This is a genomic window from Streptomyces sp. Q2, from assembly GCF_056820935.1.
Genome location: NZ_JBXEJE010000028.1, coordinates 1 through 56,715, shown reverse-complemented (window position 1 = coordinate 56,715; position 56,715 = coordinate 1). Strand labels below are relative to the sequence as shown.

Here is a 56,715-nt window from a genome sequence, read left to right as displayed (position 1 = left end):
GGGGCGACGGTGGTGCTGGCCGGCTGGGGTCCACCGGAGCGGTGTGCCACGTCGTCCGTGCTGCGGGTGGCCACCAAGCTGGCGGATCCGCTGCGCGGTACGGGCAGTTGGCGCCTCGCCCTGAGGGACGACCTGGAGGAGGTCGCCCAGCGGGCCGGCCTCAAGCCGGACGGCTCCGGCCGGGTCGCCTGCCCCTTCGGGTACGCCGACGTCGACAGTGCCGTACGAGGACTGCTGTCGACGGGGCTCTTCGACGCGGCGATCTCCGCGACGGACCGGGTCCAGGTCGACAAGGAGCTGACGGAGGCCCTGCATCCGCATCAGCGCCGGGACGGCACGGTGTGGATGCCGAACGTGTTCCGGTACCTGGTGGCGCGGGTCCCCTAGGCGTCGACGTCCTTGCGTAGACGCGTGATCCCCGCGATCCGGTACACGGCCGTCTCCTCCAGCGTCTCGTTCGCCAGCAGCGCCTCGGCCAGCGCGTTCAACTGGCCGCGGTGGTCGCGGAGTTTGCGGCAGGCCTCCTCGTAGCACTCGTCGACGATCCGCCGCATCTCGTGCTCGATCGTGTCGAGGGTGCCCGGGGCGGCCGCGAGGCCGTAGGCCTGCTGGGCGTCGTTCGGGAGGGCGGACAGACGGCCGACGCGCTCGCTCATGCCCCAGCGGGCGACCATGCCGCGGGCGATGTTGGTGACCTGTTCGAGGTCGTTCTCGGCGCCGGTGGTGACGACGCCGTAGACGACGTGCTCGGCGGCCATGCCGCCGAGCGCGCCGATGATGCGGCCGCGCAGGTACTCCTCGGTGTACGCGTACCGGTCCGCGTCCGGCGTGGACAGCGTCACGCCGAGGGCCCTGCCGCGCGGCACGATGGTGATCTTGCGGACCGGGTCGGCGCCGGGCTGCAGCATGCCGAGCAGGGCGTGTCCGCTCTCGTGGTACGCCGTTCTGCGCCGCTCCTCCTCGGGCATCACCAGCGGGCGTTCGGCGCCCAGCTGCACCTTCTCCAGGGCCTGCGAGAGGTCGGTCTGCGTGACGTGTTCCTGCTTGCGCTTGACCGCCAACAGGGCCGCCTCGTTGGCCAGGTTGGCCAGTTCCGCACCGGTCATGCCCGGGGTCGTGCGGGCCATCTGGGCCAGGTCGACGTCCTCGGCCAGCGGGATCTCTCGGGTGTGGATCGCCAGGATGGCCTCGCGGCCGCCGCGGTCCGGGGGCGAGACCATGACGACCCGGTCGAAGCGGCCGGGGCGGGTCAGGGCCGGGTCGAGGACGTCGGCGCGGTTGGTCGCGGCGATCACGATGACGCCCTCCGCGCCCGAGAAGCCGTCCATCTCGGTCAGGATCTGGTTCAGCGTCTGTTCGCGCTCGTCGTGGCCGCCCATGCCGGAGCCGCCGCCGCGGACCCGGCCGATGGTGTCGATCTCGTCGATGAAGATGATCGACGGCGCCACCTTGCGGGCCTCCGCGAACAGTTCGCGGACGCGGGAGGCGCCGACGCCCACGATCATCTCGATGAACTCGGAGGCGGACGCGGAGAAGAACGGCACGCCGGCCTCGCCGGCCACCGCACGCGCGAGGAGCGTCTTCCCGGTGCCGGGCGGGCCGGCCAGCAGCACGCCTCTGGGCATCTTGGCGCCCATCTTCCGGTAGGCGTCCGGGTTCTTCAGGAAGTCGACGACGTCGTTGAGCTCGCCCTCGACCTCGTCGATGCCCGCCACGTCCTCGAACGTCGTGCGCCTGTGCCCCGACTCCAGCCCCACCGGCCGGGGCGGCGCCTTGCGGCCGAGCATCCCGCCCGCGCCGCCCATGCCCGCGCTCATCCGCCGCGCGATGAAGATCCACAGGACGACCAGGAGCAGCATCGGGGCCAGCGAGATCAGCAGGTTGGACAGAAGGCTGCGCTGCTGGACGACCGGCTGCGCGGTGACGGTGACCTTGTTCTTGGTCAGGTCCTCCCAGAGCTGGTCGTCCGCGAAGGTCGGCCGCTCTGTCTTGAACTTGGTGTAGGTGCCGTCGCCGTCGGGGTTGTCCTGCTTCTTCTTGAGCTGCCCCTGGATCGCGTCGCCCTTGGCGTAGATCTTGGTGACGTTGCCGGCGTCGACCTGCCTGCTGAACTCCGTGTACGAGACCGTCGGCTCGTCGCCGTCGTTGAAGAAGGACAGCACGAGGTTGGCGAGGAGGAACACGAGCAGCGCGGCGACGGCCAGACTCCACCAGCCGCCGCGCGGCCGCCACCTGCCCGACGGCGTCTTCGGCGGCTCCTCCGGGGTGCCCTCGGTGCGCCAGGGCTGGTCAGGGGCCTTGCGCGGCGGCACAGGGTTGGTCATACCGGGACGTTACGACACGGATCACGCACCGGCACTCGCAGAACGCACCGAGGGCGCCCCTCTCCTGAAGGACGCCCTCGACCTCGTACAGAAGGCCGTCAGCCCATGAACTTCTTGAACTCGTCCGGCAGCTCGAAGTCCTGAGGAGCCTGCTGGCCGGGCAGCCCGAACGCGTTGCCGCCCTCGGCCGCGGCGGCGCGGCGCGCGGCCTCCTCCTGCTCCTGCTGCTTGCGCTTCATCGGGTTGCCGGAGCGCTGTTTGCCCTTGGCCTTCTTCGGCTGCTTCTTGGACCGGCCGGGACCGCCGCCCATGCCCGGGACCCCCGGCATGCCGGGCATGCCGCCGCCCTGGGCCATGCGCGACATCATCTTGCGGGCCTCGAAGAAGCGCTCGACCAGGCCCTTGACCGCGCTGACGTCGACACCGGAGCCCTTGGCGATACGGGCGCGGCGCGAGCCGTTGATGATCGTCGGTTCCTGGCGCTCGGCCGGGGTCATCGACTTGATGATGGCGGCCGTGCGGTCGACGTCACGCTCGTCGAGGTTGTTGATCTGGTCCTTGATCTGGCCCATGCCCGGAAGCATGCCGAGCAGCTTGGAGATGCTGCCCATCTTCCTGACCTGCTCCATCTGGGCCAGGAAGTCGTCCAGGGTGAAGTCCTGGCCCTTCTTGGACGCCAGCTTGGAGGCCATCTGCTGGGCCTCTTCCTGGCTGAACGTCTTCTCCGCCTGCTCGATCAGGGTGAGCAGGTCACCCATGTCGAGGATGCGGGAGGCCATCCGGTCAGGGTGGAAGGCGTCGAAGTCCTCGAGCTTCTCGCCGTTCGACGCGAACATGATCGGCTTGCCGGTCACCGAGGCGATCGACAGGGCCGCACCACCGCGGGCGTCACCGTCGAGCTTGGAGAGCACCACGCCGTCGAAGCCGACGCCGTCGCGGAAGGACTCGGCGGTGTTGACCGCGTCCTGACCGATCATGGCGTCGACGACGAAGAGGATCTCGTCGGGCGAGACCACGTCCCGGATGTCCGCGGCCTGCTGCATCATCTCGGCGTCGATGCCGAGGCGGCCGGCGGTGTCCACGATCACGATGTCGTGGACCTTGGTCCTGGCGTACTCGATGGAGTCCTTGGCGACCTTGACCGGGTCACCCACGCCGTTGCCCGGCTCGGGTGCGTAGACGGCCACGCCGGCCCGCTCGGCGACGACGCTGAGCTGGTTGACGGCGTTCGGGCGCTGGAGGTCGGCGGCGACCAGGATCGGCGAGTGGCCCTGCTCCTTCAGCCACCGGCCGAGCTTGCCCGCGAGGGTGGTCTTACCGGCACCCTGCAGACCCGCCAGCATGATCACGGTCGGCGGCTGCTTGGCGAAGCGCAGGCGGCGGGTCTCGCCGCCGAGGATCGTGACGAGCTCGTCGTTCACGATCTTCAGGACCTGCTGGGCCGGGTTGAGCGCCCTGGAGACCTCGGCGCCGAGGGCACGCTCCTTGACGTTCTTGATGAACGTCCGCACGACCGGCAGGGCCACATCCGCTTCGAGGAGTGCGATGCGGATCTCGCGCGCGGTGGCGTCGATGTCCGCCTCGGAGAGCCGTCCCTTGCCGCGCAGGTTCTTGAAAGTCGCTGAGAGGCGATCGGAGAGAGTATCGAACACGGCGCTCGCGGTCCTCGGGGTTGTCGGTGGCTGGCTTCGGAATCGCCCTCCAGGGTATCCCGGCTCCACAAGACCGGGTCACTGCCGGTCAGGCCCGCAAGGTCTCCTCCAGTTTCCGCACCACGGAGGCGGCCTCGTCGTTCGGCAGGGGCGAGCCGTCGGAGCCGGTCACGTAGAAGGCGTCCACGGCGTTGGCGCCCAGGGTGCTGACGTGCGCGCTGCGCATCCGCACGCCCGCCTCCTCCAGCGCGTGCCCGATGCGGTGCAGCAGGCCGGGTACGTCCTGGGCGCGGACCTCGATGACGGTGGCCAGCCGGGACGCGGCCGGGTGGACGGTGACCCGGGGCGGCGGCGCCACGACTCCCCGGCGGCGCGGGTAGGCGGCGTCGCGCTCGGCGAGGCGGCCGGTGATGTCCAGGGAGCCGTCGAGGGCGCGTACGAGGTCGGCGCGCAGCCGGGCGGCCTGGGGCAGGGAGCCGTACTCGGCGGCGACCCGCCAGTTCAGCAGCAGGACGGAGCCCTCGACGCCGTCTGGCAGGTCCAGGGCCCGCAGCTCGGCCGTGCGGACCGTCAGGCGGTGCATGGCGAGGACGCCGGCCACCGCGGGCAGCACGCCGGGCTGGTCCGGTACGGCGATGAGCAGTTCCACGCCGAGGGGCTCGGGATCACCGGCCGGCTGTTCCTCGGCCGGCGGCTGCTCGGTCTGCGCGCGCAGGGCGAGCACCGGGCCGCCGGTGGCGACCGACTCGATGGCGAGCCGCTCCTGCTCGGCGGTGGGCGCGGCGGACTCGGGGTCGTCCGGCAGGTCACCGGACAGGACCGCGTGGACCCGCTTGACGAGGTCGGCGACGAGCGAGCCGCGCCAGGACGACCAGGCCGCCGGTCCGGTGGCCAGCGCGTCCGCCTCGGTGAGCGCGTGCAGCAGTTCCAGCGTGCTCTGCGAGCCGACCGCGTCGGCGACCGAGCGCACGGTGGCCGGGTCCTCCAGGTCACGCCGGGTGGCGGTGTCGATGAGGAGCAGGTGATGGCGTACGAGTGTGGCGAGCACCGCCACGTCCGCGCGGTCGAAGCCGATCCGGGCGGCCACGTCCTTGGCGATGATCTCGCCGGCCACCGAGTGGTCGCCGGGCCAGCCCTTGCCGATGTCGTGCAGCAGCGCGGCGACCAGGAGGAGGTCGGGGCGGCTGACGCGGCGGGTGAACTCGGAGGCGCGGACGGCGGTCTCGATGAGGTGCCGGTCGACGGTCCAGACGTGCACGGCGTTGCGCTGCGGGCGGCAGCGCACCCGCTCCCAGTCCGGCAGCAGGCGGGTGATCAGGCCCTCCGCCTCCAGCGCCTCCCACACGTCGATGGTGGGCTGCCCGGAGCCGAGCAGGGTCACGAGCTGTTCGCGCGCCTCGGCGGGCCAGGGCGCGGGCAGCGGGCGTGCGCCGGCCGCCATGCGCCGTACCGCGTGCAGGGAGAGCGGAAGGCCGGCCTGTGCCGCGGCGGCCGCGGCACGCAGTGGGAGCACGGGGTCACGATCGGGGCGCGCGGCGCGGGCGAGCACCACCTCGCCGTCCTGCTCCACGACCCCCTCGGCCAGCGGCGAGCGGTCGGCGACCGGCTTGCCACCCCCGAGCATGGCGCGCAGACGCGGTCGCACGGCGCGCGACCTGAGCACGCGCCCCACTTCGCGCCAGGTGACGTCACTGGCGTACGAGATGACCCGCGCCGCCTCGTACACCTGCCGCAGCAGCGTGTCAGCGTCGAGCAGGCCGAGCTCGGCCGCGACCTGGTCCTGCTCCTGGAGCGCGAGCCGGTCGGTCGCGCGCCCCGTCGTCAGGTGCAGGGCGTCACGGACGTCGAGCAGCCTGCGCCGGGCGTCGTCGAGGCCCTCGCGCGGAGCGTCGGCCAGCCAGGAGGCGGCGACGGCGCGCAGGGCGGTGGCGTCGCGGAGGCCGCCGCGGGCCTCCTTGAGGTCGGGTTCCAGGAGGTACTGCAGTTCACCCTGCCGCTCGGCGCGCTCGGCGCACAGCTCCTGGAGTTCGGGGAGACGTTTCGGCGCCTGGTTGCGCCAGTCGGCCAGGACGGCCGTACGCAGGCCGGCCGTGAGGCCGAGGTCGCCCGCGAGGTGCCGGGCGTCCAGCAGGCCCAGCTGCACCTTCAGGTCCTCACCGGCGGTCTTGCGGGCCTCGGCCGGCGTCCGCACGGAGTGGTCGAGGGCGAGGCCCAGGTCCCAGACCGGGTACCAGATGCGGTCGGCCAGGGCGGCCACCGCGCCGGAGTCGCTGCCGTCGTGCAGCAGCACCAGGTCCAGGTCGCTGCGGGGGGACAGTTCGCCGCGGCCGTAGCCGCCGACGGCGATCAGGGAGACACCGCGCACCTCCCCCGCCGCGTTGAACAGGCCCGAAAGCCAGTCGTCGGTCAGTTCGGCGAGGGCGGAACGGCGCGGCGGCCCGGACCGCGCCCCCTCTGTGAGGAGGCGCAGCCGGGCCGCCGCGTAACCGCTGGGTCCCGAGTCCTCTGCATCCTTGCGCACGTCCGTACTCGTCACCCAGTGGCTCCTGTTCTGTTCTTCTGTCAGAGCGCGTCCGGGCCGCGCTCGCCGGTGCGGACCCGTACGGCGGTCTCGACCGGGAGGGACCAGACCTTGCCGTCACCGATCTTGCCGGTGCGGGCCGCCTTGACGATGACGTCGATGAGACCCTCGGCGTCGTCGTCCTCGGCCAGCACCTCGATGCGGATCTTCGGGACCAGGTCGACCGTGTACTCGGCACCGCGGTAGACCTCGGTGTGGCCCCGCTGACGACCGTAGCCGCTCGCCTCGGTGACCGTCAGGCCGTGGACCCCGAAGGCCTGGAGGGCTTCCTTGATCTCGTCGAGCCGGTGAGGCTTCACGACGGCGGTGATGAGCTTCATGCGTCCACCTTCTTCGCGGTGTCGGCCACCGGGGCCGGAACTGCGGTCGTGCGGGCGGAACCACCGCCGGCACCGCTGAAGTCGTATGCGGTCTCGGCGTGCTCGGCCGAGTCGATGCCGGCCACCTCGACGTCCTCGGAGACCCGCATCCCGATCGTCTTGTCGATCAGGAAGGCGAGGATCGCGGAGGCGACGAGCGAGTAGGCGAGGACCGCGAAGACACCGGCGCACTGCTTCCAGAACTGGGTCATGCCGCCGCCGTAGAAGAGACCCTCGACGGTGGACTGACCGTGGCCGCTGGCGAAGAGGCCGATGAGCAGGGAGCCGACGACACCGCCGACCAGGTGGACGCCGACGACGTCGAGCGAGTCGTCGTAGCCGAACCTGTACTTCAGGCCGACGGCCATGGCGCACAGGACACCGGCGATGACGCCGACGGCGATCGCGCCGAGCGGGGAGACCGCACCACCGGACGGGGTGATGGCGACCAGACCGGCAACGGCACCGGAGGCCGCGCCCAGCGTGGTGAACGCGCCGTGGCGGATCTTCTCGTAGATGAGCCAGGCCAGCATGGCGGCGGCGGTGGCGACCTGCGTGTTGACGAACATCAGCGCGCCGACGCCGTCATCGTTGCCGAGCCACGAGCCGGCGTTGAAGCCGAACCAGCCGAACCACAGCAGACCGGCGCCGAGCATGACCAGCGGCAGGCTGTGCGGACGCATCGGGTCCTTCTTGAACCCGACGCGCTTGCCGATGACCAGGATCACGCCGAGCGCCGCGGCACCCGCGTTGATGTGGACCGCCGTACCACCGGCGAAGTCGATCACACCCAGCTCGAAGGCCCAGCCGCCGGTGCCCCAGACCCAGTGCGCGACCGGGAAGTAGACGACCGTGGCCCACAGGGCGACGAACAGCGCCCACGCCGTGAACTTGACGCGGTCCGCGAGGGCACCGCTGATCAGGGCGGGCGTGATGATGGCGAACATCATCTGGAAGACCATGAAGACGAAGATCGGGATGGTGTAACCGTCCCACAGCTGCGTCAGGCCGATGTTGCTGAGGCCGACCCAGTCGGAGTTCCAGCCGATGATGCTGCCGGAGTCGGTACCAAAGGCCATCGAGAAGCCGTACAGCACCCACAGGATGGTGACGATCCCGATACTGATGAAGCTCATCATCAGCATGTTCAGGGTGCTCTTGACCCGGACCATGCCTCCGTAGAAGAAGGCCAGACCCGGAGTCATGATCAGCACCAGGGCGGAACAGATGAGCATGAAGCCCGTGTTGGCGGCAGACAGCTTGGGTGCTTCTGCGGCGAGCGTGATGGCTGCTGGTGCCATCGGCGTCTCCTCGTCGTTGGTACGGCCCCGTGCGGGCGAAGCCTGAGCGGATTGAGGGGTGGGCCGGTTATGCGCCATGAGATTGACGCAGCGCGGTTTCGGTCGACGCCCCTCGTTGTTTCGCCGCCGTGACGAAGGCGCCTTGCGTGTTACGCCTGGATGAACTGGCAGATATTGGATGGGCCGATCGTTATCGTGGCGCAACCTTCGGCGAGGGCAGGAAACCGGCCGCGGTCGGCCTTCCGATGACCTGGCATGGGGGAGCCGAGTCGGGCAGTTCGGGAGGGCCGGCCGCGGCCGGGGTTCAGGGGATTCCCTGGGGCGTCAGACCGCCTCCGCGGTCTCGGGCAGCTCGATGGCGAGCTGGTCGGTGAGGTCCACGACCTCGGCGAGATCGCCGAAATCGCGTACGGCCGTGTCGACCGTCTTTCGGATACGAGTGTTGACGCGCTCGGAGCGCACCTTCTTGGCTTCCAGCATCGCCCTCTTGGCCAGCACCGCACTGCGCTCGGGCTCTCGCTGGAGCAGGTGGACCGTGGCCAGACCGATCAGGTTGAGTGCGTACGAACGCTGATGATCGGAATCCTCGGCGAAGAGCTCCACGGCCCGCTGCATCAGGGGCTCGGCAAGGGAGGCGTAGGTGGGGCTGCGGCCGGCGACGTAGGCGAGGTCGCGGTAGGAGTGGGAGTTCTCGCCGTGCAGCTCGGCCTCGGAGAAGAAGCCGATCCAGTCGGGGTCCGGCTCGTCCCACTCGTCGGCGTCGGCGAAGGTGTCCTCGGCCATCCGGACCGCCCTCTTGCACTTGCCGGGCTGCCCCATGTTGGCGTAGGCGCGGGCCTCCATCGCATACAGCATGGACTGGGTGCGCGGGCTCGCGCAGTCCCGGCTGCCGTACTGCGCGAGATGGATCAGCTCCAGGGCGTCCTCGGGCCGCCCGAGGTGAATCATCTGGCGGCTCATGCTCGACAGGATGTAGGAACCGAGGGGCTTGTCGCCCGCTTCCTTGGCCGCGTGCAGGGCGAGCACGAAGTACTTCTGGGCGGTGGGCTGCAGCCCCACGTCGTACGACATCCAGCCGGCCAGTTCGGCGAGCTCGGCGGCGACCTTGAACAGCTTCCGGGTGGTGGCCTCGGGCTGTGGCTCCTGGAGGAGGTCGGTCACCTCGTGCAGCTGGCCGACGACCGCCTTGCGGCGCAGACCGCCGCCGCACTGGGCGTCCCACTGGCGGAACATCACCGTCGTCGTCTCGAGGAGGTCAAGCTCGGGCCGGGACAGCCGGCCGCGGCGGGCCGCGGATGAGGACGGCTCGGGCTCGCGGTGCGGGGACGGAGACCCGGGCACCAGCCAGCGCTGCATGGGCTCGATGAGGGACGGGCCCGCGGACAGGGCCAGCGAGCTCCCGAGGAAGCCGCGCCGCGCCAGCATCAGGTCGCTGCGCGAGAACTCGCTGAGCAGGGCCACCGTCTGCGGGCCCGTCCAGGGCAGGTCCACTCCGGTCGCCGAGGGCGCCTGGCGGGCCGTGCGCAGGCCGAGGTCCTCGACGGAGACGACACAGCCGAACCGCTCGGAGAACAGCTCGGACAGGATCCGGGGGATCGGCTCGCGGGGGTTCTCGCCGTCCAGCCAGCGGCGTACCCGCGAGGTGTCGGTGGAGATGTGGTTGGCGCCCAACTGGCGGGCCCTGCGGTTGACCTGGCGGGCGAGCTCGCCCTTGGACCAGCCGCTGCGCACGAACCACGAGGCGAGCAGCTCGTTCGGGCGCTTGTCAGCGTTCGTTGCGTTTGTCGCGCTCGTCCCGCTACCGCCGTTGCCGCTCACTGGAACGCCCCCATCCCTGAGACCCACTTGTCACTGAGTGCGCCAAGCCTTATCAGAATGCCGGTAAATACGGCCGCCCGTCCGGCGGTTGCCACGCTTCGAACGGGAACCCGGGTTGCCTCCGGCATACCCACAAGTGCATGTGCCCCAGGACTCGTGCACTCAAAGTAATCCTACGATCACGCGTCCAGCCATGGCGATCCCGGAAACGCCACCATTCGCCACCCCTTCGAATGAACTCACGGTCGCCTCCACACGATTCACTTGACAGAGAACGACGGGAACGGGCGGGTCGACGCACTCAGGGGCGCACGAGACCGGGCACACCACCCTGAGTATTTCCGGGCGCCGACATGACCCGGAAGTGGCGGTGGAACTGGCAACGGAGAGTCACAGTTCGCGTTCGTCACGTAACCACGGCACGCCGGACACGTTGGAGGGGGCATGGGCTTCACGATCGGCGGCATTCGGGAGATCCGCTCCGGCTCGCGTCGGCGCGGCCGCTCGTCGGAGTGCACGACCGTCGCCGAGTTCACCGGACTCTGGGGCTGGGACGTCGTCCCCGGGGCGCGCGCCGCGGCGGGTGTCTGCTCGTGCGGGCGCGCCGACTGCGCCGCCCCGGGCGCCCACCCCCTCGACTTCGCGCCGTACGTCCCCGCCGGGGCGACCCTCGACGAAGTCACCAAGACCTGGGGCGAGTTCCCCGGCGCCTCGGTGATGCTGCCGGTCGGCCGGGCGTTCGACGTGATCGAGGTGGCCGAGCCCGCCGGGCGCCGCGCCCTGGTCCGCCTGGAGCGTATGGGCCTGCCTCTCGGCCCGGTGACCGCCACCCCCGAGGGCCGCGCCCACTTCTTCGTCGCCCCCGGCGCCGCCGCCGAACTCCCCGAGCTCCTCTACCGCATGGGCTGGGACGACCCCACCTCCCTCGACCTGCACGGCCTCGGCACCGGCACCCACCTCACGGCTCCGCCGTCCGACCGAGGCGGACTGGGCCCGGCGCGCTGGCTGCGCCCGCCCTCACTGGACACCGCCACGAAGCCGCCGGCGGCGCGGTTGCTGCTGGGGACGCTGGCGTACGTGGCACACCGGTCGCGCGCCTAGCCGTACACAGCGAAGCGCCCGCTCCCGACTGCACCTCGGGGCGGGCGCTTCTTCGAGCACGTACGTGTTTTCGTAGGTGGTGTCACTCTCCGATAAGGGCGTCAACGAACGCCTCCGGCTCGAACGGCGCCAGGTCGTCCGCGCCCTCGCCGAGGCCGACGAGCTTGACCGGTACGCCCAGCTCGCGCTGGACCGCGATCACGATGCCGCCCTTGGCCGTGCCGTCCAGCTTGGTCAGGACGATGCCGGTGATGTTGACGACCTCGGCGAAGACGCGGGCCTGCACGAGACCGTTCTGGCCCGTCGTCGCGTCGAGGACGAGCAGAATCTCGTCGAGGGGTGCGTGCTTCTCGACGACCCGCTTGACCTTGCCGAGCTCGTCCATGAGGCCGGTCTTGGTGTGCAGGCGCCCCGCGGTGTCGATGAGCACGACGTCCGCGCCCATCTCCTTGCCCTCCTTGACCGCGTCGAAGGCGACGGAGGCGGGGTCGCCGGCCTCGGGGCCGCGCACGGTGTGGGCGCCGACCCGGTCGCCCCAGGTCTGCAGCTGGTCGGCGGCGGCGGCGCGGAAGGTGTCGGCGGCGCCGAGCACCACACTGCGGCCGTCGGCCACCAGGACGCGGGCGAGCTTGCCGGTGGTGGTGGTCTTGCCGGTGCCGTTGACGCCGACGACCATCACGATGCCGGGCTTGCTGGTCTCGGGCTCGGTTTTGACCGCGCGGTCGAAGTCGGTGCCGACCAGCTTGAGCAGCTCCTCGCGCAGCAGCGTGCGCAGCTCCTGGGGGGTGCGGGTGCCGAGCACCTTCACGCGCTCGCGCAGCCCCTCGACCAGCTCCTGCGTGGGCAGCACGCCCACGTCGGCGGTGAGCAGGGTTTCCTCGATCTCCTCCCAGGTGTCCTCGTCGAGGTGCTCGCGCGAGAGGAGCGTGAGCAGCCCCTTGCCGAGCGCGTTCTGCGACCGGGAGAGCCGGGCACGGAGGCGGATGAGCCGCCCGGCGGTCGGCTCGGGGACCTCGATCCGGGGGACTTCTACGGCAGGAGGCTCCTCGACGACGACGGGAGCCGTGCCGTCCGGGAGGTCCACCTCCTCTATCGTCCGGCGCGGTTCGTCGCGCGGCGTCTCGGCCTCGTCGCCGACGTGCGGCTCGGCCGGAGGGGCGGTGATGTCGGGCGCGGTGGGCGGTGGCGGGGGCAGCGGCTTCTTGCGCCGGCTGCCGACGATGAGCCCGCCGAGCGCACCGAGCACGACCACGGCGATGACTACAGCAAGGATGACAATTTCCATAACAACGCCAGTATGCGCGACCTACCCGCTCTGCCGTTCGTTGTCCACGCGGGTCCACAGGCCCCGCCGGGCCGGTCTGGCCCGCCCGCTCGACTTCGCGTCGGCGGGGAAGCCCCTCGGGGGCAGAGTCACGACCCGTCCGGTATGCGACGGCGACGGGTCGGGTCCGCAGAGCGCACCCAGGGCGTGCCATGGTCCATGTCGTGGGCCCGCGACACGCCCTCGCCAAGCTGTCGGACGACCCCTGGCTACCTGACCCTCCGTCAGCTAACGTCCCCCTCCACACCCGAAGGGGGCCCGCAATGCCCGTCACGGTCGTACGTTTCAACCTCGTCGAGCCCGGCGCCACCCCCGCCTCGCTCGGCGCCCGCTACCGGTCCGCCCTGGAGATGGCCGCGTACGCCGACTCCCACGGGGTCACCACCGTGCAGACCGAGGAGCATCACGGCGTCGAGAACAACTGGCTGCCGTCACCGTTCGCGTTCGCGGGAGCGGTCTTCGGCGCGACCCGGCGGATCGCGGTCACGGTCTCGGCGGTGATCGGCCCGCTGCACGACCCGCTACGGCTGGCCGAGGACATCGCCGTGCTGGATCTGCTGAGCGGCGGGCGGCTGGTGACGGTCGCCGGGATCGGATACCGGCCCGAGGAGTACGCCCTGTTCGACGTGGAGTGGAAGCGCCGGGGCCGGCTCCAGGACGAGCTGCTGGAGACGTTGTTGCAGGCCTGGACGGGTGAGCCCTTCGCCTACCGGGGCCGTACGGTACGGGTCACCCCGCGCCCCTGCTCCGACCCGCACCCCCTCCTGCTGGTCGGCGGCTCCTCCAAGGCGGCCGCCCGGCGGGCCGCCCGGCTCGGTCTGCCCTTCTTTCCCAGCGCGCATCTGCCGGAGCTGGAGGCGTACTACAAGGACCGGCTCGTCGAGTACGGCACCGAGGGCTGGACCATGATGCCCGCCGCCGAGACCCCCCTGCTGCACCTCGCCGAGGACCCGGACCAGGCGTGGGCCGCGTACGGCGGGCACTTCCTGCACGAGGCGCGGACGTACGCCTCCTGGCAGTCCGGCGAGATCCGCTCGGCGGTGCGGTCGGCGGCCACCACGGTGGACGAGCTGCGCGCCGAGGGCGTGTACCGGATCCTCACGCCCGACGAGTGCGTGGCGCAGGGCCTGGACAACCTCGTCCTGCATCCGCTGGCGGGCGGGATGCCGGTGGACGAGGGGTGGCGCGGTCTGCGGTTGTTCTGCGAGGACGTACTGCCCCGGCTGCTCGGACCGTGAAGGCCGGGTGAGCCGGGGCAGTACGTCTTACGGGTGTCGAGGAGAAGGGCGGCGGGGACTTCGCCCGTCTCCTCGAGCGCGAGGGCCTCGGCACGAGGCTCAGCCCATCTCCTCCAACGCCTTGCCCTTCGTCTCCTTGACGTACTTGAGAACGAAGGGGATGGAGAGCGCGGCGAAGATCGTGTAGATCACGTAGGTCGCGGACAGGTTCCAGTCGGCCAGCGACGGGAAGCTCGCGGTGATGGCCCAGTTGGCGATCCACTGCGCGGCGGCGGCCACGCCCAGGGCGGCGGCGCGGAGCTTGTTCGGGAACATCTCGCCGAGGAAGACCCAGACGACCACACCCCAGGACAGGGCGAAGAAGAGCACGAACACGTGGGCCGCGATCAGGGCGATCCAGCCCTGGGTGGCCGGCAGCTTGCCGTCGACCAGGTCGTAGGAGAACGCCCAGGCCTCCAGCGCGAGACCGATCACCATGCCGACGGAGCCGATGAGGGCGAGCGGCTTACGTCCGACGCGGTCCACGAAGATCATGGCGATCACGGTGCCGACGATGTTGATGATCGACGTGGTGAAGGAGTAGAGGAACGAGTCCGTCGGGTCGACGCCGACCGACTGCCACAGGGTCGAGGAATAGTAGAACGCGACGTTGATGCCGACGAACTGCTGGAAGACCGACAGGCCGATGCCGACCCAGACGATCGGCTTGAAGAAGAAGGAGCCGCCGAGCAGGTCCTTGAAGGTGGACTTGTGCTCGCTGGCCATCGCGTGCTCGATCTCGGCGACTCGCGCGTCCAGATCGATCTTCTTGCCCTCGACCTCTTCGAGGATCTCGCGGGCGCGCTCACGCTTGCCGACGGAGATCAGGAAGCGGGGGGACTCGGGGATCGCGAAGGAGAGCAGTCCGTAGAGGACGGCCGGGATCACCATGACGCCCAGCATGACCTGCCAGGCCTCCAGGCCCATGATCTCGCCGCGCTGGTCGCCGCCGGCGGCGTTCAGCAGACCCCAGTTGACCAGCTGGGAGATCGCGATGCCGACGACGATCGCGGCCTGCTGGAAGGAGCCGAGCCGGCCGCGGTAGGCGGGCGGGGCGACCTCGGCGATGTAGGCGGGGCCGATCACGGAGGCCATACCGATGGCGAAGCCGCCGACGACGCGCCAGAAGGCGAGGTCGTACAGCGCGAAGGGAAGCGCCGAGCCGACGGCGCTGACCGTGAAGAGGGCGGCGGCGATCTGCATGCACCGGATGCGGCCGATGCGGTCGGCGATGCGGCCGGCGGTCGCCGCGCCGATGGCGCAGCCGATCAGGGCGATGGCGATGACCTGCGCCAGGGCCGCCGATCCGACGTCGTAGCGGTCACGGATGGCCTCGACGGCGCCGTTGATCACGGAGCTGTCGTAGCCGAAGAGGAAACCGCCCATCGCGGCCGCCGCCGCGATGAATATGACGTGCCCGAGATGATCGGGATGAGCCGATGCGGCTCCTGACTTGGGTGCCTGCGCTGTGCTGGTCACGTGTACTCCTCGGGCCACCGGCAACGCTGCCGACGGGGGTTCGGCCCTTCGAGGTAGGTGGTACCTGAAGGTAAAAGCAACATTGCCGAGACTATTCCTTCAAGTTTCGAAGTCAAGGCCCGTCAGATGTGAGCTGTACCCCCGGACGTAACAGTGTTGCGTTCAAGTCTTGAAGAAATGAAGGAGACTCAGCGGAGCCGCTGGGAGATGACCTTCGACACGCCGTCGCCCTGCATGGAGACGCCGTACAACGCGTCGGCGACCTCCATCGTCCGCTTCTGGTGCGTGATCACGATCAGCTGGGAAGCTTCCTGCAGCTCCTGCATGATGCGGATCAGCCGCTGGAGGTTGGTGTCGTCGAGCGCCGCCTCGACCTCGTCCATGACGTAGAACGGGCTGGGCCGCGCCTTGAAGATCGACACCAGGAGCGCCACGGCGGTCAGCGAGCGCTCACCGCCCGACAGCAGGGACAGCCGCTTGACCTTCTTGCCCGGCGGCCGGGCCTCGACGTCCACACCCGTGGTGAGCATGTTGTCGGGGTCGGTCAGGATCAGCCGACCGTCGCCACCCGGGAACAGCCTGCTGAACACGCCCTCGAACTCGCGGGCGGTGTCCCGGTAGGCCTCGGTGAAGACCTGCTCGACGCGCTCGTCGACCTCCTTGACGACCTGCAGCAGGTCGGCGCGGGTCTTCTTCAGGTCCTCCAGCTGCTCGCTGAGGAACTGATGGCGTTCCTCCAGCGCCGAGAACTCCTCCAGAGCGAGCGGGTTCACCTTGCCGAGCTGCTGGTACGCCCGCTCGGCGGCCTTCAGCCGTCTCTCCTGCTCGGCCCGGTGGAACTGCTTCGGCTGGTTGCGCGGGTGCTCCGGATCCTCCGGCAGCTCCTCGCCCTCGGCGGGGGGCGAGGGCGGCACCAGCTGGTGCGGGCCGTACTCGGCCACGAGCCCCGCCGGTTCCACACCGAGTTCCTCCAGCGCCTTGGTCTCCAGCTGCTCGATCCGCAGCCGCTTCTCGGCGCCGAGTACCTCACCCCGGTGGACTGAATCCGTCAACTTGTCGAGCTCCGCCTTGAGGTCACGCCCCGCGCCGCGGGCGGCGGCCAGCTCCTGCTCGCGGCGGGCCTTGGCGGTCTCGGCCGCGGTGCGCTCCTCGTCGGCGCGGGCGAGGGAGACCTCGACGTGCGCGAGCAGTTGCCGGGCACCGGAGGCGACGGCCTCCGCGACGGCCGCCTCGTGTCTGAGGCGGGCCCGCCGCTGCTCGGCACGCGCGCGTGCCTCGCGTTCCGCGCGGGCGGCACGGTCGAGGGAGTCGGCCCGTCCGGACAGGCCCTTGACTCTTTCCTCGTGTGTACGGACCTGGAGGCGGGCCTCCATCTCGGTCTGCCGGGCGTTGGCCCCGTCGGCCGCGAGCCGGTCCCGTACCGAGGTGTCGGGCTCCTCCTCGACCGGCATCTCCTCGGCCACGGCGAGCCGCTCGGCGAGTTCCTCGACGTCCTGGAGCGCCTTGTCCAGCGCCTCCTGCGCCCGCGCGGCGGCGGCCACCGACCGCTCCGCCTCACCGGCGGCCCCACGCGCCTGTCCGGACAGCCGCCCCAGCTGCTGGGCCACGGCCGACTTCTCCCTGTCGGCGGCCCGGCGCCGCTCCCCCAGCTCCTCGACCCGAGCCGCGAACTCCTTACGCCGCTCGCCCGCCACGTGCTGCGCCTCGGTGAGCTTTTCGCACCGCACGGCCAGCTCCTCGAGCTGGGCGGCGGCCTCGTCCACGGACGCCTGCACCTCGAGCAGACTGGGCGCCCCGGCCGACCCACCCTGCGCGAAGTGCGCGCCCAGCAGGTCGCCCTCGGCAGTGACGGCCGTGAGATCGGGCCGCGCGTAGACGAGATCCTCGGCGTCCTCCAGGGTGCCGACGACGACGATCCCGCGCAGGAGGCGGCGTACGGCGGGCATCAGGTCGGACGGACCGCGGACCAGGTCGGCGGCGAAGGGAGGGCCGTCGGGGCGCGACCGCCCGGACGAGACGGCCGGGTGCGGGCCGCCGGCCGCGTTGTCGGGGTCCGTGCCTGCGGGGGCGCCGGAGGAGGAGGAGGCCGTTGTGGGGGATGCCGCGACGGTGACGTTCGTGGGGGTCGCCACCGAGGGCACGCGTACGTCACTCCCGGCTGCGGGCCCGCCGACCGTGGATGCCGAGGACGCCTGTGCGCCACTTCCGTTCGCGGGCCCGCCGGCGTCCGTGGGTGCGCCAGGCGCCTGTGCGCCACTCCCGGCCGTCGCCGTAGACGTCGCGGGCCACGCCTCCGCACCCACCCGCTCGGCCCCTCCGTCCGTGGCTGCCGGCACCGAATGTGCCCGCGCCCCGCCTTCGGCTGTCGTGGCAGTCGCGCCCGGGTCCTCCGGCGCTCCCGCCAGCAGCAGGGCCGCCCGGCCCGCGTCCTGCTTGCGCAGCAGCCGGATCGCGTCGGCGGCCGAGGAGGGGGTGGTGACCGCGATGGCGTCCGCGGCGGCTCCGAAGGCGGCGGCCAGGGCGACCTCGTGGCCCGGCGTCACGGTCAGCAGTTCGGCGGCCGGGCCGAGCAGGCCGGTGAGGCGGTCCTTCGCGCCGAGCAGCGCACCCGTGCCGTCCTTGCGGCGCAGTCCGAGGGCCAGCGTCTCGTGGCGGGCCTGGGTCGCGGCCCGTCTCCGCTCGGCAGCCGTGGCCGCCTCGCGAGCGGCGGTGAGCGCGGCCTCCGCCTCGGCGAGCCGCTCCTTCGCCGTCCCGTGCTGCTCGGCGAGTTCCGCGTCGTCGGCGTCGAGGCCGTCGACCTCGGCCTTGAGGACCTCGTACTCCTCCTGGGCCCGGACCGCACGCTCCTGCGCCTCGTCCCGCGCGGCGGCCAGGCGGTCGATCTCGGCCTGGGCGGAGGCGGCACGCGAACGGGCCGCGTTGACCTGACCGTTCAGGCGGGCCAGGCCCTCACGACGGTCGGCGATCGCGCGGGCCACGTCCTTCAGACGCCGTTCCTCATGAGCCAGTCCGCGTTCCAGCTCGGCACGGTGCGCGACCGTGTCCTCCAGGGCGTGCTCGGCCGCCTCCAGGGCCGCTTCGAGCTCGGCCTCCTGTTCACGGATCCTGGCGGCCTCGCGCTCCATGTCCTCGGGGTCGCGGCCGCGCCGTTCCTCGGGAGGTACCGAGGTCGCGCTCTTCACGCGCGCGTCGGCCAGGGAGATCGTGCCGCGCACCCGCTCGGCGAGCTGGGAGAGCTCGTACCAGCTCTGCTGTGCGCGCTGGAGGCGCGGGGTGAGCTGCCGTACCTCGTCCTCCAGGAGCGCCTCCCGCTGGAGCGCCTTCTTCAGCTCCAGCTCGGCCGCTTCCTTGCGTTCCTTGAGGGCGGCCTCGTCCGCGACCTCGGCCCGCAGCGCTTCCCGCAGCCGTACGAGATCGTCGGCGAGGAGCCTGAGCCGGGCATCGCGCAGATCCGCCTGGATCACGGCGGCCCGGCGGGCGACCGCGGCCTGGCGCCCCAGGGGCTTCAACTGCCGGCGCAGCTCGTCCGTCAGGTCCTGCACGCGCGCGAGGTTGGCCTGCATCGCGTCCAGCTTCCGCAGCGCCTTCTCCTTGCGCTTGCGGTGCTTGAGGACGCCGGCCGCCTCCTCGATGAAGGCGCGGCGGCCCATGGGATCGGCGTGCAGGACGGAGTCGAGCTGGCCCTGACCCACGATGACGTGCATCTCGCGGCCGATGCCGGAGTCGGACAGGAGTTCCTGGATGTCGAGGAGACGGCAGGTGTCGCCGTTGATCTGGTACTCGCTGCCGCCGTTGCGGAACATGATCCGCGTGATGGTGACCTCGGCGTACTCGATGGGCAGCGCCCCGTCGGAGTTGTCGATGGTCAGGGACACCTCGGCACGGCCCAGCGGTGGGCGGCCGGTGGTGCCGGCGAAGATGACGTCCTCCATCTTGCCGCCGCGCAGCGACTTGGCGCCCTGCTCCCCCATGACCCAGCTGAGCGCGTCCACGACGTTGGACTTGCCCGAGCCGTTCGGTCCGACGACACACGTGATGCCCGGTTCGAACCGGAGCGTGGTCGCCGAGGCGAACGACTTGAAGCCACGGAGGGTCAGGGCCTTGAGGTGCACGCCGCCGGACTCTACCTTCCGGTGGTGTCTCACTCCATGAACCCACGGTTTCACCCATGAACGTGCAGGGCAGACCAGACGTTGAAGAGGGTGAAAGGATGCGCGGGGGGAAGTAATGGCGCTGGGAAAGAAAGAAGGGACGCCGAAGCGTCCCTTGCAAATCTGACAACTTAGCGGTTGATACAGGCTGCCCAACCACTGCGTGAGCTGTCGTGTAGCGATGCAGTGATCAGGTGAGCGCAGGCTCCGCCTGGTGTGCGTCGATGCTCTCCATGATCCTGTCGTGAGAAGCGGCAGCCGCGAGCGCGTCGTTCTCCTCCTGGATCCGAACGAGTTCGGATTCCAGGTCCTGGACGCGCTGCTGAAGCCGTCGCATCTCGGCGAGGAGTCGAGGGTCGGAGCCGCCGACGTAACCGAGAAGCGCCTTTGCCATGATGGATGGTCCTCCACACTGAGTGACCGACCGAAGCGGTGTGGGTCGTGAGGGATTCGCACCCGCGGTGCTTGGCACTCTTGAGTTTTTGCTGCCGTTCTTCCATGCCAAACAGCTAAGGTGCGCGGGGTGCTTTCAGCGTCTCACCAAAAAGTTTGACGGTCAACACGATCACGCCCCGTATTGGCGGGCAACCCTGTGCCGCGCGGCCGGAATCGGCGACGCTGCGGCTCCTTCGGGACCCTCGGGGGGTGACGATCATCCTTACGTGCGGAGCCTGTCACGGTGAGCGTTTCTTGGCAACCACCAGGCCCTTTCTGCTTCCGGCAGGTGCCGGCGGCATGTCCCTCCGGTTCCGCCTGGGCTGTTTTACAGATTCGGGTCAGCGGATCGCGAAGCCGTCGTAGCCCCCTCGAGGTGTGTCCCAGATCTCGGTGACGCCTTCCACCCGGCCGGGCGTGTCGTCACCCTGGAGCCAGTCGAGGAGCCCCTGGCAGCCCGTCCGGGGCCCTTCGGCGACCACCTGGACCCGTCCGTCGCCCAAATTGAGAGCAAAACCACTCAGGCCGCCGATCTCCAGGGCCTTGGCCCGCGTGAACCAGCGGAAACCCACACCTTGGACGCGTCCACGCACCCAGGCGACCAGTCGCACATCCTCGCTCATGAGTGCAACCTAACGGGCCAATGTCTCTCGGGACACTTCCTCCCCTGGCGCCATGCGGTACCGTCCCCACCCAATGAATCTCATACGAAACTCACTCGATCGTGTGGGTTTCGTGAGCTTGGTTGACCGGGGGGACGCGTCGACCGCCAGGACGAGGAAGGCAAGGACATGGGACGCCACCGACGCTCCGCCGCCGGCCGCGCCGCCACGGGCCGCGCCACAGGGGTGACCGAGGCGTACGACCCGTACGCGGGGAGTTACGCGCACCACGACTCGTACGGGGACCACCCCACGATGGGCACCGCCCCCTATCTGAACCCCGAGGTGCGCGCCGAGGCCAACGCGAGGAGTGACGCCTACCTCTTCGCGACGGAGGAGGACTACGCCGCCTACCGGGGCGAGAGCTTCACGCCCGGCAACGGCCCACGGCGAGGCTCGCACCGCCGGCGGAAGAGGACCGTGACACCGGTGAAGACCGGTCTGCTCGGCGTCTCCGCGGCGGTCGCCCTCGGTACGGTCGCGGTCGCCACGGGTGCGGTACCCGGCCTCGAGAACTACAAGCTCGGCGGGGGCAGCAGCACCGGCGGCGACAGCGTGCAGGCCGCGGACTCGCCGACCAGCAGCCCGTCCGAGCAGGGCGGCACCTCCGGCAGCGCCGAGAGCCGCGACGAGGGGGCCACCAGCCGCGACGCCGACCGCTCCGCCTCGCCCGCGCCCGCCCCCTCGACGTCTTCTGCCGCGCCGACCGAGACGCCGTCGAAGAAGCCGAAGGCCACCCCCAGCAAGAAGCCGAAGACGATTCCTTCCCAGGCGGCCACCAAGGCGCCGGCGCCGCCGAAGGAGACCAGTGCCCCCGTGACGGTGTCCGCGGAGACCGCCGCCGCGGCCGAGGTGCTGAAGCTCGTCAACGAGGAGCGCGCGAAGGTGGGCTGCAGCGCGGTCGCCGCGAACAGCGCGCTGGCCGACCTCGCCCAGGCCTTCAGTCAGGACATGGCCGAGCGCGGCTTCTTCGACCACACCGACCCCTCCGGTCTGAGCCCCTGGGACCGGGCCGCGAAGGCCGGCATCACCGACCTCGGCGGCGAGAACATAGCCCGGGGCCAGGCCGACGCGGCCGCGGTGATGGAAGCCTGGATGAACAGTCCCGGCCACAAGGCCAACATCCTGAACTGCGACTTCAAGACGCTGGGAGTCGGCGTGCACCTCGGGTCGGGCGGCCCTTGGTGGACGCAGGACTTCGGGTACTAGTCCCGGTGACTCCGACAGGTTGCGCTAACTGACAGTTAGTGCAACCTGTCAGTTAGCGCTGCCTTCGAGTACGCTTGAGGTATGGACACCACGCAGGAGCGCACGGAGGCGCAGGACCTCCCGTTCGACGTGTTCGCCAAGGCCTGCCCCTCGCGCGGCACCCTGGAGCACGTCACGGGACGCTGGGGCGCGCTCACCCTCGGCGCCCTGCACGAGGGCTCGCTGCGCTTCAACGAGCTGCGCCGCCGCGTGGACGGCGTGAGCGAGAAGATGCTCTCCCAGACACTGCACGCCCTGGAACGCGACGGCCTGGTCCACCGCGAGGCCCAGCCCACCAACCCGCCCCGCGTGGACTACGAACTGACGCCGCTCGGCCGTGAGGTCGCCACGCGGCTGATGGGCCTCATCCAGTTCGTGGAGGGCCGGATGGGCGACGTACTGACGGCCCGCGAGCGTTACGACGCGACGCGCGGCGCCCTCTGACACCTCGGGCAGAAGTAGCTGGACCGGTTCATCCAGGGGCGCCGGCGCATCGGCGTGGCGCAGCGCCTGCACGGCAGACCCTCGCGTCCGTACGCGTCGAGTGAGCGGTCGAAGTAGCCCGACTCCCCGTTGACGTTGACGTAGAGGCTGTCGAAGCTCGTGCCGCCGACCGCGAGGGCCGCGTTCATCACGTCCCGGACGTGGCCCAGGAGTTCGGCGCTGCGCGGTCGTGTGAACCCGGTCGTCGGACGCTCGTAGTGGATGCGGGCGCGCCAAAGGGCCTCGTCCGCGTAGATGTTGCCGACGCCGCTGATCAACGACTGGTCGAGCAGGGCCCGTTTGATGGTGCTGCGCTTGCGGCGCAGAGCCTGGTGGAATGCCTCGTCGTCGAACAGGGGGTCCAGGGGGTCACGGGCGATGTGCGCGATGACGTCGGGCAGCCCGTCCGGCGTGGTGTCGTGCAACGACAGGCCGCCGAAGGTGCGTTGATCGACGAAGCGGAGTTCCGTGTCCACCTCGTCCGCGAACCGGACCCGGATCCTGAGGTGCTTCTCGTCGGGTGCCTCGTGCGGCTGGACCAGGAGCTGGCCGCTCATCCCGAGATGCGCCAGGACCGCCTGGTCGGTGTCCTCCAGCGGCAGCCACAGGTACTTGCCCCGGCGGCTGGACACACCGATGCGGTGTCCCTTGAGACCGTGGGCGAAGTCGTCGGCACCGGCCGGATGACGGCGTACCGCGCGCGGGTGCAGCACCTCGGCCTCGGCGACCGTCCGGTGGGCGACCCACCGCTCCAGACCGCGCCGTACGACCTCGACCTCGGGCAACTCGGGCATGGGGCTCCCCCGTCACATCCGGTGTATGAGTCGAGCGCCCGACCCTGGGCAGGACCCGGGGGCGGGCGCTCGGTCGCGCTTGTTCGGTCAGGCGGAGACGGACGACGGACCTTCGCCGTCCTCGGCGGCCCGCTCGGCCGCCTCCTTGGCTCGCTCGTCCGCGGCGGCCCGAATGGCCCGCCAGGCGGACTCGGCGGCCTGCTGCTCCGCCTCCTTCTTGCTGCGGCCGGTGCCGGTGCCGTACGAGACGCCTCCGACGCGGGCGGCAGCAGTGAAGACCTTTTCGTGGTCGGGGCCGGTCTCCGTGACCAGGTACTCGGGCACGCCGAGTCCTTCGGTCGCGGTGAGCTCCTGGAGACTGGTCTTCCAGTCCAGGCCGGCTCCGAGATTCGAGGACTTCTCGATCAGGGGATCGAACAGGCGGTGCACGAGCTCCGCCGCCGAGTCCAGGCCCTGGTCGAGATAGACCGCGCCGATCACCGCTTCCAGGGTGTCGGCGAGGATGGACGCCTTGTCCCGGCCGCCTGTGCCCTCTTCACCGCGGCCGAGCCGGATGAAAGAGCCCAGGTCGAGCCCACGGCTGACCTCCGCCAGCGCACGCGAGTTGACCACCGCGGCCCGCAACTTGGCCAGTTGGCCTTCGGGCAGGTCGGGGTGGGTGCGATACAGCGTGTCCGTGACCACGAGGCCGAGTACGGAGTCCCCGAGGAACTCCAGGCGCTCGTTGGTGGGCAGACCGCCGTTCTCGTACGCGTACGAACGGTGGGTCAGCGCACGCACCAGAAGGGCGGACTCGAGTGTGTACCCGAGCCGCCCTTCCAACAGCGTGTGGGACGAGGCTGTGTTGTCCGCCGGGCTACTCCCGCTCACGCGGGGAGCGGTCTTCTTTGGCGTGGACACTGTGCCTCTCACCAGCCGCTCAGACCTCGAGGACCTGGCGCTTGTTGTAAGTGCCGCAAGACGGGCACGCAATGTGCTGCAGCTTGGGCTCGTGGCAGCGCTCGCACGCAACCAGGGTGGGGACCGCAGCCTTCCACTGCGACCGGCGGTGGCGCGTGTTGCTGCGCGACATCTTCCGCTTCGGAACAGCCACGGCTACTTCTCCTGCTTCTCGTCGACGCCCGCTTCGGCGCCGCTCATGTCGTCCTTCTCGCCGTCTCCGAGTGAATCGGCGAGTCCCTGCAGTGCCGCCCAACGAATGTCGACGGCGTCATGGTGGTGGTCCGGGTCGTCCGTGAGCCGTGCTCCGCACTCGGAGCACAGGCCCAGACAGTCTTCCTGGCACACCGGCTGCATCGGCAGTGACAGCACTACCGCATCCCGCAGCACGGGTTCGAGGTCGAACAGGCCGTCCTCGATGAAGAGCATGTCCTCGTCCTGTACGGATCCCTCGGCGTCGTCGGCCGGCTCCGCTTTCACACGGCCCCGGTCGTCGGCGTCAGGGTACGAGAACATCTCCTGGAAGTCCGCTTCGAGCAGCAGCTCGAGCGGCTCCAGACACCTTACGCACTCCCCCTTGGCCCGTGCACGGGCGGTGCCTGTGACAAGCACCCCTTCCATGACCGACTCAAGGCGGAGATCAAGCTTCATCGGGTCGCCTTCCGGCACTCCGATGACCTCCTGGATCCCGAGATCCTTGGGGGCGTCGATCTCGCGGGTCAGGCGCTGCAGCGCGCCAGGACGCCGCCCCAGCTCGTGTGTGTCGAACACGAGAGGGTTGCGGTGGTCGAGGCGGGCGTTCAGAGCCATTCCTGCTTTCGATCTTCTGAGCTCGGGGGACGCTGCCCTTCGGTGTTCCCGGGCAGCGTTGATCGCGGACGTACACGCGACCGAAGAGCCAGGATACTGGACCTTTCCCTCACGGCCCAATCCGGTGCGCGCTCCCGGCCACCGCCCCTTTTCGACGAGGCTGATCAGTTGTTTCCGCGCCCCTGTTCATAGGCCCGCAGCTGCTCCGCGCTGATCATGCCGGTGTCGAAGAGACTGGTCTCGTCGAGTGCGGGCATCTGCTGCTGCTCGGCGTAGCCCTGCTGGGCCTGGTGCGGGTCGTAGGTGCCCTGCTGGCCTTCGTAGCCCTGGTAGGCATAGGGATCGGCCTGCTGGTAGCCGTACGGGTCCTGCTGGCCGCCGTACTGCTGCTGGTAGCCGCCGTAGGGATCGGCGGCCGGCTGCTGCTGGTAGCCGTAGGCGGGCTGCGCGGTCTGCTGGTCGTACGGCTGCTGTACGGGCTGCTCGGCGGGGGTGGCCTGGGCGGCCGGGGTGCCCGCCTCGGCGTGGGCGACGAGGTCGGCCAGGTAGTCGGCGTCGCTGGAGTGCTGGAGGGTGGAGAGGTCGTCGGCGAGAGCGCCGAGGTCGTCCGAGGCGATTCGGCCGTGCAGCTTCTGGCGGCCGCGCCCGACGGCGTCCAGGGTCTTGGCGAGCACCGCCTCGAAGGCGCCCAGCTTGACGTCGACGTACTCGTCGGCGCTGCGGCGCAGGGTATCCGGGTCGTGGCTGCGCTCGGGGGCGTCCTCGTCCTCGTAGCCCTGCTCGTCGATGCCGGGTCCGGTGCCGAGGAGCTTCTCGCGGCCGCGGCCCACCGAGCCGAGGGTCTTGGTGAGGACGACCTCGAAGTTGGCGAGCTTGGAGTCCACGTAGTCGTCCGCCTCCGCGCGGACGTCCTCGGCCTCCTTGCGGGCCTCGGCGAGGATGCGGTCGGCCTCGGCCTGGGAGCGGCGGGCGACCTCCGTGTCGGAGATCAGCGAGCCGCGCTCGGCGTGCGCCTGACCGATGATCCGCTCGGCCTCCTGACGGGCCTGCTCGACCATCTGCTCGCGGTCGCCGATCAGCTCCTGGGCCTGGGCGAGGGAGCCGGGCAGGGCCTGGCGCAGCTCTTCGAGCATCGAGAGCAGTTCGGCGCGGTTGACCACGCACGAGGCCGACATGGGCATCGACCGGGCACCGGAGACCGAGGCCACGATCTCGTCGAGCTTCTTCTGCACGTCCACCTGTGCTCGCCACTCTCTACAGCTGTGTTGGAGACGGACGGGACGACTGTAGCCCCATCAGTCCTTGCGCAGGCGCTCGTTGAGAGCCTCGAGGACGGTGGCCGGCACCAGGTGGGAGACGTCTCCGCCCCAGGTCGCGACCTCCTTGACGAGCGAGGAGGAGAGGAAGCTGTAGGTCGGGTTGGTCGGCACGAAGAGTGTCTCCACACCCGACAGGCCGATGTTCATCTGGGCCATCTGCAGCTCGTAGTCGAAGTCGCTCACCGCCCGCAGCCCCTTGACGATGGCGGGGATGTCCCGCTGCTTGCAGTAGTCGACGAGGAGGCCGTGGAAGGCCTCGATCCGGACGTTCTCGTACTCGGCGGTGACCTGGCGGATCAGGTCGATCCGCTCGTCGACCTCGAACAGGCCCTTCTTGGACTTGTTGATCATCACCGCGACGTAGACCTCGTCGTACAGACGGGAGGCGCGGGAAATGATGTCGAGATGTCCGTTGGTGATCGGGTCGAACGACCCGGGACAGACGGCGCGGCGCACTTGAGATCCCTCGCTCTCCGGTCCGGTCATCGTGCGTCTTCGCACGTAGAGGCGGCGCGACCGTACCAAAACGTTCCCTCGCCGTAACGACGGGCCCGGATCGCCTCGAAGCCGTCCGGCCACCTGAATTCGCCGCCTCTGGTGCTGCGCTCCACGGTGACGAGGGCATCGTCCGTGAGCCAGCCCTGCGTACGGAGTGTGAGCAGAATCTCCCGAAGATCGTCGTCCGTGACGGCGTACGGCGGGTCCAGGAAGACGAGGTCGTACGGCTGCGCGGGCGGAGTCTGGATCACCTGCCGGGCCTTGCCCGCCCTGACCTCGGCGCCGGCCAGACCCAGGCTCTTCACGTTCTCCCGGACGATGCGGGCGGCCCGGGCGTCGGCCTCCACGAGCAGGGTGTGGCCGGCGCCGCGGGACAGCGCCTCCAGACCGACGGCGCCCGAACCGGCGTACAGGTCGAGGACCCGCTCGCCGTCCAGCGGGCCGCCCAGCAGGGACTGCCAGGTGGAGAAGAGGCCCTCGCGTGCGCGGCCGGAGGTGGGACGGGTGCCGGTTCCCGGTGGGACGGCTAGGCGACGTCCGCCGGCTGCGCCGGCGATCACGCGGGTCATCTGGGGTCCTTGTTCGAGGGGCGGTTACAGGTCCAGTTTGGCAGGCGGAGGTGGGGGGTGCTGTGTGTCGTGGGCGGCTGCGGGTCCGTGGGGTCAGCCGCGCGGGTCCCCGCTCGGCTGAGGGCCGGAGTGTGTCCTCTAGCCCTTCTCCAGGTACTGCTCCCTTTCCTCGTCCAGGAGGGCGTCCAAGGCCGTGCGCAGGCCGGGCAGCCGCTCCAGGTCCGGATCGGCCGCCACCACGGCCGCCGCCTCCTGCCTGGCCTCCGCGATGATCTCCTCGTCCTCGATGACCGCGAGCATCCGCAGGCTGGTGCGGGCTCCGGACTGGGCCTGGCCGAGGACGTCGCCCTCTCGGCGCTGTTCGAGGTCGATGCGGGAGAGCTCGAAGCCGTCGAGGGTGGCGGCCACGGCGTTCAGCCGCTGGCGGGCCGGGCTCGCCTCCGGCATCTCGCTGACCAGGAGGCACAGGCCGGCCGCCGAGCCACGGCCGACCCGGCCGCGCAGCTGGTGCAGCTGGGAGACGCCGAAGCGGTCGGCGTCCATGATCACCATGGCGGTGGCGTTGGGGACGTTGACGCCGACCTCGATGACCGTGGTGGCGACCAGGACGTCGGTCTCCCCGGCGGCGAAGCGCCTCATGACCGCGTCCTTGTCGTCGGGGTGCATCCGGCCGTGCAGGACCTCCACCCTGAGGCCGGTGAGCGGCCCCTTGGCGAGCTGGTCGGCGACGTCGAGGACGGCGAGCGGCGGGCGCTTCTCGGCCTCGTCCTCGGCGGACTTCTTCTTGCCGGCCTTCTTGGGGTCGTCCTCCTCGTCGCCGATGCGCGGGCAGACGACGTACGCCTGGTGGCCGTTCTCCACCTCCTCGCGCACCCGCTCCCAGGCCCGCGCCAGGAAGTGGGGCTTGTCGGCGGCCGGCACGACATGGCTGGCGATCGGCGAGCGGCCGGCCGGGAGCTGGTCGAGGACGGAGGTCTCCAGGTCCCCGAAGACGGTCATGGCGACCGTGCGCGGAATGGGCGTGGCGGTCATGACGAGGAGGTGGGGCGGCTGCTTGCCCTTGCCGCGCAGGGCGTCGCGCTGCTCGACACCGAACCGGTGCTGTTCGTCCACCACGACCAGCCCAAGGTCGTGGAACTGCACCTTGTCCTCGATCAACGCGTGCGTGCCGATCACGATCCCGGCCTCCCCGGTGACGAGATCGAGCAGTGCCTGGCGGCGGCCGGCGACGCCCATGGACCCGGTGAGCAGCACCACCTTGGTGGCCTTCTCGGCCCCGCCGAGCATCCCGCCCTCGGCCAGCTCCCCCATCATCTCGACGACCGACCGGTGGTGCTGCTGGGCGAGAACCTCGGTGGGCGCCAGCATCGCGGCCTGGCCGCCGGCGTCGACCACGGCGAGCATGGCGCGCAGGGCCACCATGGTCTTCCCGCTGCCGACCTCGCCCTGGAGCAGCCGGTGCATCGGGTGGTCCGTCGCCAGGTCGTCGAAGATCTCCCGGGAGACCTTCTGCTGGCCGTCGGTGAGGGTGAAGGGCAGACGGGCGTCGAAGGCGGTGAGCAGGCCGTCGGGGGCGGGTTCACGGGGGACGGCGGGGAGTTGGGCGTCGGCGTGGCGGCGGCGGGCGAGGGCGACCTGGAGGACGAAGGCCTCGTCCCACTTGAGGCGGGCGCGGGCGTCGTCGATGTCCGCCTTGGTGTGCGGGCGGTGGATCTTGAGGAGTGCCTCGGGGAGAGAGACCAGGCCACGGCCCTCGCGGAGGGAGTCCGGGAGCGGGTCGAGGGCTTCCTGGGCGCTGGGCAGGACGGTCTGGATCGCCTTGCCGATCTTCCAGGACTCCAGCTTGGCGGTGGCGGGGTAGAGGGGGATGAGGGCGCCCGCCCAGGCATCCACGGCTTCCTCACTGTCGCCCCGTAGCAATTCGTAGGCCGGGTGGGCCAGTTGAAGGCGACGGTTGAAGACGGAGACCTTGCCCGCGAACAATGCGCGTGTGCCCGGCAGGAGTTCCTTGTGGGGCTTGTGAACGCCGTGGCCGAAGAAGACCAGTTGGAGGCGGCCACTGCCGTCCGTGATGGTCACTTCCAGGCGCTGTCCCTTGCCGCGCGGGGCCTTGGCCGAGGCAAAGGTGTGCAGGCGTGCGTCGGCGACCTGGGCGACCACCGTGACGTGCTCGTCCATGGGGAGGTCGGCGAGGTGGGTGAGCTGGCCCCGCTCCTCGTATCTGCGCGGGTAGTGGTGCAGGAGGTCGCCGACGGTGTGCAGGCCGAGATGCTCGGCCATCACCTTCGCGGTGGCGGGGCCGAGCACTGCCTTCAGCGGCTGTTCCAGTGGTTTTTCCAGTGCGGGCACGAGATCCATTGCACACCACGGCACTGACAAAGCCGTATACGTCTCGGGAAACCCCTGGTCAGACGGCTGGTTGGGGCCTTAGGATGGCGCGCCTCCGGCCATCCCCGCGGTCACCGCCTCACCGGGACCGCCCGACCCCGCGCCGTCGCCCCTCCCCCACCGGCGCTGCGACGATGGACTCCCAGACCTCACAGCCCTCCCCGGCATCTCCCTCGCCCCAGTCACCTCATACGTTCCAGGTCGACCTGCGTGGTCTGGTGGACCTGCTCTCCCACCACCTCTACTCCAGCCCGAAGGTCTACCTGCGCGAGCTGCTGCAGAACGCGGTGGACGCGATCACCGCCCGGCGGGCCGAGCAGTCCGACGCGCCGGCGCACGTGCGGCTGTACGCCGAGGGCGGGTCCCTGCGTGTCGAGGACTCCGGGGTCGGGCTCACCGAGGCGGACGTGCACACCCTGCTCGCCACCATCGGGCGCAGCTCCAAGCGTTCCGACGGGCTTGAGGAGGCCCGCTCAGACTTCCTCGGGCAGTTCGGCATCGGGCTGCTCGCCTGTTTCGTGGTCGCCGAGCGGATCCGGGTGGTCAGTCGCAGCGCGCGTACGCCGGGTGCCCCGCCCGTGGAGTGGACGGCGAGCGACGACGGTTCGTACACCGTGCGGACGCTGCCGGACGAGGCCCGTCCGCAGCCGGGCACCACCGTGCACCTGGTGGCGCGAGCGGGCGCCGGGGAGTGGCTGTCCGAGGAGCGGGTCCTCGCGCTGGCGCGGGACTTCGGCTCGCTGCTGCCGTACGACGTGCGGGTGGGCGACGAGGCGGTCACCGACCTGCCGGCGCCCTGGGACCGGACGTACCCGAGCCCCGCCACCCGGCGGGTCGCCCTGGCGCGGCACTGCTACGACCTGTTCGGGTTCACCCCGCTTGACTCGATCGCGCTGGACGTGCCGCTCGCCGGGATCCGCGGGGTGGCGTACGTCCTGCCGTCGGCGGTGAGTCCGGCCCAGCGGGCGAGTCACCGCGTGCACCTGAAGGGCATGCTGCTGACCGAGCGGGGCGAACAGCTGCTGCCGGACTGGGCGTTCTTCGTGCGCTGCGTCCTGGACACGGACAGCCTGCGGCCCACCGCCTCGCGCGAGTCCTTGTACGAGGACGAGACACTGGCGGCCGTCCGGGAGGCGCTGGGCGAGCGGATCCGTTCCTGGCTGACGGGCCTCGCGGCCGGTGATCCGGAGCGCCTGGCGGCCTTCCTGGCCGTGCACCACCTGGGCGTGAAGTCGCTGGCGCGGCACGACCGGGAGATGCTGCGCACGATGCTCCCGTGGCTGCCCTTCGAGACGACCGACGGGCAGCTGTCCCTGGAGGAGTTCGCGCAGCGGCACCCGGTGGTGCACTTCACGCGGACCGTCGAGGAGTTCCGGCAGGTCGCCCCGATCGCGTCCGCGCAGGGTGTCGGAGTGATCAACGGCGGCTACACCTACGACAGCGAGCTGATCGAGGCGCTGCCCTCGGTGCGGCCGGGGACGGTGGTCGCCGAGCTGGACGCCGACACCGTGACCGCCCATCTGGATGCGGTCGATCCGGTCGAGGAGCTGGCCCTGGCGGGCTTCCTGGCGGCCGCGCGGGCGAAACTCGACCCCTTGGGCTGCGACGTCGTCCTGCGGGCCTTCCATCCCCTGTCCGTGCCCGCGCTGCACCTGGACGACCGGGCGGCGCGGCACGAGCAGGCCCGGGCGGAGGCCGCGGAGCAGGCCGACGACCTGTGGGCGGGCATCCTCGGCTCGCTGCGGGGCAGCGCCCCGCGCGCGCGGCTGGTGCTCAACCACCTCAACCCGCTGATCCGGCGGATCAGTTCACTCGGCGACCCGGAGCTGATCGGCACCGCCACGGAGTCCCTGTACGGGCAGGCTCTGCTGATGGCGCAGCGGCCGCTCAGGCCCGCGGACTCCGCTCTGCTGAACCGGGCGTTCATCGGCCTCCTGGAATGGGCCACCCACGGCGAGGACGGTCACCGATGAGTGAGATCACGGACTTCGACGAGCTGCGCCGGGCGATGGCGGAGAACTCCGAGCAACCGGAAGGGCCGGCCCGCAACGCGCGCGCGGAGCGGCTGCTCGCCGAGGCGGAGAAGCTGAACATCCCGCTCGCGGTGATAGAAGCGCTCGGGCACCAGCTGAAGGTCTACAACTACAGCTCCGAGAAGGCCAAGATGTTCGTCCCCTTCGCGCGGCTGCTGCGCATGTGGGACGAGCGGCCCGAGGACTTCGACGAGTACGAGACGCACTCGCTGCACTGGGTGTTCAAGTGGATGTCGTCCGGCATGCTCGACCAGCCGCACATTCCGCTCGCCTCCGTCGAGAAGTGGCTCGGCGAGATGGAACACCGCTACCGGCTGGCCGGGCACTCCGAACGGGCTGTGCGCAGCGCCGAGTTCAGTGTGGCCGCGCACATCGGGGACGTGGCACGGGCCGAGCGGGCGTACGCCGCGTGGCTGGCCGCCGACCGGGACGCCATGGCCGACTGCCACGCCTGTGAGCTGCACGGGCAGGGCTGGTGGCAGGCGGAGTGCGGGCGGGACGCCGAGGCGCTGGAGCTGTGGGCGCCGGTTCTGGAGGGCGAGTACACCTGCGCCCACGAGCCGCACACGGTGCTCGCGTCCTCCCTGGTCCCCCTGCTGCGGCTCGGACGCGTGGACGAGGCGCGGGCCAACCATCTGCGGGGCTTCCGGCTCGTACGGGCCATGGAGAGCATGCGCGGCGCCTATGCGGACCACGTCGAGTTCTGCGCGTTGTCCGGCAACGAGGCGCGTGGCCTGGAGTTGCTCGCGGAGCGGTCGGCGTACTTCACGGACGACGGGCATCCACGCAGCAAGCTGGACTTCATGGCCGTGGTGGCCCTGCTCATGGACCGCCTGACCGAACGGGGACTCGGCGACCAGCGGGTGCCCGGACCCGCCGACCGCGCGTGGAGCGCGCGCGAACTCGCCGCCCACGCGCGCGAGGAGGCCCTCGCGCTGGCCGCCCGCTTCGACGAGCGCAACGGCACGCGGCACGTCAGCGAGCGGGCACGCGCGCGTATGGCGCAGCGGCCGCTGGTGGAGCGGCTGCCGCTGGGGGTGCGGTCGGCGCGGGCAGTGGCTTCGCCTCCCGTGCCGGCCCAGGTGGCCGTCACCCCGGACGAACCCGCTCTGGCCGCACTGCTCGCCGAGGCGCGGCGACTGTCGGACACCCTGCAGCCGAACGCCGTAGAGGCGTGGGCGGCCGTCGCCCGGGCCGCGCAGGGCGTCGAGCTGGCCGCCCGCGACCGGGCGGAGATCGCCGACCACGAGGCGATGGACCGGGGCCCCGAGGGCGTCGGCCTCTTCGAGCACGCCGCCGAGCTGTACGCCGAGGCGGGCGACCCCGGAGAGGCCCTGGCCGCACACACGCGTGCGGCGTACGTACGCGCCCTCGCGGGCCACGTGGACGAGGCGCTGACCGCGGTCGCCGAGCCCTACGACGAGATCCTCGCCCTGTACGCCGAGGGCGGCACGGGCGTCCGGCAGACGGCGTCCGTGCTGATGGGGCGGGCGCGGATCCTGATGCGGCGGGTGCACGAGGTCGTCGAGTCCTTGGGCGACGACGAGGGCCCGGCCGGTGAGACGCGGGAGGCCGGAGCGCCGATCGACGGCTCGTGGGGCGAGGTGGCCCCGGACGACGGCCCTCGGGACGCCGTGACGCCGGACGACAGCCCTCGGGACGCCGTGACCCCGGACGACAGCCCTCGGGACGCCGTGACGTCGGACGACAGCCCTCGGGACGCCGTGACGTCGGACGGCAGCTCCGGGGCCACCGTCACGGACCCGGCCGACGACCGAGGAACCGTGACTCCGTCGGGCGGCTTGCAAGGCGAGCCGACCCCAGCCGACGCCCGTAGCGGCAGAGCGGTTCCGGCCGACGACTCTGCGGGCGGCACGCTCCCGGACCACGGCTCCCAGGGCACCCGCCCCAGCCCGGCCGACGGCCACCAAGACGCAGCGACTCCGCCCTCTCGCCCCTCCGTGGAATCCGTGCTGGCCGAGGCCGAAGTGGCCGCGCGGGAAGTGCTGGCGTTGGTCGAGGGGCGGGCCGGGGACGACGTACGGCTGGCGTCGCGGGCCGCTGAGGCGCAGGCGATGCTCGCGGAGCTGGCGGCGCTCGGCGGGGACGTGGAGGCGGCCGCGGAGCTGTTCGCGCGGGCCGCGGCGGCGTTCGTGGGGGCGGGGCTGCCGTGGTTCGCGGTGGAGTACGAGGCGCGGTTGGCCGGACTCGCCCATCATCTGGGCGACCTGGCCGAGACGGAGCGGGCGCTGCGGGCGGCCCTGGAGCACGGCGGTCCGCATCTGGAGGCGACCGGGCGGGCCCAGCTGCACCTCCAGCTCGCCGAGGTCGTCGGCGGCAGAGGGCTGGCGGAGGAGGCGGCCGAGCACGCCTTGGAGGCGGCGCACTGGGCCGACGAGGCCGGCGAGGGGCGGACGCTCGGTGCCTGGGCCCGGCAGCAGCTCGGCGGGTTCCTGCTGCGGCTGGGGCGATGGGCCGAGGCCGCGGAGGTGCTGGAGTCGGCGCTGCCCGATCTGCACGCCGAGACGCACGGCGACGGCGCGATCGTGCAGACGCAGTGGTGGCTCGGCGACTGCCTGAGCGAGCTGGGCGAGCACCGCGCGGCCGCCGAACGGCGGCTCCAGGCGGCCGAGCTCGCCCGGCACTGGCCCGAGCAGCACGACCACGCGACGCTGGCCCATCTCGCCGCGGAGTCCCTCGGGCACGCGGGCCTGCACGCCGAAGCGGACCGGTCGTACGCGCGCGCGGGCGACCTGTGGCGCTCGCTCGGCAACGTCCACGGCCTGGTCCGCTCCCTGCGCGCCCGCGCGTGGCTCGCGCTGCGTCCGGAGGAGGGGCCCGACGAGGCACGTGCGCTGATGGCGAGCGCGGTCCGGGAGTGCGAGGCGGCGCTGGGCTCGGAGGTGGCCGACGAGGAGGCCCGGCAGCGGCTCGTCTCCGAACTCGGCCACACCCGGCGCCAGTTCGGCGACCTGCTGGCCCGTTCCGCCGCCGAGGACGCCGAGGACGACTCGATCCGGGCCGTGTTGGAGGAGTCCCTGGCCCAAGTGGCCGAGGCCATCGTGCTGTTCGCCTCCCTCGGGGCCGACGCCCTGCACAGCCGGACCGGCGCCGAACTCACCGCGGGCTGGCTGGAGGCCGACCTGAGCCGCCCCGACCGGGCGGCGGCACGCGCGCGTGCGGTACTGGCCTCGTACGGCGCCACCGAGGACGAGGTGGCCGTGGCGCGACTGGCCGAGGCCCGGCAGTTGCTCCAGGTCGTGGAAGACCAGGCGGCGGCACAGACGGACGAACAACCGGCCGACTAGGGGTTGCGCGACCTGGGGGCCCGCTCGACCCCGTTACCCAGGGCCTACTCGACCCCGATGAGGAGCACGGCCCCCTGCCGCCCGCCCCGGTACACCACCGTGTCGACGGCCAGGTACGCCTCCCGGACGCGCGCTTCGAGGTGCTCGGCGATCGGCTCGGGAGCCTCGTTGCCCAGGACGAGCGTGACCAGTTCGCCGCCGGCCGCGAGCATGCGGTCGAGAACCGTTTCGGCGGTGACGGTGACGTCCTCCCCGATGACGGCCACGTCGCCGTCGATGAGGCCGAGGACGTCGCCGGCCTGACAGATGCCGGCCATGGTCCACGACTGGCGTTCCGCGACGACGACTTCGGCGTACCGGGTGGCTCCCGCCGCCGAGGTCATCGTCACGACGTCCTCGTCGAAGCGGCGGTCCGGCTCGTGCACGGCGAGCGCGGCGATGCCCTGGACCGCGGAGCGCGTCGGGATGAGGGCCACCCGGATGCCCTCCGTGCGGGCCTGCTCGGCTGCCGCGGCAGCGGTGTGGCGCAGGTCCGCGTCGTTGGGCAGCAGCACCACCTCGCGCGCGTGGGCCCGCCGTACGGCCTCGACGAGTTCCCCGCTCGCGGGCGGCTCCCCGGGGCGCGCGAGCACGGTGGTCGCGCCCGCCTCGGTGTAGAGCCCGGCCAGGCCCTCGCCGGGCACGACGGCCACGACGGCACGCTGGGCGCGCTCCCGGGGCGGCCGCTCGGCGCCGGTGGTGTGCACGTCGCCGAGCCCGAAGTGCGTGATCCGGATCCGGTACGGCCGCCCCGCCTCCACGCCCGCCTCCACAGCCGCGCCCGCGTCGTCGACGTGCACGTGGACGTTCCACAGCCCGTCGCCGCCGACCACGACGAGAGAGTCCCCCAGGGCGTCGAGCCGCTCCCGCAGCCGCTCGACGGCCGCGTCGTCGGCCTCCAGGAGGTAGATCACCTCGAAGGCGGGCCCACCGTGCTCCGGAGCGGCCGGGGTGTCCGTGTCCCCGCACTCGGCGGCGAGAGCGGCGGCAAGAGGGCCCTCTGACGCACTTCCGTCCGCCACACGCGCGTGCGGCGATCCGGCCGGCCCGTCATGCACGCGCGCGTGCGGCGCCGACAGCGCCACCTCCCCCGGCATCTCCCCCGTGAACGTCTCGACCAGCGCCCCGAGGACCGCCACCAGCCCCCGCCCGCCGGCGTCGACCACCCCGGCCCGCTCCAGTACGGCCAACTGCGCGGGGGTCGCGACCAGCGCCGCGCACGCCCCCGCGTAGGCGGCCCGCGCGACCGTCCCGCAGTCGCCCTCCGCCCCCTCGGCCGCGTCGGCCGCGGCCGAGGCGACGGACAGGACCGTGCCCTCGACGGGATGGGCCACGGCCTGGCGGGCGGAGTCGGCGGCGTGCCTCAGGGCCAGCCGCAGCCCCGGCCCGTCGGTGTGAGCGGTGTCGTGGTCGGCGGCGAGCACCTGGGCCATGCCGCGCAGCAACTGCGCGAGGATCGTCCCGGAGTTTCCCCGGGCCCCTATGAGAGCGCCGTGCGCCATCGCGCGCGTGGCATCCGCCAGGGACGGTCCCTCGGAGGCGGCCTCGTACCCCGCGAACACCGCCTCGACCGCGGTCGAGGCGGACTCCACGGTCAGATACAGGTTGGTGCCGGTGTCCCCGTCCGCCACGGGGTAGACGTTGATCGCGTCGATCTCCTCGCGCGCCCGTCCCAGCGCCCGGAGCGCGAGACCGCACCAGGTGCGTACCGCGAGAGCATCGAAGAATGTCTGCGGCACCTGCGCCACCTGCGCCTCCTTGAGCTGCTGGACGTGGGACGCAGCGTAGACCTCGGGGTGGTGTTCACCGGAAGAGGGCCTGGAGCGAGGCCCTGAGCAGCCATGGTAGTTTCGTTCCACTGGCGCAGTCGTTGTATGCTGCTCCGGTTGCCCGATCCACATCGGGCCATCCCCCTGGCAGCGCCACTCAGATCTCTGATCCTACGATCTCGATCCCGGCATGCCGGGATCCACCGTAAGTGCATCTGAAGTCTTTGGAGTGACCCGTGGCTGCCAACTGCGACGTCTGCGGCAAGGGGCCGGGCTTCGGCAACAGCATCTCGCACTCGCACCGCCGTACGTCCCGTCGCTGGAACCCGAACATCCAGCGCGTGCGTACTGTGGTCGGCGGGACGCCGAAGCGCGTGAACGCTTGCACCTCGTGCATCAAGGCCGGCAAGGTCTCGCGCTGACGCACAGCTAAGCGCGCGGCCACTGCTGGTTCGTTGCACTGAGCCGGTCCACCTCGTGTGGACCGGCTTTTTGCACGTCCAGGCCGACGGGAAGCCCCGCGAGCAAGCCGGCGGGAAGCTCCCGCAAGCGTTTACGCGCCGCCGTCCGCCCGGAACCGCCACCCGTGGTCCACGGGACCTATCCCCCCGCCGAGCGCGAATCCGGCCGCGATCGCCCCGGTGACGTACTCCTTGGCCACCGCCACCGCCTCCGGCACCGACTGCCCCTTCGCGAGCTGCGAGGCTGTCGCCGACGCGAGCGTGCAACCCGTGCCGTGCGTGTGCCGGTTGTCGTACCTCGGCGCGCGCAGCCAGTGCTCCTCGGAGCCGTCGGTGAGCAGATCCACGGCGTCACCGGCCAGATGACCGCCCTTGATGAGCACCCATCGCGGGCCGTACGAGAGCACGGCCGCGGCGGCTTCCCGCATCCCGGACTCCGATTCGACCCGCACACCCGTGAGCTGCGCCACCTCGTCGAGGTTGGGCGTCGCCACGGTCGCGACCGGCAGCAGCGTGTGCCGTACGGCGTCCAGGGCGGAGGCGGCGAGCAGCGGGTCACCGTGCTTGGAGACGCCCACGGGGTCCACGACGGCCGGGGCGCCGGTCTCGTCGATCAACGCGGCGACCGCCTCGACGAGTTCCGCCGAGGCCAGCATCCCGGTCTTGACCGCCTGTACGCCGATGTCGTCGACGACGCTGCGGTACTGGGCCCGCACGGCTTCCACCGGCAGCTCCCAGGCACCCTGCACGCCGAGGGAGTTCTGCGCGGTGACGGCCGTGATGACGCTCATGCCGTGCACGCCGAGCGCCAGCATCGTCTTCAGGTCGGCCTGGATGCCCGCGCCTCCGCCGGAGTCGGAGCCCGCGACCGTGAGAACCCGTGGCAGCGCGCTCATGACTCGATGTCCCCGAAGTGGTCCCAGCCGCCCTTCTTGGTCCACGGAGCCCCGTCCACCGTCACCTGGGGCAGCGCCGAGGGGTTGAGGACCTCTCCGATGATCTTCCAGCGGGCCGGCAGTTTCACGTCCGGCGGGAAGGTCGCGACGATGGCGTGGTCCTCTCCCCCGGTGAGCACCCACTGCATGGGGTCGACGCCGACGGCCTGCCCGATGTCGTTCATCTGGGAGGGGATGTCGATCGCGCCGGAACGGACGTCGATACGGACCTTGCTGGCCTCGGCGATGTGCCCGAGGTCGGCGATCAGCCCGTCGCTCACGTCGCACATGGCGGTCGCGCCGAGCCCGGCGGCGGCCGGTCCCGCGTGGTACGGCGGCTCGGGACGCCGGTGTGCCTCCACGAAGGCGCGCGGCGAGCGGAAGCCGCGCGAGAGCACCGCGAACCCGGCCGCGGACCAGCCCAGCCAGCCGGTCACCGCGACGATGTCCCCGGGCTGCGCGCCGCCGCGCGTGACGGGCTCGTTGTTGCGCAGGTCGCCGAGCGCGGTGATCGACACCATGATCGTGTCGCCGCGTACGACGTCCCCGCCGACCACCGACGCGCCCGCGACCTGGCACTCGTCGCGCAGGCCGTCCATCAGCTCGACCGCCCAGGCCACCGGGAGTTCGGCCGGAACGACCAGGCCGAGCAGCAGCGCGGTCGGTACGGCACCCATGGCGGCGATGTCCGCGAGGTTCTGCGCGGCGGCCTTGCGGCCGACGTCGTAGGCCGTGGACCAGTCGCGGCGGAAGTGCCGTCCCTCGAGGAGGATGTCGGTGCTCGCCACGACCCTGCGGTCGGGCGCGGCCACCACCGCGGCGTCGTCGCCGGGGCCGACCCGGACCGCCGGGGTGGTGGTGAGACGGGAGGTGAGCTCCCTGATGAGCCCGAACTCCCCGAGCTCACCAACAGTGCCCTTCATTGCCCTTACGCCCCTTCTGTACCTGTCCGAGCCCGGTCGCGCGTCACCAGTGTCCTCGATACGGTCGAGGTGACCGTCAACTTCTGTCGTGCCTGCACCCCGGCGCGCGAGCCCTGGTCGCCGTGGGTCTCCCCGCGGCGCGCGGCGACGCGATACCGTGGCGTTCCTTTTCCCCACATGATCCTCGTGGCCGCCCTGGAGGTTCCGTGGTACAGGCGTACATCCTGATCCAGACGGAGGTCGGCAAAGCGTCGACCGTCGCCGAGGCGATCAGCAAGATTCCTGGGGTCATCCAGGCCGAGGACGTGACAGGACCGTACGACGTGATCGTGCGCGCCCAAGCGGACACGGTCGACGACCTCGGTCGCATGGTGGTCGCGAAGGTCCAGCAAGTGGACGGCATCACCCGCACCCTGACCTGCCCGGTCGTCCATCTGTAGCCCCCGTCTACCCTTGGCCGGTGAACTTCTTCCGTCACCGGTACCGCATCCTCATCGGGCCGCCCGCGCTTGCCGTGCTGATCACGGTCGCGGGCTGCTCCTCAGCAGACGACAGCGCGTCGGCGGCGGTTCCCAGTCCGGGTGCGAAGGTCACGAAGCTGTGCCAGAACCTGGACAGGGCGCTGCCGACGAAGCTGGACGGCCTGGGCCGTGAGGATCCCGAACCCGCGTCCGCACTGACGGCGGGCTGGGGAAGCCCGGCGATCATACTGCGCTGCGGTGTCGTGCGACCGCCCAAGATGATCGATCCGAAGGTGGCCGAAGGCGGCGACCCGGACGCGGTCGCCGGCGGTGTGAACGGCGTCGACTGGCTGATGGAGAAGCAGGACGACGGAGCGTACCGCTTCACCACAGCCAATCGCAGTGCGTACGTGGAGGTGACGGTGCCTGAGGGGCGGGACAGCACCGGAGTGCTGGTCGACCTCGCCCCGGCCGTCAAGAAGGCGATCCCGGAAGGGATCGCCGGCTAGCCGAGCGGCTCAGCGCAGGCCCGTCGACCGCCGCAGCGCGGCCTGCACCAGCCGGTCCACCAGCTCCGGGTAGCCGATCCCGGTCGCCTGCCACATCTGCGGGTACATCGAGATCGGGGTCATGCCGGGCATCGTGTTGATCTCGTTGATCACGAACTCGCCGTCCTCGGTGAGGAAGAAGTCCGCGCGAACCAGGCCCTCGCAGGAGGCGGCGTCGAACGCCTCCACCGCGAGCCGCTGGACCTCGGCCGTCTCCTCGGGCGTCAGCGGCGCGGGCACGATGCCGGGCGTCGAGTCGATGTACTTCGCCTCGAAGTCGTAGTACGCGTGCGTGTCCGGCGGCGGGATCTCCGAGGGCACGCTGGCACGGGGCCCGTCCTCGAACTCCAGCACCCCGCACTCGATCTCGCGGCCGCGCAGGGCCGCCTCCACGAGGATCTTCGGGTCGTGCCGCTGGGCCTCGGCGATCGCCTCGTCGAGACCGGAGGCGTCGTCGACCTTGGTGATGCCGATCGACGATCCCGCGCGCGCGGGCTTCACGAAGAGCGGCCAGCCGTGCTCGCCGGCCAGGGCGACGATCTTCGCGCGGGCGCCGGACTCGTCGCGCTCCCACTCACGCGGCCGGATCACCACGTACGGGCCCACCTTGAGCCCGAAGGAGGTGAACACCCGCTTCATGTACTCCTTGTCCTGGCCGACGGCCGAGGCGAGCACGCCGGAACCCACGTACGGCACCCCGGAGAGCTCCAGGAGGCCCTGGAGGGTGCCGTCCTCGCCGTACGGGCCGTGCAGCACCGGGAAGACGACGTCGACCTCGCCGAGCGCCTTGGGCACCGAGCCGGGCTCGCTGTAGACGACTTCGCGGTTCGCGGGGTCGACCGGGAGCACCACGCCGCCCTCGCTCGAATCGGCGAGTCCCTCGACGTCGGGCGTACGGCGCTCGGTGATCGCCATGCGCTCCGGTTCGTCGGCGGTGAGCACCCACCGGCCCTCCCGGGTGATGCCGATCGGCAGGACGTCGTACTTGGTCCGGTCGATGGCCCGCAGGACGGCGCCGGCGGTGACCGTGGAGATCCCGTGTTCGGAGCTGCGCCCGCCGAACACGACGGCCACGCGCGGCTTGCGGGGCGGCTGCTCAGGGTTCTGGGGGAGGTTCTCGGTGCTCATATCGCGTTGAGGGTACCCGGTGGTAGTGCCCCGAGACAGTGTCCGCCCCGCGGGTGGCTCAGCGTCGTTCCGGCTTCGCGCTGCGCGACATCAGCTCCTTGAGGGCGACCACCGGAGCCTTGCCCTCGTGCACGATGCCCACGACCGTCTCGGTGATGGGCATGTCGACTCCGTGCCGGCGGGCCAGATCCAGCACGGACTCACAGGACTTGACGCCCTCGGCGGTCTGCTTGGTGACCGCGATGGTCTCCTGAAGGGTCATGCCCTTGCCGAGGTTGGTGCCGAAGGTGTGGTTGCGGGACAGCGGCGAGGAGCAGGTCGCCACCAGGTCGCCGAGCCCGGCGAGTCCGGAGAACGTCAGCGGGTCGGCGCCCATGGCGAGGCCGAGCCGGGTGGTCTCGGCGAGCCCGCGGGTGATCAGGGACCCCTTGGCGTTGTCGCCCAGCCCCATGCCGTCCGCGATGCCGACGGCGAGGCCGATCACGTTCTTGACGGCGCCGCCGAGTTCACAGCCGACGACGTCGGTGTTGGTGTACGGGCGGAAGTACGGCGTGTGGCAGGCGGCCTGGAGCCGCTGGGCGACCGCCTCGTCGGTGCACGCGACCACGGACGCGGCCGGCATCCGGGCGGCGATCTCCCGCGCGAGGTTGGGTCCGGTGACCACGGCGATGCGGTCCTGTCCCACCTTGGCGACGTCCTCGATCACCTCGCTCATCCGCATGGCGGAGCCGAGTTCGACGCCCTTCATGAGTGACACCAGGACCGTGTCGGGGGCCAGTAGCGGCGTCCATTCCGCGAGGTTGGCGCGCAGCGTCTGCGACGGGATCGCGAGGACGGTGAAGTCGGCGTCACGGGCGGCCTCGGCCGCGTCCGTCGTCGCGCGCAGGTTCTCCGGGAGTTCGACGCCGGGGAGGTAGTCCGGGTTCGTACGCGTGGAGTTGACCGCTTCCGCGAGGTCGGCGCGGCGCCCCCACAGGGTCACCTCGCACCCCGCGTCGGCGAGCACCGTACCGAAGGCGGTGCCCCACGATCCGGTGCCGAAGACGGCCGCCTTGACGGACTTGCTCACGTGCCCTGCCCTTCTTCCTGTCCGACCTTGCGCTGCGTCTGCGCCCGGGTGCGCCGCCGCTGCTCGATCCGCTCGCGGCGCGGGTCGTAGGGCCTTGTGGGCGCCTTCTCGCCGCGGATCTCCTCCAGCTGGCGGGTGATGGCGGCCATGATGACCTCGGTGGCCTCCTTCAGGAGTTCCGGGGTCATCTCCTTGTCGTAGAACCGCGCCAGGTCCACGGGCGGGCCCGCGAGCACGCGGTGGGTCTTGCGCGGAAACAGTTCGAGCCTCTTGGCGTACGGCGGCAGCACCTCGTTGGCGCCCCACTGGGCGACCGGAATCACCGGGCACTTGGTCTGCAGGGCGACCCGGGCGGCACCGGTCTTGCCGGTCATGGGCCAGCCGTTGGGGTCGCGGGTGAGGGTGCCCTCGGGGTAGAAGGCGACGCACTCGCCGCGCTCCACGGCGTCGATCGCGGCGCGGAAGGCGCTGAGCGCGTCCGTACTCTCGCGGTAGACGGGGATCTGTCCGGTGCCGCGCATCGCGGCGCCCACGAATCCCTTCCGGAAAAGGCCGCTCTTCGCCAGGAATCTCGGAACACGGCCGGTGTTGTACTGGAAGTGCGCGTAAGCGAAGGGATCAATGTGCGAATTGTGGTTCACCGCGGTGATAAATCCGCCCTCGACCGGAATGTGCTCCATTCCGCGCCAGTCCCGCTTGATCAGCACCACCAGCGGCGGTTTGCACAGGACCGCTGCGAAGCGGTACCAGAACCCGATTCTGCGGCGGGGCACGCGGACACCTTCCTCTAGGGCCTGGGGGCCGCTCAAGTGTCGCCCCAGGCCGCCGGTCTGTCGAGAACACCGTACGCCCCGGCTCCGCGACCGCCAGATGGCCCCGGTGACGGCTGAGTGACAATGGCCGCGACAAGAGAGGTACGAAACGCTCGTGCAGTGGACCTTGGTCATACCCGTGAAACCTCTGGCGCGGGCCAAGAGCAGGCTCTCGGACACCGCCTCCGACGGTCTGCGCCCGGGCCTGGCTCTCGCCTTCGCCCAGGACACCGTGGCGGCGGCGCTGGCCTGCCCCGCGGTGAAGGATGTGGCGGTCGTCACGGACGACGCCCTGGCCGGCCGGGAGCTCGGCTCGCTGGGCGCCCACATCGTCGCCGACGAGCCGCGCGGCGGCCTGAACGCCGCTCTGGCACACGCGGCGGCGGTCGTACGCGCCGCCCGCCCCGAAAGTGCCGTGGCGGCCCTGAACGCCGATCTTCCGGCGCTACGTCCGCTGGAATTGGCCCGGGTCCTGGACGCGGCCGCGGAATTCCCCCGCGCTTTTCTCCCGGATGCCGCCGCAATCGGCACCACTTTGCTGGCCGCACGCGAAGGCGAGGAATTGCGGCCCGCCTTCGGTACCGATTCCCGTGCCCGTCATCGCGCCTCGGGCGCCGCGGAAATCATGCTCGCCGCGGTGGATTCCGTACGGCAGGACGTGGACACCGGCGACGACCTGCGCGCCGCGCTCGCCCTGGGAGTGGGGCCACGGACGGCCGCGGCGGCCGCGCGGCTGTTGATCCCCGGGCAGTAGGCTGCCGCCATGCAGGCGACCGCGTACACGTACGACCCCGACAGCCGCAGCGGGCAGGTGCTCCTCGACGACGGCACCCCGGTGCCCTTCGACGCGCCGGCGTTCGACGCCGGCGGGCTGAGACTGCTGCGGCCCGGACAGCGGGTGCGCGTCGAGACGGAGGGCGAGGGCGAGGCCCGCCGGATCACCCTGGTGACGCTCCACACCTTCTGAGCACCCACCTTCCGCACACCTGGTGGACACGCCGCGGGCCGGGCTCCGTAGGGAGTCCGGCCCGGCGTGTGAGTGCCCCTGTGCCCCTTACCTCTTGCGGGCGGTGGCCTTCTTGGCGGTGGTGGTGCGAGAGGTCGACTTCTTGGCGGGGGCCTTCTTGGCCGTCGCCTTCTTCGCCGGAGCGCTCTTGGCCGTCGCCTTCTTGGCGGTGGTCTTCTTCGCGGCGGTGGTGCCGGCGGTCGCCGAAGTCTTCTTGGCGGGCGCCTTCTTCGCCGTGGTCTTCTTCGCGGTGGCGGTGGTCTTCTTGGCCGTCGTCTTCTTCGCGGCGGCCGTGGTCTTCTTCGCGGCGGCGGTCCTGGTGGTGGCCTTCTTCGCGGCGGCCTTCTTGACCGTCGCGGCAGCACCACCGGTCAGGCTGCCCTTGGGGGCCTTCTTGACGGCGATGTCGCCCTTCGGGAGCTTCTTCGAGCCGCTCACCAGGTCCTTGAAACCCTGGCCCGCGCGGAAGCGCGGCACGGAGGTCTTCTTGACCCGGACCCGCTCTCCCGTCTGAGGGTTGCGGGCGTAACGGGCCGGACGGTCGACCTTCTCGAACGAACCGAAGCCGGTGACCGAGACCCGGTCACCCGCGACAACCGCGCGGACGACGGCGTCCAGGACCGCGTCGACAGCCTCGGCGGCCTGCTGACGGCCGCCCATCTTGTCGGCAATCGTTTCTACGAGCTGCGCCTTGTTCACGTCTTCCCCTTCGGAGACATTGCCAGAACGAAAGTGTTCAAGCTTTTTCGCACGTTAGGCAGATATATACCGCAAATCAAACACGAAACGGGCTTATCACCCGTGCGACGCAACCAAATCGACTGTCCTGGACTCGTTCAGCGTTCCTCTTCGGGGAATCGACCCGCGTCGAGGTCCGCCACGAACCGCTCCAGACGCCTTGTCGCATCGGCGAGATCGTGCTTGGCCGCGGCCGTAATGACCAGCAGCTTCCGGGTCAGCGCCATCCGTACGCCCTCCGGGACTTGCAGTGCGCGCACTCTTGTGTGCGCTTCCTTCAGTTGGTCCGCGACTGCCGCATAGAGCTCGAGTTGGCCGTCGTGTTCCATGCACAGATTGTGCCATCTGGGGCGAGTTGTCGCCTGCTCAGGGTGCAACTGCCGCCTCGAACGGCCTCCCGGGCGCCTGTCGGAGCCGCGGTCCCAACGATCGCGTACCCCGACAACAACCGTCGTAACGTGGGAAGTTGAGAAGCCGGATCGCGGCGCGCAGGGCCGTTCGGGTGCAGACATGGCTGTACCCCCGATCGGGCCGATCGGGGGTACAGCGGGGGTGTCGCGGTGGCCGAAACTCGACCTGTTCAGTTGCTCCGGGCGTCCGCTCCGGTCAGATCTGGAGCGTCCTCGGCTTGTACGACGGGCGCTTGGCCTCGTACGCGGCGATGTGGGGCTCGTTCTGCAGGGTGATGGAGATGTCGTCCAGCCCGTTCAGCAGCCGCCAACGGGCGTTCTCGTCGAGTTCGAAGGCGGCGGTGATGCCCTCTGCGCGCACCTCACGAGCCTCAAGGTCCACTGTGACCTCAGCAGTCGCGTCCTTCTCGGTGAGCTCCTGCAGCGCGTTCACGATCTCCTGCTCCAGAACCACCGTGAGCAGGCCGTTCTTGAGCGAGTTGCCACGGAAGATGTCCGCGAAGCGGGAGGAGATGACGGCCTTGAAGCCGAAGTTCTGCAGCGCCCACACGGCGTGCTCACGCGAGGAGCCGGTGCCGAAGTCGGGGCCGGCGACCAGGACGGTCGCACCCTTGCGCTCGGGCTGGTTGAGGATGAAGGACGGGTCCTTGCGCCAGGCCTCGAACAGCCCGTCCTCGAATCCGTCCCGGGTCACCTTCTTGAGCCAGTGAGCAGGGATGATCTGGTCGGTGTCGACGTTGCTGCGGCGCAGCGGCACGGCCCGGCCGGTGTGCGTGGTGAATGCTTCCATGACTCTCAGACTCCAGCGGGCGTACGGGTCTCGGCGTCGGACAGGTCGGCCGGGGAGGCCAGGTGGCCCAGGACCGCCGTCGCGGCTGCGACCTGCGGCGACACCAGGTGCGTACGACCGCCCTTGCCCTGTCGGCCCTCGAAGTTGCGGTTGGAGGTGGACGCGGAGCGCTCACCGGGGGCCAGCTGGTCCGGGTTCATGCCCAGACACATCGAGCAGCCCGCGTGCCGCCACTCGGCGCCGGCGTCCTTGAAGACGACGTCCAGACCCTCGGAGACGGCCTGCAGACCGACCCGCGCGGAGCCCGGGACGACCAGCATCCGTACGCCGTCGGCGACTTTACGGTCCTTGACGATCTCGGCGGCGGCGCGCAGGTCCTCGATACGGCCGTTGGTGCACGAGCCTACGAAGACGGTGTCCACCTTGATGGAGCGCAGCGGCTGCCCGGCCTCCAACCCCATGTACTCCAGGGCCTTTTCGGCGGCGAAGCGCTCCGAAGCGTCTTCGTACGAAGCAGGGTCGGGGACGTGGGCCGAAAGCGGCGCGCCCTGGCCCGGGTTGGTGCCCCAGGTGACGAACGGCGCCAGCTCGGCGGCCTCGATGACCACCTCGGCGTCGAACTCGGCGTCCTCGTCCGTCTTGAGCGTCTTCCAGTACGCGACCGCCGCGTCCCAGTCCTCGCCCTTGGGGGCGTGCGGACGGCCCTTGAGGTACTCGAAGGTGGTCTCGTCGGGGGCGATCATGCCCGCGCGGGCACCGGCCTCGATCGACATGTTGCAGATGGTCATCCGGGCTTCCATCGAGAGCTGCTCGATGGCGGAGCCGCGGTATTCCAGGACGTAGCCCTGGCCGCCGCCCGTACCGATCTTGGCGATGATCGTCAGGATCAGGTCCTTGGCGGTGACGCCGTCGGGCAGATCGCCGTTGACGGTGATGGCCATGGTCTTCGGGCGGGCCATGGGCAGCGTCTGGGTGGCCAGCACGTGCTCGACCTGGGAGGTGCCGATGCCGAAGGCGAGACCGCCGAAGGCGCCGTGCGTGGAGGTGTGGGAGTCGCCGCAGACGACCGTCATGCCGGGCTGGGTCAGACCCAGCTGCGGGCCGACGACGTGCACGACACCCTGCTCGACGTCGCCCAGCGGGTGCAGCCGGACGCCGAAGTCGGCGCAGTTCTTGCGCAGCGTCTCCAGCTGGATCCGGGAGACCGGGTCGGCGATGGGCTTGTCGATGTCGAGGGTCGGGGTGTTGTGGTCCTCGGTCGCGATGGTCAGATCGAGGCGGCGCACCTGGCGACCGGTCTTGCGCAGGCCGTCGAAGGCCTGCGGGCTGGTCACCTCGTGCAGCAGGTGCAGATCGATGAAGAGGAGGTCGGGCTCGCCCTCGGCGCGCCGGACGACGTGGTCGTCCCAGACCTTCTCCGCGAGTGTCCTACCCATCGCTTTCCCTCCGGCCGGAAAAGGTGCCCCGGCCCAACTAGAGATCTTGAGGATGCGGCGCCCGCGCCCCTGTTCCCGGGTGTCCGCCACCGGACCCGTTGGTCTGCGGGCCGCTGTGTCTTCAAGAGTGGCGTGTTCCACCGAAAATTGAACTTGCGTTTCACAGAGTGAGACGCGAGTATCGTTTCATGGACAACAGTAGCGGCGTCGGCGTTCTGGACAAGGCGGCCCTTGTTCTGAGCGCTCTGGAGTCCGGTCCGGCCACCCTCGCGGGTCTGGTCGCTGCCACCGGACTGGCACGGCCCACGGCCCACCGACTGGCCGTGGCTCTGGAACACCACCGCATGGTGGCGCGTGACATGCAGGGCCGTTTCATTCTCGGCCCCCGGCTCGCCGAGCTGGCCGCGGCCGCCGGCGAGGACCGCCTCCTCGCCACGGCGGGCCCGGTGCTCACGCACCTGCGTGACATCACGGGCGAGAGCGCGCAGCTCTACCGCCGCCAGGGCGACATGCGCATCTGCGTCGCCGCGGCGGAGCGCCTGTCCGGCCTGCGGGACACGGTCCCGGTCGGCTCGACGCTCACGATGAAGGCGGGCTCCTCCGCACAGATCCTCATGGCCTGGGAGGAGCCGGAGCGCCTGCACCGGGGCCTGCAGGGCGCCCGCTTCACGGCCACCGCGCTCTCGGGCGTACGGCGCCGGGGCTGGGCCCAGTCCATCGGTGAGCGGGAGCCGGGCGTCGCGTCCGTCTCCGCACCTGTGCGCGGTCCCTCGAACCGCGTCGTGGCCGCCGTCTCGGTCTCCGGCCCCATCGAGCGCCTCACCCGCCACCCGGGCCGCATGCACGCCCAGGCGGTCATCGACGCCGCCGGCCGCCTCTCCGAGGCCCTGCGCCGCACGGGCTGACCGGCGAGACGTCACCGAGGAGGCCCGCCTCAACGCCGCGGCAGGCCCTCCCGGCAGAACGCCGCCGACCAACAGCCGGCACCCTCAGGGGATCTTGAGACGGTCGGCCGCGCGATCGCCCCGCCGTCCGACCGGAACGACCCCGGTGGCCTTCCCGAGGCCGAACCCCGGCATGTTCACGTAGACCGACTCGTACGACCCCGCCGGCACGACGTATGTCTCGTGCCAGAAGCCGACCTTGCCCTTCCCCTCGCGCAGCCTCCGGTTGAAAGCGGCCCACGCCGGCCGGTGCTTCCCGTCGGGCGCCGATGCATAGGCGAGCAGCTTCTCCTTCGAGGCCCAGTACTGCACCACGTACAGCACGCGCGGGAAGCCCAACAGGAACTGATGGCCGAGCAGTCCACTGTCCTTCTCCCGCGACAGCTCCGCGATCATCGGGCCCATGGCCCTGGCCACCGGCAGCCAACTGCGGGGCGCGGCGAAGCTGTTGATGCGCATCCCGATCAGGAAGACGACCATCTCGTCCTCGCCCGCCGCCGTCATACGTCCTTCGATCGGCCTGTCACTCATCGCGTCCCCCGCTCCTCACACCCAGTTGGATAGTGATGCTATCCATGATTGGATAGTGCCACTCCCCAACGGGGAGCGCAAGAGGAAAGAGGGTGCGAGCCGGATGCGACTGGCGGAGCTGAGCACGCGCAGCGGTGTCTCCACGGCAACGATCAAGTACTACCTGCGCGAAGGCCTCCTGCCCCCGGGACGGCGCGTCACGGCCACGCAGGCCGAGTACGACGAGGGGCATCTGCGACGCCTGCGTCTGGTACGCGCGTTGATCCAGGTGGGAGGGATCCCGGTGGCCTCGGCCCGGGAGGTCCTCGCCGCCCTGCAGGACGGGGACCTCGACCGGAACGAGCGGTTGGGCAGCGCCGTATGGGCACTGCCGCACGGGCCGGCACCGGACGACGACGACCCGGCGACCGAGGTGGGCCGGCGCACCGCCGACGCCCTCCTGGACCGGCTCGACTGGAGCTATCGCCCTGCGCCCGACGCTCCCGCGGCACCGGCGTACGGGATGCTGGTGACCGCGATCGCCACGCTTTCCCGGCTCGGTTACCCGTGCTCCATCGAGGACTTGGAGCCGTACGGCCGCGCGGTGGAGCGCATGGCCGTCACCGATCTCGACCTGGTGGAGCGCTACAGGACGCCGGAGGAGCAGGTGGAGGCAGCCGTGGCCCTGACCGTGTTGTACGAGCCCGTGCTGCTGAGTCTGCGCCGCCTGGCTCAGGCGGAGGAGTCACGCCGACGGTTCGGCGGGAAGTGACCGGGACCCGACCGGGGAATCGCAGAAGGGCCCTCCCGAGGGAGGGCCCTTCTGTCGCGTACCCCCGACCGGATTCGAACCGGCGCTACCGCCTTGAGAGGGCGGCGTGCTAGGCCGCTACACAACGGGGGCGTGGACTCTGCGTTTCCGCAGGTCCGAGCTGGTCTACCTGGACTCGAACCAAGAATGACGGTACCAGAAACCGTAGTGTTGCCAATTACACCATAGACCAATGTGGTTCAGACCAATTCGTACCCCCGACCGGATTCGAACCGGCGCTACCGCCTTGAGAGGGCGGCGTGCTAGGCCGCTACACAACGGGGGCCCTAGCGATCCTGACTGAGAGTCAGCGGGTGCGACCCGGACTGTCCCGCTGGGAAGGTTCTGTACCCCCGACCGGATTCGAACCGGCGCTACCGCCTTGAGAGGGCGGCGTGCTAGGCCGCTACACAACGGGGGCCCTAGCGATCCTGCATGAGAGTCAGCGGGTGCGACCCGGACTGTCCCCCTGGGAAGGATCTGTACCCCCGACCGGATTCGAACCGGCGCTACTGCCTTGAGAGGGCAGCGTGCTAGGCCGCTACACAACGGGGGCTTCGCGGAGATGATCTCCGCTTTTGCAGATGAGCTCTGCGAGCTGGCCTACCTGGACTCGAACCAAGACTAACGGAACCAGAAACCGTCGTGCTGCCAATTACACCATAGGCCACTGGAACTCAAGCCCCAGAAGGGGTCTTGTTCTAGTGTGCTCCCCCGGGTTCCGGCCTTTCGGCCCGCTCCCCGGCGGCGCAGGAAGAACATTACCCGAAGGTCGACGGGGCTCCAAAACGGGTATCCGAGCCGAGGATCGCGGGGAGTTCGGCGAGTGAGGCGATCCGGCGCGGTCCGACGAAGGCGTCACCGACGGTGTGGACTCCCTCGCGGTCGATCCAGATCGACAGCAGTCCGGCGTCGGCGGCGCCCCGCCCGTCGATCTCCGGGTGGTCGCCGACGTACGCCACTTGGTGCGGGGCCAGCTCCAGGGCGTCGCAGGCGGCCAGGAAGGCACCGGCCTCGGGCTTGGAGACGCCGAGTTCCGCCGCGCACAGGATGACCTCGAAGCGGTCGTACACGCCGAGGACGCGCAGCTTGCGGTCCTGGACGTGAATGCTGGAGTTGGACAGCACGCCGTGGCGGTGGCTGGCCGCAAGGGCGTCCAGGACGGGCAGGACGTCGGGGAAGAGGGCCCAGGCGGTCTCGTAGTGCGCGATGTACCGCTCGAACCAGGCGTCGGCGTCGGCGTCGCTCAGCTCCTCGCCCAGGAACACCCGCACCCGGTCCCGGCGCTGACCCTGGAAGGACGTCTCCCCGGCCGAGAACCGCGCCCACTGCCGGTCCGTGATCTCCCGCCACCGCGTGATGGCCTGCTCGACACTGTCGTACGCGTCGAGCAGGCCCTCGGCCGTGAGATGGACGCGCATGCCGGCACGGTCGGCCGCGGTGTAGTCGAAGAGAGTGTCGTCGACGTCCCAGACCACGGCGCGAATGCTCATGGTCCGACGGTAACGCGGCGACAGGCGCCACGTCCGGTGGAACGGCGCAGGGGCGGCAACCCGGTGATCCGGGTGCCGCCCCTCTTACGCGCGCGTGCGCTACGCGGTCAGCTTCGCCAGGGCCGCGTCGATGCGGGCCAGGGTCTTCTCCTTGCCCAGGATTTCCAGGGACTCGAAGAGGGGCAGGCCGACGGTGCGGCCGGTGACGGCGACGCGGACCGGGGCCTGGGCCTTGCCGAGCTTGAGGCCGTGGGCCTCGCCGGCGGCCAGGACGGCCTCCTTCAGGGACTCCGGGGAGGTCCAGTCCGCCGGGTCCAGCTTCTCGCGGGCCGTGCGGAGCAGGGCGTCCGAGCCCTCCTTCATCGCCTTGGTCCAGCTCGGCTCGTCGAAGACCGGCTCGGCGAGGAAGAGGAAGTCGACGTTGTCGGTGATCTCGGAGAGGACCTTGAGGCGGGTCTGGGCGTGCGGGGCGATCGCCTGCCACTTGGTCTCGTCGAAGTCCTCCGGCGCCCAGGGGGCGAACGGCGACTGGAGCCACGGGCGGCAGCGCTCGGTGAAGTCCTTCACGTCGAGCAGCCGGATGTGGTCGGCGTTGATCGCCTCGCACTTCTTCAGGTCGAAGCGCGCCGGGTTCGGGTTCACGTCCGCGATGTCGAAGGCCGCGACCATCTCGTCGATCGCGAAGATGTCCTGGTCGGCGGAGAGCGACCAGCCGAGGAGGGAGAGGTAGTTGAGCAGGCCCTCCGGGAGGAAGCCGCGCTCGCGGTAGAGGTTGAGCGACGACTGCGGGTCGCGCTTGGAGAGCTTCTTGTTGCCCTCGCCCATCACGTACGGCAGGTGCCCGAAGGACGGGATCCGCTGGGCGACGCCCAACTCGATCAGGGCCTTGTACAGGGCGATCTGGCGGGGGGTCGAGGACAGCAGGTCCTCGCCGCGCAGGACGTGCGTGATCTCCATCAGCGCGTCGTCGACCGGGTTGACCAGCGTGTACAGCGGGGCGCCGTTCGCTCGTACGATCCCGTAGTCCGGCACGTTCTCCGGGAGGTACGTGATGTCGCCGCGGACCAGGTCCGTGAAGGTGATCGTCTCGTCGGGCATGCGGAAGCGGACGATCGGGGTGCGGCCCCGGGCCTTGTACTCCTCGACCTGCTCGGCGCTCAGGTCGCGGCAGTGGCCGTCGTAGCCGGACGGCTTGCCGGCCGCGCGGGCGGCCTCGCGGCGGGTGTCCAGCTCCTCCTGGGAGCAGTAGCAGTGGTAGGCGTGGCCGGCGTCCAGGAGCTTGTGCGCGACGTCCTTGTAGAGGTCCATGCGCTGCGACTGGCGGTAGGGGGCGTGCGGGCCGCCGACCTCGGGGCCCTCGTCCCAGTCGAAGCCCAGCCAGCGCATCGAGTCGAGCAGCTGGCCGTAGGACTCCTCGGAGTCGCGGGCCGCGTCGGTGTCCTCGATGCGGAAGACCAAAGTGCCCTCGTGGTGCCGGGCGAACGCCCAGTTGAACAGGGCGGTGCGGACCAGGCCCACGTGGGGGTTACCGGTGGGCGACGGGCAGAACCGTACTCGGACGGCGGGGACGGGTGCGCTAGCCACGCTTGACAACCTTGTTGGTGAGAGTGCCGATGCCTTCGATGGTGACGGCGACCTCGTCGCCGACGGTGAGCGGTCCGACGCCTGCCGGGGTGCCCGTGAGGATCACGTCGCCGGGGAGCAGCGTCATGGCCTCGGTGATGTTGACGATCAGATCCTCGATGGAGTGGATCATCTCGCTGGTGCGGCCGAGCTGGCGCTGCTGGCCGTTGACCGTGAGCTGGATGGTCAGGTCGGACGGGTCGAGGTCCGTCTCCACCCAGGGGCCGAGCGGGCAGGAGCTGTCGAAGCCCTTGGCCCTGGCCCACTGCTTCTCGCGCTTCTGGACGTCGCGGGCGGTGATGTCGTTGGCGCAGGTGTAGCCGAGGATGACGTCCTTGACCCGCTCGCGCGGGACCTCACGGCACATCCGGCCGATGACCACGGCCAGTTCGGCCTCGTGGTGGAGCTCCTCGGTGAAGCCGGGGTACTGGATCTCGTCGCCGGAGCCGATCACCGAGGTGGAGGGCTTGAAGAAGGCGAACGGTGCGTCGGGGACCTCGTTGCCCAGCTCGCGCGCGTGCTCCGCGTAGTTGCGGCCGAAGGCCACGACCTTGTTGGGGAGCACCGGCGGCAGCAGCCTCACCTTGCTCAGCGGGACCTTCGTACCGGAGAGTTCGAAGTCCGCGAACGGGATGCCCTTGATGATGTCCAGGACGAGTTCGTCCGGCCTGTCACCCTCGACCGCGCCGAAGGCGACGTTCCCGTCGATGGAGAATCTGGCGATGCGCACGAGATCCTTGCGCCCCTCACTGAGCTGGCTGGAGTCTGACGCTCCAGGCTAACGCGGCAAGGGGCGGGCGCCTCGCGCATTCGCGTGGGCGCCCTTGACATCACCGGCGGCGTTGATGATCTACTCCTGGGCGGAGCCGGCCGTGGCGGGGATCTCCATCAGGATCGTGCGGCGGGGGTTGGCGGTCTGGGCCGGGAGGTCGATGGAGTGCTCCGGCTGCTCCGTGGTCCGCAGGTCGTCGGCGTCCTCGAGGTGTGCCAGCGTCGTGCGCCGCGGGTTGGCGGTGTGGCGGAACATCATCGTCGTCTTCACGGTTGTACGAGACCTGTCCTGTACGGGCGCCGGGAGAACGTGCGGACCGAAGGGCCCCTGGACCGGCGCGGGTTGTCGGATTTGCCATCCCTGTAAAGCGTCAGGCTAAACATGCAATTCCCCCGACAAGACGCACAGACCCCAAGATCGGTGTGTGAGTTTCCTCACTTACCTATGGGCAAAACGGTCAAAGCGGACCCGCAATGCATCCCAGCGAAACGGACATTGACCCCCTGAAGCCATCATTCCGCTCCTGATCATGGCGACTGGGACACCGCTTACCTCCGAGTGATTCGATCGGATGTGTCCGGTATGGATGAGATCGGGTTCTACGTCCGGTGACAGGGCACTCACGTGGTGTCACGTAGGTCACGGCATGACCCTCGGGCCTTGTTGGAGGTCCGGCACTGTGCTGGAATTCCTCGGACCGCCGCAGGATCGAGCCGGCGCACAGGGGGCGCAGTCAAGCGCCGAGTGGCGGCGAGATAGGGGGAACCAGCGCGCCGGTCACTCACGACCACCAGGGGAGCGTTTTTCAGGGCGCCCCCCTACGACGCCGACACCGTCCTTCCGTTCGCGCGGAGGGGCGCCTGGTCCAGAGGTTGCGACGCTAGTGCAGGGACGTTTCAAGAGGGATGGCAGTGCTTCGGCGGAGCCGGAGCCGCACGGCGGGACTGGCCCGACGGCCGGCAGCTCCTCGCCCCAGCACGCCCAAAACCCGGGCCCAGGCCCGTCCGGTGACGGCGGTGAGCGCTCGGGGCGCCCCGGCGCGTCCGCGTCGACCGGCCCCGGGACTCCGACCACGCCGGACGTGAAGCCGCCCAAGGGCGCGAGCGGCCCCGGCCCGCGAATAGCTCTGCGCAACTGGCGCATCTCCACCCGTCTGGTGTCGCTGCTCGCGCTCCCGGTGGTCGCGGCCACCTCGCTCGGTGCGCTGCGTATCAACAGCTCCATGGACGACATCCAGCAGCTCGACAACATGAAGCTGCTGACGGAGATGACCAAGCAGGCCACCGAGCTGGCCTCCGCGCTCCAGGAGGAGCGCGACCAGTCCGCCGGTCCGCTGGCGCACGGCTCGGCCGCGACCGACTACACGGTCAAGGGCTACCGGGACAAGACCGACCGGGCCATGACCGCCTTCCAGGACGCCGCCGAGGAGATCGACGCCTCCAGCAAGGACGGCAACCTCCAGGGCGTCCGCGAGAGCCTCGTCGGTCTCATCCGCGACCTGGGCGGCCTGGAGAAGATCCGCAGCTCCGCCTACGAGACCACGAACAACGCCTCCCAGACCGTCGAGGGCTACCACCGCCTCGTCACCCACCTGCTCGACCTCTCGCAGGACATGGCGGAGGCCACCAGCAACCCCGAGATGATCCAGCGCACACGTGCGCTGTCGGCCTTCTCGTCCGCCAAGGAGTACGCGTCCATCCAGCGCGCGGTCCTGGCGGCGGCGCTGCCCACCGGCAACGCCACGTTCGGCAAGCTCACCGAGAACGACCGGCTCTACGCCGAGGGCGCTCTGGAGAGCGAGGACTCGGAACTGTCGAGCTTCCGGAGCATCTACGGCACCGACAACGCCCCCGAGCTCCTCAAGCCCATCGAAGAGGGCAACCCGACCATCCAGGCCACCGACACCTACGCCAGCCGCGCCCTGCGGACCTCGGGTGGTCTCGCCGACCTGGACAAGCGGTCGTACAAGGACTGGGTGGACGACAGCTCGACCAAGATCGAGCAGATGGGCAACATCGAGCACACGCTGCTCGAGGACATGGAGCAGAAGGCCCGCGAGCTGCGCAACCAGGCGGAGCAGGAAGCGATCATCTCCGGTGCGCTGATCCTGCTCGTCCTCGGCGTGTCGCTGGTCGGCGCCTTCGTCGTGGCCCGGTCCATGATCCGCTCGCTGCGCCGCCTGCAGGAGACCGCCACCAAGGTCGCCCAGGACCGGCTGCCCGAGCTGGTCAAGCAGCTGTCGGAGTCCGACCCGCAGGACGTCGACACCTCCGTCGAGTCCGTCGGTGTGCACTCCCGGGACGAGATCGGCCAGGTGGCCGCGGCCTTCGACGACGTGCACCGCGAGGCGGTCCGGCTCGCCGCCGAGCAGGCCCTGCTGCGAGGCAACGTCAACGCGATGTTCACCAACCTCTCGCGCCGCTCCCAGGGTCTGATCCAGCGCCAGCTGTCGCTGATCTCCGAACTGGAGTCCCGCGAGGCCGACCCCGACCAGCTGTCCTCGCTGTTCAAGCTCGACCACCTCGCGACCCGCATGCGCCGTAACGGTGAGAACCTCCTCGTTCTCGCCGGTGAAGAGCCCGGCCGCCGCTGGACCCGCCCGGTCCCGCTGGTCGACGTGCTCCGCGCCGCCGCGTCCGAGGTGGAGCAGTACGAGCGCATCGAGCTGGCCTCCGTGCCGACCACCGAAGTGGCCGGCCGGGTCGTCAACGACCTCGTGCACCTGCTCGCCGAGCTGCTGGAGAACGCGACCTCGTTCTCCTCCCCGCAGACCAAGGTCAAGGTCACCGGTCACGCGCTGCCCGACGGCCGGGTACTGATCGAGATCCACGACACCGGCATCGGCCTCTCCCCCGAGGACCTCGCCGCGATCAACGAGCGGCTCGCCTCGCCGCCCACCGTGGACGTCTCGGTCTCCCGCCGCATGGGTCTGTTCGTGGTCGGCCGGCTGTCACAGCGTCACGGCATCCGCATCCAGCTCCGCCCGTCCGACTCCGGTGGTACGACCGCGCTGGTCATGCTGCCCGTGGACGTCGCCCAGGGTGGCAAGAAGCCCCAGCCCCAGGCCAAGCCCGGCCAGGGCGGCGTCGGTGGCGCCTCGCAGGCCGCCGGTGTGGCGGCCGCTCGGCGCGGCAGCGGCCAGCAGGGCGGCGGTGTCCTCGGCGGCGCCCCCGCCGGTGCGGGC

At 70.6% G+C, this 56,715-nt stretch carries 48 protein-coding genes, 6 tRNA genes and 1 pseudogene (1 of these 55 only partly in view); 15 read left to right on the top strand and 40 right to left on the bottom strand.

Annotated features, from left to right (window positions below):
- Nucleotides 1-387 carry the end of a methyltransferase domain-containing protein gene (locus ACWBNA_RS29530; RefSeq protein WP_482707558.1) on the top strand. 468 nt of this gene lie to the left of the window's left edge, so 387 of the gene's 855 nt are visible here — the last part of the coding sequence; its start codon lies beyond the left edge, outside the window; its stop codon occupies nt 385-387.
- Here the strand turns inward: ACWBNA_RS29530 and ftsH are convergent.
- The 6 genes from ftsH to nsdA all read right to left on the bottom strand — a co-directional run bounded on the left by ftsH (nt 384) and on the right by nsdA (nt 10,035).
- Nucleotides 384-2,324 carry an ATP-dependent zinc metalloprotease FtsH gene (gene ftsH, locus ACWBNA_RS29525; protein ID WP_482707557.1) on the bottom strand — a complete coding sequence of 647 codons (1,941 nt, stop codon included), beginning with the start codon at nt 2,322-2,324 and terminating at the stop codon, nt 384-386. The genes ACWBNA_RS29530 and ftsH overlap by 4 nt on opposite strands.
- Nucleotides 2,325-2,422: 98 nt before the next feature.
- Nucleotides 2,423-3,976: a signal recognition particle protein gene (gene ffh / locus ACWBNA_RS29520; RefSeq protein WP_482707556.1), complete on the bottom strand. Its 1,554-nt coding sequence runs from the start codon at nt 3,974-3,976 to the stop codon at nt 2,423-2,425.
- An 88-nt stretch (nt 3,977-4,064) separates the two neighbouring features.
- Nucleotides 4,065-6,512 carry a [protein-PII] uridylyltransferase gene (locus ACWBNA_RS29515; RefSeq protein ID WP_482707555.1) on the bottom strand — a complete coding sequence of 816 codons (2,448 nt, stop codon included), beginning with the start codon at nt 6,510-6,512 and terminating at the stop codon, nt 4,065-4,067.
- Between the two features lie 26 nt (nt 6,513-6,538).
- Nucleotides 6,539-6,877, bottom strand: coding sequence for a P-II family nitrogen regulator (locus tag ACWBNA_RS29510; protein ID WP_006379495.1), 339 nt, complete (start codon nt 6,875-6,877; stop codon nt 6,539-6,541).
- Nucleotides 6,874-8,217 carry an ammonium transporter gene (locus tag ACWBNA_RS29505; protein ID WP_482707554.1) on the bottom strand — a complete coding sequence of 448 codons (1,344 nt, stop codon included), beginning with the start codon at nt 8,215-8,217 and terminating at the stop codon, nt 6,874-6,876. Before ACWBNA_RS29505 ends, ACWBNA_RS29510 begins: the two co-directional genes overlap by 4 nt.
- 324 nt (nt 8,218-8,541) lie before the next feature.
- Nucleotides 8,542-10,035, bottom strand: a complete 1,494-nt coding sequence (gene nsdA / locus ACWBNA_RS29500; RefSeq protein ID WP_482707553.1) for a transcriptional repressor NsdA — start codon at nt 10,033-10,035, stop codon at nt 8,542-8,544.
- 444 nt (nt 10,036-10,479) lie between these two features.
- Here nsdA and ACWBNA_RS29495 point away from each other — a divergent pair, with 444 nt between their 5' ends.
- Entirely contained in the window at nt 10,480-11,136 is a 657-nt protein-coding gene (locus ACWBNA_RS29495; RefSeq protein ID WP_482707552.1) for a bifunctional DNA primase/polymerase, read from the top strand.
- A gap of 82 nt (nt 11,137-11,218) precedes the next feature.
- On the opposite strand, the gene ftsY is transcribed toward ACWBNA_RS29495, so the two are convergent.
- A complete protein-coding gene (gene ftsY, locus ACWBNA_RS29490; RefSeq protein WP_482707551.1) occupies nt 11,219-12,421 on the bottom strand; it encodes a signal recognition particle-docking protein FtsY in 1,203 nt (400 codons plus the stop codon).
- Nucleotides 12,422-12,723: 302 nt separating this feature from the next.
- Between ftsY and ACWBNA_RS29485 the strand changes: the two genes are divergently transcribed.
- Nucleotides 12,724-13,698 (top strand): LLM class flavin-dependent oxidoreductase, encoded by a 975-nt coding sequence (locus tag ACWBNA_RS29485; protein ID WP_482707550.1) that lies wholly within the window; start codon nt 12,724-12,726, stop codon nt 13,696-13,698.
- A 99-nt stretch (nt 13,699-13,797) separates the two neighbouring features.
- On the opposite strand, the gene ACWBNA_RS29480 is transcribed toward ACWBNA_RS29485, so the two are convergent.
- The 4 genes from ACWBNA_RS29480 to ACWBNA_RS29465 all read right to left on the bottom strand — a co-directional run bounded on the left by ACWBNA_RS29480 (nt 13,798) and on the right by ACWBNA_RS29465 (nt 20,425).
- Nucleotides 13,798-15,216: a sugar porter family MFS transporter gene (locus ACWBNA_RS29480; protein ID WP_482707549.1), complete on the bottom strand. Its 1,419-nt coding sequence runs from the start codon at nt 15,214-15,216 to the stop codon at nt 13,798-13,800.
- A 188-nt stretch (nt 15,217-15,404) separates the two neighbouring features.
- Nucleotides 15,405-19,328 (bottom strand): AAA family ATPase, encoded by a 3,924-nt coding sequence (locus ACWBNA_RS29475; protein ID WP_482707548.1) that lies wholly within the window; start codon nt 19,326-19,328, stop codon nt 15,405-15,407.
- Between the two features lie 229 nt (nt 19,329-19,557).
- Nucleotides 19,558-19,761, bottom strand: coding sequence for a hypothetical protein (locus ACWBNA_RS29470; RefSeq protein ID WP_217234679.1), 204 nt, complete (start codon nt 19,759-19,761; stop codon nt 19,558-19,560).
- Nucleotides 19,762-20,143: 382 nt separating this feature from the next.
- Entirely contained in the window at nt 20,144-20,425 is a 282-nt protein-coding gene (locus ACWBNA_RS29465; protein ID WP_482707547.1) for an acylphosphatase, read from the bottom strand.
- Between the two features lie 168 nt (nt 20,426-20,593).
- Here ACWBNA_RS29465 and ACWBNA_RS29460 point away from each other — a divergent pair, with 168 nt between their 5' ends.
- On the top strand, nt 20,594-21,673 hold the full coding sequence (locus ACWBNA_RS29460) for a CAP domain-containing protein (protein WP_482707546.1): 1,080 nt from the start codon (nt 20,594-20,596) through the stop codon (nt 21,671-21,673).
- Between the two features lie 81 nt (nt 21,674-21,754).
- Complete coding sequence (locus ACWBNA_RS29455; RefSeq protein WP_482707545.1) at nt 21,755-22,156, top strand: winged helix-turn-helix transcriptional regulator; 402 nt, start codon at nt 21,755-21,757, stop codon at nt 22,154-22,156.
- Here ACWBNA_RS29455 and mutM read toward each other — a convergent pair.
- The 8 genes and pseudogenes from mutM to recG all read right to left on the bottom strand — a co-directional run bounded on the left by mutM (nt 22,129) and on the right by recG (nt 29,482).
- Nucleotides 22,129-22,989, bottom strand: a complete 861-nt coding sequence (gene mutM, locus ACWBNA_RS29450; protein WP_482707544.1) for a bifunctional DNA-formamidopyrimidine glycosylase/DNA-(apurinic or apyrimidinic site) lyase — start codon at nt 22,987-22,989, stop codon at nt 22,129-22,131. The genes ACWBNA_RS29455 and mutM overlap by 28 nt on opposite strands.
- A gap of 87 nt (nt 22,990-23,076) precedes the next feature.
- Nucleotides 23,077-23,889, bottom strand: a complete 813-nt coding sequence (gene rnc, locus ACWBNA_RS29445; protein ID WP_217234817.1) for a ribonuclease III — start codon at nt 23,887-23,889, stop codon at nt 23,077-23,079.
- Nucleotides 23,890-23,908: 19 nt separating this feature from the next.
- A complete protein-coding gene (rpmF, locus tag ACWBNA_RS29440) occupies nt 23,909-24,082 on the bottom strand; it encodes a 50S ribosomal protein L32 (RefSeq protein ID WP_007493396.1) in 174 nt (57 codons plus the stop codon).
- Nucleotides 24,083-24,084: 2 nt separating this feature from the next.
- A complete protein-coding gene (locus ACWBNA_RS29435) occupies nt 24,085-24,738 on the bottom strand; it encodes a YceD family protein (RefSeq protein ID WP_482707543.1) in 654 nt (217 codons plus the stop codon).
- A 164-nt stretch (nt 24,739-24,902) separates the two neighbouring features.
- Nucleotides 24,903-25,976, bottom strand: a complete 1,074-nt coding sequence (locus tag ACWBNA_RS29430) for an ATP synthase F0 subunit B (RefSeq protein WP_482707542.1) — start codon at nt 25,974-25,976, stop codon at nt 24,903-24,905.
- A 57-nt stretch (nt 25,977-26,033) separates the two neighbouring features.
- A complete protein-coding gene (gene coaD / locus ACWBNA_RS29425; RefSeq protein ID WP_482707631.1) occupies nt 26,034-26,513 on the bottom strand; it encodes a pantetheine-phosphate adenylyltransferase in 480 nt (159 codons plus the stop codon).
- 26 nt (nt 26,514-26,539) lie between these two features.
- A pseudogene (gene rsmD / locus ACWBNA_RS29420) lies at nt 26,540-27,130 on the bottom strand (16S rRNA (guanine(966)-N(2))-methyltransferase RsmD); the annotation flags it as partial.
- Nucleotides 27,131-27,262: 132 nt separating this feature from the next.
- Entirely contained in the window at nt 27,263-29,482 is a 2,220-nt protein-coding gene (gene recG, locus ACWBNA_RS29415) for an ATP-dependent DNA helicase RecG (protein WP_482707541.1), read from the bottom strand.
- Between the two features lie 164 nt (nt 29,483-29,646).
- Here recG and ACWBNA_RS29410 point away from each other — a divergent pair, with 164 nt between their 5' ends.
- Nucleotides 29,647-31,485 carry an HSP90 family protein gene (locus tag ACWBNA_RS29410; protein WP_482707540.1) on the top strand — a complete coding sequence of 613 codons (1,839 nt, stop codon included), beginning with the start codon at nt 29,647-29,649 and terminating at the stop codon, nt 31,483-31,485.
- Nucleotides 31,482-34,853: a tetratricopeptide repeat protein gene (locus ACWBNA_RS29405; protein WP_482707539.1), complete on the top strand. Its 3,372-nt coding sequence runs from the start codon at nt 31,482-31,484 to the stop codon at nt 34,851-34,853. The genes ACWBNA_RS29410 and ACWBNA_RS29405 overlap by 4 nt, the downstream gene beginning before the upstream one ends.
- 44 nt (nt 34,854-34,897) lie before the next feature.
- Here ACWBNA_RS29405 and ACWBNA_RS29400 read toward each other — a convergent pair whose 3' ends face one another.
- Complete coding sequence (locus tag ACWBNA_RS29400) at nt 34,898-36,640, bottom strand: DAK2 domain-containing protein (protein WP_482707538.1); 1,743 nt, start codon at nt 36,638-36,640, stop codon at nt 34,898-34,900.
- A 257-nt stretch (nt 36,641-36,897) separates the two neighbouring features.
- Here ACWBNA_RS29400 and rpmB point away from each other — a divergent pair, with 257 nt between their 5' ends.
- Entirely contained in the window at nt 36,898-37,083 is a 186-nt protein-coding gene (rpmB, locus tag ACWBNA_RS29395; RefSeq protein ID WP_286064931.1) for a 50S ribosomal protein L28, read from the top strand.
- A gap of 131 nt (nt 37,084-37,214) precedes the next feature.
- Here rpmB and thiD read toward each other — a convergent pair whose 3' ends face one another.
- Together thiD and ACWBNA_RS29385 are read right to left on the bottom strand one after the other, a co-directional pair.
- Nucleotides 37,215-38,018, bottom strand: a complete 804-nt coding sequence (gene thiD, locus ACWBNA_RS29390; RefSeq protein WP_482707537.1) for a bifunctional hydroxymethylpyrimidine kinase/phosphomethylpyrimidine kinase — start codon at nt 38,016-38,018, stop codon at nt 37,215-37,217.
- Nucleotides 38,015-38,980: a thiamine-phosphate kinase gene (locus tag ACWBNA_RS29385; protein ID WP_482707536.1), complete on the bottom strand. Its 966-nt coding sequence runs from the start codon at nt 38,978-38,980 to the stop codon at nt 38,015-38,017. Before ACWBNA_RS29385 ends, thiD begins: the two co-directional genes overlap by 4 nt.
- A gap of 206 nt (nt 38,981-39,186) precedes the next feature.
- On the opposite strand from ACWBNA_RS29385, the gene ACWBNA_RS29380 reads away from it, so the two are divergent.
- Together ACWBNA_RS29380 and ACWBNA_RS29375 are read left to right on the top strand one after the other, a co-directional pair.
- Entirely contained in the window at nt 39,187-39,420 is a 234-nt protein-coding gene (locus ACWBNA_RS29380) for an Lrp/AsnC family transcriptional regulator (protein ID WP_327401057.1), read from the top strand.
- A gap of 20 nt (nt 39,421-39,440) precedes the next feature.
- Complete coding sequence (locus tag ACWBNA_RS29375) at nt 39,441-39,950, top strand: DUF3515 domain-containing protein (protein WP_482707535.1); 510 nt, start codon at nt 39,441-39,443, stop codon at nt 39,948-39,950.
- Nucleotides 39,951-39,959: 9 nt separating this feature from the next.
- On the opposite strand, the gene ACWBNA_RS29370 is transcribed toward ACWBNA_RS29375, so the two are convergent.
- The 3 genes from ACWBNA_RS29370 to ACWBNA_RS29360 are packed head-to-tail and all read right to left on the bottom strand — an operon-like array spanning nt 39,960 to nt 42,959.
- The gene (locus ACWBNA_RS29370) at nt 39,960-41,117 is read right to left on the bottom strand and encodes a D-alanine--D-alanine ligase family protein (RefSeq protein WP_482707534.1); all 1,158 of its coding nucleotides are present in this window, start codon (nt 41,115-41,117) and stop codon (nt 39,960-39,962) included.
- Nucleotides 41,118-41,175: 58 nt separating this feature from the next.
- On the bottom strand, nt 41,176-42,186 hold the full coding sequence (locus tag ACWBNA_RS29365; RefSeq protein ID WP_482707533.1) for an NAD(P)H-dependent glycerol-3-phosphate dehydrogenase: 1,011 nt from the start codon (nt 42,184-42,186) through the stop codon (nt 41,176-41,178).
- Complete coding sequence (locus ACWBNA_RS29360; protein ID WP_482707532.1) at nt 42,183-42,959, bottom strand: lysophospholipid acyltransferase family protein; 777 nt, start codon at nt 42,957-42,959, stop codon at nt 42,183-42,185. The genes ACWBNA_RS29365 and ACWBNA_RS29360 overlap by 4 nt, the downstream gene beginning before the upstream one ends.
- Before the next feature lie 154 nt (nt 42,960-43,113).
- On the opposite strand from ACWBNA_RS29360, the gene cofC reads away from it, so the two are divergent.
- A complete protein-coding gene (gene cofC, locus ACWBNA_RS29355) occupies nt 43,114-43,752 on the top strand; it encodes a 2-phospho-L-lactate guanylyltransferase (RefSeq protein WP_482707531.1) in 639 nt (212 codons plus the stop codon).
- Between the two features lie 9 nt (nt 43,753-43,761).
- Nucleotides 43,762-43,965 carry a hypothetical protein gene (locus ACWBNA_RS29350; protein WP_040906068.1) on the top strand — a complete coding sequence of 68 codons (204 nt, stop codon included), beginning with the start codon at nt 43,762-43,764 and terminating at the stop codon, nt 43,963-43,965.
- Between the two features lie 87 nt (nt 43,966-44,052).
- On the opposite strand, the gene ACWBNA_RS29345 is transcribed toward ACWBNA_RS29350, so the two are convergent.
- From ACWBNA_RS29345 to leuC, 4 genes are all read right to left on the bottom strand, one after another.
- Nucleotides 44,053-44,703 carry an HU family DNA-binding protein gene (locus ACWBNA_RS29345; protein ID WP_482707530.1) on the bottom strand — a complete coding sequence of 217 codons (651 nt, stop codon included), beginning with the start codon at nt 44,701-44,703 and terminating at the stop codon, nt 44,053-44,055.
- 137 nt (nt 44,704-44,840) lie between these two features.
- The gene (locus tag ACWBNA_RS29340) at nt 44,841-45,071 is read right to left on the bottom strand and encodes an SCO5555 family protein (protein WP_030045295.1); all 231 of its coding nucleotides are present in this window, start codon (nt 45,069-45,071) and stop codon (nt 44,841-44,843) included.
- Nucleotides 45,072-45,348: 277 nt separating this feature from the next.
- Complete coding sequence (gene leuD / locus ACWBNA_RS29335) at nt 45,349-45,942, bottom strand: 3-isopropylmalate dehydratase small subunit (protein ID WP_482707529.1); 594 nt, start codon at nt 45,940-45,942, stop codon at nt 45,349-45,351.
- Nucleotides 45,943-45,947: 5 nt separating this feature from the next.
- Complete coding sequence (leuC, locus tag ACWBNA_RS29330; RefSeq protein WP_482707528.1) at nt 45,948-47,378, bottom strand: 3-isopropylmalate dehydratase large subunit; 1,431 nt, start codon at nt 47,376-47,378, stop codon at nt 45,948-45,950.
- A 188-nt stretch (nt 47,379-47,566) separates the two neighbouring features.
- Between leuC and ndgR the strand changes: the two genes are divergently transcribed.
- Nucleotides 47,567-48,283 (top strand): IclR family transcriptional regulator NdgR, encoded by a 717-nt coding sequence (gene ndgR / locus ACWBNA_RS29325; protein WP_028806673.1) that lies wholly within the window; start codon nt 47,567-47,569, stop codon nt 48,281-48,283.
- Between the two features lie 84 nt (nt 48,284-48,367).
- On the opposite strand, the gene ACWBNA_RS29320 is transcribed toward ndgR, so the two are convergent.
- Nucleotides 48,368-48,853, bottom strand: a complete 486-nt coding sequence (locus tag ACWBNA_RS29320) for a DUF4188 domain-containing protein (RefSeq protein WP_482707527.1) — start codon at nt 48,851-48,853, stop codon at nt 48,368-48,370.
- A 103-nt stretch (nt 48,854-48,956) separates the two neighbouring features.
- Here ACWBNA_RS29320 and ACWBNA_RS29315 point away from each other — a divergent pair, with 103 nt between their 5' ends.
- A complete protein-coding gene (locus ACWBNA_RS29315; RefSeq protein WP_482707630.1) occupies nt 48,957-49,604 on the top strand; it encodes a MerR family transcriptional regulator in 648 nt (215 codons plus the stop codon).
- 59 nt (nt 49,605-49,663) lie between these two features.
- Here the strand turns inward: ACWBNA_RS29315 and ACWBNA_RS29310 are convergent.
- The 10 genes from ACWBNA_RS29310 to ACWBNA_RS29265 all read right to left on the bottom strand — a co-directional run bounded on the left by ACWBNA_RS29310 (nt 49,664) and on the right by ACWBNA_RS29265 (nt 53,801).
- Nucleotides 49,664-49,736, bottom strand: a tRNA-Glu gene (locus ACWBNA_RS29310).
- Nucleotides 49,737-49,764: 28 nt separating this feature from the next.
- Nucleotides 49,765-49,836 (bottom strand) — tRNA-Gln (locus ACWBNA_RS29305).
- A 20-nt stretch (nt 49,837-49,856) separates the two neighbouring features.
- A tRNA-Glu gene (locus ACWBNA_RS29300) sits at nt 49,857-49,929 on the bottom strand.
- A 62-nt stretch (nt 49,930-49,991) separates the two neighbouring features.
- Nucleotides 49,992-50,064 (bottom strand) — tRNA-Glu (locus ACWBNA_RS29295).
- A 62-nt stretch (nt 50,065-50,126) separates the two neighbouring features.
- Nucleotides 50,127-50,199, bottom strand: a tRNA-Glu gene (locus ACWBNA_RS29290).
- Between the two features lie 42 nt (nt 50,200-50,241).
- Nucleotides 50,242-50,313, bottom strand: a tRNA-Gln gene (locus ACWBNA_RS29285).
- 91 nt (nt 50,314-50,404) lie between these two features.
- Nucleotides 50,405-51,136, bottom strand: coding sequence for an HAD family hydrolase (locus ACWBNA_RS29280; protein WP_482707526.1), 732 nt, complete (start codon nt 51,134-51,136; stop codon nt 50,405-50,407).
- 99 nt (nt 51,137-51,235) lie between these two features.
- Nucleotides 51,236-52,720 carry a glutamate--tRNA ligase gene (gene gltX, locus ACWBNA_RS29275; protein ID WP_482707525.1) on the bottom strand — a complete coding sequence of 495 codons (1,485 nt, stop codon included), beginning with the start codon at nt 52,718-52,720 and terminating at the stop codon, nt 51,236-51,238.
- Nucleotides 52,713-53,489, bottom strand: a complete 777-nt coding sequence (locus ACWBNA_RS29270; protein ID WP_482707524.1) for a fumarylacetoacetate hydrolase family protein — start codon at nt 53,487-53,489, stop codon at nt 52,713-52,715. The genes gltX and ACWBNA_RS29270 overlap by 8 nt, the downstream gene beginning before the upstream one ends.
- A gap of 120 nt (nt 53,490-53,609) precedes the next feature.
- Nucleotides 53,610-53,801 (bottom strand): hypothetical protein, encoded by a 192-nt coding sequence (locus ACWBNA_RS29265; RefSeq protein WP_482707523.1) that lies wholly within the window; start codon nt 53,799-53,801, stop codon nt 53,610-53,612.
- A gap of 613 nt (nt 53,802-54,414) precedes the next feature.
- Here ACWBNA_RS29265 and ACWBNA_RS29260 point away from each other — a divergent pair.
- On the top strand, nt 54,415-56,715 hold a 2,301-nt coding region (locus ACWBNA_RS29260), incomplete at its 3' end, for a sensor histidine kinase (protein ID WP_482707522.1).

What these genes read in the sequence shown, in the direction of transcription:
- ACWBNA_RS29460 (WP_482707546.1), top strand. Translation starts at nt 20,594, where the DNA reads ATGGGACGCCACCGACGCTCCGCCGCCGGCCGCGCCGCCACGGGCCGC.
- thiD (WP_482707537.1), bottom strand. Translation starts at nt 38,018, where the DNA reads ATGAGCGCGCTGCCACGGGTTCTCACGGTCGCGGGCTCCGACTCCGGC.
- ACWBNA_RS29470 (WP_217234679.1), bottom strand. Translation starts at nt 19,761, where the DNA reads ATGGCAAAGGCGCTTCTCGGTTACGTCGGCGGCTCCGACCCTCGACTC.
- ACWBNA_RS29505 (WP_482707554.1), bottom strand. Translation starts at nt 8,217, where the DNA reads ATGGCACCAGCAGCCATCACGCTCGCCGCAGAAGCACCCAAGCTGTCT.
- ACWBNA_RS29385 (WP_482707536.1), bottom strand. Translation starts at nt 38,980, where the DNA reads ATGAAGGGCACTGTTGGTGAGCTCGGGGAGTTCGGGCTCATCAGGGAG.
- ACWBNA_RS29485 (WP_482707550.1), top strand. Translation starts at nt 12,724, where the DNA reads ATGCCCGTCACGGTCGTACGTTTCAACCTCGTCGAGCCCGGCGCCACC.
- ACWBNA_RS29315 (WP_482707630.1), top strand. Translation starts at nt 48,957, where the DNA reads ATGCGACTGGCGGAGCTGAGCACGCGCAGCGGTGTCTCCACGGCAACG.
- ACWBNA_RS29410 (WP_482707540.1), top strand. Translation starts at nt 29,647, where the DNA reads ATGGACTCCCAGACCTCACAGCCCTCCCCGGCATCTCCCTCGCCCCAG.
- ACWBNA_RS29320 (WP_482707527.1), bottom strand. Translation starts at nt 48,853, where the DNA reads ATGAGTGACAGGCCGATCGAAGGACGTATGACGGCGGCGGGCGAGGAC.
- ACWBNA_RS29405 (WP_482707539.1), top strand. Translation starts at nt 31,482, where the DNA reads ATGAGTGAGATCACGGACTTCGACGAGCTGCGCCGGGCGATGGCGGAG.
- ACWBNA_RS29340 (WP_030045295.1), bottom strand. Translation starts at nt 45,071, where the DNA reads ATGGAACACGACGGCCAACTCGAGCTCTATGCGGCAGTCGCGGACCAA.
- ACWBNA_RS29435 (WP_482707543.1), bottom strand. Translation starts at nt 24,738, where the DNA reads ATGGCTCTGAACGCCCGCCTCGACCACCGCAACCCTCTCGTGTTCGAC.
- mutM (WP_482707544.1), bottom strand. Translation starts at nt 22,989, where the DNA reads ATGCCCGAGTTGCCCGAGGTCGAGGTCGTACGGCGCGGTCTGGAGCGG.
- ACWBNA_RS29495 (WP_482707552.1), top strand. Translation starts at nt 10,480, where the DNA reads ATGGGCTTCACGATCGGCGGCATTCGGGAGATCCGCTCCGGCTCGCGT.
- ACWBNA_RS29465 (WP_482707547.1), bottom strand. Translation starts at nt 20,425, where the DNA reads ATGAGCGAGGATGTGCGACTGGTCGCCTGGGTGCGTGGACGCGTCCAA.
- recG (WP_482707541.1), bottom strand. Translation starts at nt 29,482, where the DNA reads ATGGATCTCGTGCCCGCACTGGAAAAACCACTGGAACAGCCGCTGAAG.
- ftsY (WP_482707551.1), bottom strand. Translation starts at nt 12,421, where the DNA reads ATGGAAATTGTCATCCTTGCTGTAGTCATCGCCGTGGTCGTGCTCGGT.
- leuD (WP_482707529.1), bottom strand. Translation starts at nt 45,942, where the DNA reads ATGGAAGCATTCACCACGCACACCGGCCGGGCCGTGCCGCTGCGCCGC.
- ACWBNA_RS29350 (WP_040906068.1), top strand. Translation starts at nt 43,762, where the DNA reads ATGCAGGCGACCGCGTACACGTACGACCCCGACAGCCGCAGCGGGCAG.
- ACWBNA_RS29510 (WP_006379495.1), bottom strand. Translation starts at nt 6,877, where the DNA reads ATGAAGCTCATCACCGCCGTCGTGAAGCCTCACCGGCTCGACGAGATC.
- ACWBNA_RS29455 (WP_482707545.1), top strand. Translation starts at nt 21,755, where the DNA reads ATGGACACCACGCAGGAGCGCACGGAGGCGCAGGACCTCCCGTTCGAC.
- leuC (WP_482707528.1), bottom strand. Translation starts at nt 47,378, where the DNA reads ATGGGTAGGACACTCGCGGAGAAGGTCTGGGACGACCACGTCGTCCGG.
- ACWBNA_RS29280 (WP_482707526.1), bottom strand. Translation starts at nt 51,136, where the DNA reads ATGAGCATTCGCGCCGTGGTCTGGGACGTCGACGACACTCTCTTCGAC.
- ACWBNA_RS29370 (WP_482707534.1), bottom strand. Translation starts at nt 41,117, where the DNA reads ATGAGCACCGAGAACCTCCCCCAGAACCCTGAGCAGCCGCCCCGCAAG.
- ndgR (WP_028806673.1), top strand. Translation starts at nt 47,567, where the DNA reads ATGGACAACAGTAGCGGCGTCGGCGTTCTGGACAAGGCGGCCCTTGTT.
- ftsH (WP_482707557.1), bottom strand. Translation starts at nt 2,324, where the DNA reads ATGACCAACCCTGTGCCGCCGCGCAAGGCCCCTGACCAGCCCTGGCGC.